The 57,671-nt window shown below is 54.5% G+C and carries 49 protein-coding genes and 4 pseudogenes (1 of these 53 cut by a window edge); 16 read left to right on the top strand and 37 right to left on the bottom strand.

Features of this window, described 5'->3' with window-relative positions:
* From tssG to tagH, 13 genes are all read right to left on the bottom strand, one after another.
* On the bottom strand, positions 1-941 hold the 5' portion of the coding sequence (gene tssG / locus METLU_RS0120475; protein WP_027159862.1) for a type VI secretion system baseplate subunit TssG. It extends 100 nt beyond the left edge of the window; only the first 941 of its 1,041 coding nucleotides appear in the window; its start codon is at positions 939-941; the stop codon falls past the left edge of the window.
* A complete protein-coding gene (gene tssF, locus METLU_RS0120470; RefSeq protein ID WP_027159861.1) occupies positions 905-2,782 on the bottom strand; it encodes a type VI secretion system baseplate subunit TssF in 1,878 nt (625 codons plus the stop codon). The genes tssG and tssF overlap by 37 nt, the downstream gene beginning before the upstream one ends.
* Positions 2,783-2,784: 2 nt before the next feature.
* Positions 2,785-3,288, bottom strand: coding sequence for a type VI secretion system baseplate subunit TssE (gene tssE / locus METLU_RS0120465; protein ID WP_027159860.1), 504 nt, complete (start codon positions 3,286-3,288; stop codon positions 2,785-2,787).
* Positions 3,289-3,434: 146 nt separating this feature from the next.
* Positions 3,435-4,229, bottom strand: coding sequence for a type VI secretion system accessory protein TagJ (locus METLU_RS0120460; protein WP_027159859.1), 795 nt, complete (start codon positions 4,227-4,229; stop codon positions 3,435-3,437).
* A 97-nt stretch (positions 4,230-4,326) separates the two neighbouring features.
* Positions 4,327-4,812 (bottom strand): Hcp family type VI secretion system effector, encoded by a 486-nt coding sequence (locus METLU_RS0120455; RefSeq protein WP_027159858.1) that lies wholly within the window; start codon positions 4,810-4,812, stop codon positions 4,327-4,329.
* A gap of 99 nt (positions 4,813-4,911) precedes the next feature.
* Positions 4,912-6,408 carry a type VI secretion system contractile sheath large subunit gene (gene tssC / locus METLU_RS0120450; RefSeq protein ID WP_027159857.1) on the bottom strand — a complete coding sequence of 499 codons (1,497 nt, stop codon included), beginning with the start codon at positions 6,406-6,408 and terminating at the stop codon, positions 4,912-4,914.
* A gap of 3 nt (positions 6,409-6,411) precedes the next feature.
* Positions 6,412-6,942 (bottom strand): type VI secretion system contractile sheath small subunit, encoded by a 531-nt coding sequence (gene tssB, locus METLU_RS0120445; protein WP_027159856.1) that lies wholly within the window; start codon positions 6,940-6,942, stop codon positions 6,412-6,414.
* A gap of 50 nt (positions 6,943-6,992) precedes the next feature.
* Complete coding sequence (gene tssA / locus METLU_RS0120440) at positions 6,993-8,042, bottom strand: type VI secretion system protein TssA (protein WP_027159855.1); 1,050 nt, start codon at positions 8,040-8,042, stop codon at positions 6,993-6,995.
* Positions 8,043-8,132: 90 nt separating this feature from the next.
* Positions 8,133-9,677: a type VI secretion system-associated protein TagF gene (gene tagF, locus METLU_RS27530; protein ID WP_027159854.1), complete on the bottom strand. Its 1,545-nt coding sequence runs from the start codon at positions 9,675-9,677 to the stop codon at positions 8,133-8,135.
* Between the two features lie 2 nt (positions 9,678-9,679).
* Complete coding sequence (gene tssM, locus METLU_RS0120430; RefSeq protein ID WP_027159853.1) at positions 9,680-13,228, bottom strand: type VI secretion system membrane subunit TssM; 3,549 nt, start codon at positions 13,226-13,228, stop codon at positions 9,680-9,682.
* Positions 13,229-13,245: 17 nt separating this feature from the next.
* Positions 13,246-14,586, bottom strand: a complete 1,341-nt coding sequence (gene icmH / locus METLU_RS0120425; protein WP_027159852.1) for a type IVB secretion system protein IcmH/DotU — start codon at positions 14,584-14,586, stop codon at positions 13,246-13,248.
* Between the two features lie 6 nt (positions 14,587-14,592).
* Positions 14,593-15,930: a type VI secretion system baseplate subunit TssK gene (gene tssK, locus METLU_RS0120420; protein WP_027159851.1), complete on the bottom strand. Its 1,338-nt coding sequence runs from the start codon at positions 15,928-15,930 to the stop codon at positions 14,593-14,595.
* Positions 15,931-16,002: 72 nt separating this feature from the next.
* On the bottom strand, positions 16,003-17,499 hold the full coding sequence (tagH, locus tag METLU_RS0120415; RefSeq protein ID WP_027159850.1) for a type VI secretion system-associated FHA domain protein TagH: 1,497 nt from the start codon (positions 17,497-17,499) through the stop codon (positions 16,003-16,005).
* 327 nt (positions 17,500-17,826) lie between these two features.
* Between tagH and tssJ the strand changes: the two genes are divergently transcribed.
* Complete coding sequence (tssJ, locus tag METLU_RS25955; RefSeq protein ID WP_051300032.1) at positions 17,827-18,339, top strand: type VI secretion system lipoprotein TssJ; 513 nt, start codon at positions 17,827-17,829, stop codon at positions 18,337-18,339.
* A 15-nt stretch (positions 18,340-18,354) separates the two neighbouring features.
* Here tssJ and METLU_RS0120405 read toward each other — a convergent pair whose 3' ends face one another.
* Positions 18,355-19,566: a glycosyltransferase gene (locus tag METLU_RS0120405; RefSeq protein ID WP_231383657.1), complete on the bottom strand. Its 1,212-nt coding sequence runs from the start codon at positions 19,564-19,566 to the stop codon at positions 18,355-18,357.
* A gap of 269 nt (positions 19,567-19,835) precedes the next feature.
* Between METLU_RS0120405 and METLU_RS0120400 the strand changes: the two genes are divergently transcribed.
* Complete coding sequence (locus METLU_RS0120400) at positions 19,836-22,640, top strand: autotransporter family protein (RefSeq protein ID WP_027159848.1); 2,805 nt, start codon at positions 19,836-19,838, stop codon at positions 22,638-22,640.
* Between the two features lie 42 nt (positions 22,641-22,682).
* Here METLU_RS0120400 and METLU_RS25950 read toward each other — a convergent pair whose 3' ends face one another.
* A complete protein-coding gene (locus tag METLU_RS25950) occupies positions 22,683-24,182 on the bottom strand; it encodes a serine/threonine-protein kinase (RefSeq protein ID WP_036243338.1) in 1,500 nt (499 codons plus the stop codon).
* A 55-nt stretch (positions 24,183-24,237) separates the two neighbouring features.
* Positions 24,238-26,589, bottom strand: coding sequence for a caspase family protein (locus METLU_RS0120390; RefSeq protein ID WP_231383656.1), 2,352 nt, complete (start codon positions 26,587-26,589; stop codon positions 24,238-24,240).
* A gap of 361 nt (positions 26,590-26,950) precedes the next feature.
* Here METLU_RS0120390 and METLU_RS0120385 point away from each other — a divergent pair.
* Both METLU_RS0120385 and METLU_RS0120380 read left to right on the top strand, forming a co-directional pair.
* Positions 26,951-27,355, top strand: a pseudogene (locus METLU_RS0120385) (HipA domain-containing protein); the annotation flags it as partial.
* A gap of 192 nt (positions 27,356-27,547) precedes the next feature.
* Complete coding sequence (locus tag METLU_RS0120380) at positions 27,548-32,689, top strand: RecQ family ATP-dependent DNA helicase (RefSeq protein WP_027159845.1); 5,142 nt, start codon at positions 27,548-27,550, stop codon at positions 32,687-32,689.
* 378 nt (positions 32,690-33,067) lie between these two features.
* On the opposite strand, the gene METLU_RS0120375 is transcribed toward METLU_RS0120380, so the two are convergent.
* The 4 genes and pseudogenes from METLU_RS0120375 to METLU_RS28110 form a co-directional block, all read right to left on the bottom strand.
* Entirely contained in the window at positions 33,068-34,159 is a 1,092-nt protein-coding gene (locus METLU_RS0120375; protein WP_027159844.1) for a CARDB domain-containing protein, read from the bottom strand.
* 34 nt (positions 34,160-34,193) lie between these two features.
* Entirely contained in the window at positions 34,194-34,934 is a 741-nt protein-coding gene (locus METLU_RS0120370; protein WP_027159843.1) for a hypothetical protein, read from the bottom strand.
* A 19-nt stretch (positions 34,935-34,953) separates the two neighbouring features.
* Entirely contained in the window at positions 34,954-35,187 is a 234-nt protein-coding gene (locus tag METLU_RS0120365) for a hypothetical protein (protein WP_027159842.1), read from the bottom strand.
* Between the two features lie 218 nt (positions 35,188-35,405).
* A pseudogene (locus METLU_RS28110) lies at positions 35,406-35,772 on the bottom strand (hypothetical protein); the annotation flags it as partial.
* Positions 35,773-35,813: 41 nt separating this feature from the next.
* Between METLU_RS28110 and METLU_RS29230 the strand changes: the two are divergent.
* The 3 genes and pseudogenes from METLU_RS29230 to METLU_RS25940 all read left to right on the top strand — a co-directional run.
* Positions 35,814-36,162 (top strand): annotated as a pseudogene (locus tag METLU_RS29230) (recombinase family protein); the annotation flags it as partial.
* 6 nt (positions 36,163-36,168) lie between these two features.
* Positions 36,169-36,369, top strand: coding sequence for a helix-turn-helix domain-containing protein (locus METLU_RS28815; protein WP_231383712.1), 201 nt, complete (start codon positions 36,169-36,171; stop codon positions 36,367-36,369).
* 112 nt (positions 36,370-36,481) lie between these two features.
* Positions 36,482-36,724 (top strand): DUF6794 domain-containing protein, encoded by a 243-nt coding sequence (locus METLU_RS25940; RefSeq protein WP_036243951.1) that lies wholly within the window; start codon positions 36,482-36,484, stop codon positions 36,722-36,724.
* A gap of 417 nt (positions 36,725-37,141) precedes the next feature.
* On the opposite strand, the gene METLU_RS0120350 is transcribed toward METLU_RS25940, so the two are convergent.
* The 4 genes from METLU_RS0120350 to METLU_RS0120335 form a co-directional block, all read right to left on the bottom strand.
* Entirely contained in the window at positions 37,142-37,840 is a 699-nt protein-coding gene (locus tag METLU_RS0120350; RefSeq protein WP_027159841.1) for a M23 family metallopeptidase, read from the bottom strand.
* A 243-nt stretch (positions 37,841-38,083) separates the two neighbouring features.
* Positions 38,084-38,734 carry a haloacid dehalogenase type II gene (locus METLU_RS25935; protein ID WP_051300031.1) on the bottom strand — a complete coding sequence of 217 codons (651 nt, stop codon included), beginning with the start codon at positions 38,732-38,734 and terminating at the stop codon, positions 38,084-38,086.
* A 56-nt stretch (positions 38,735-38,790) separates the two neighbouring features.
* Complete coding sequence (locus METLU_RS0120340; protein WP_036243334.1) at positions 38,791-39,396, bottom strand: carboxymuconolactone decarboxylase family protein; 606 nt, start codon at positions 39,394-39,396, stop codon at positions 38,791-38,793.
* A 64-nt stretch (positions 39,397-39,460) separates the two neighbouring features.
* Complete coding sequence (locus METLU_RS0120335) at positions 39,461-39,940, bottom strand: SRPBCC family protein (protein ID WP_027159839.1); 480 nt, start codon at positions 39,938-39,940, stop codon at positions 39,461-39,463.
* Between the two features lie 205 nt (positions 39,941-40,145).
* Between METLU_RS0120335 and METLU_RS0120330 the strand changes: the two genes are divergently transcribed.
* The 4 genes from METLU_RS0120330 to METLU_RS0120315 all read left to right on the top strand — a co-directional run bounded on the left by METLU_RS0120330 (position 40,146) and on the right by METLU_RS0120315 (position 42,342).
* Positions 40,146-41,045: an AraC family transcriptional regulator gene (locus METLU_RS0120330; protein WP_027159838.1), complete on the top strand. Its 900-nt coding sequence runs from the start codon at positions 40,146-40,148 to the stop codon at positions 41,043-41,045.
* A gap of 250 nt (positions 41,046-41,295) precedes the next feature.
* Entirely contained in the window at positions 41,296-41,919 is a 624-nt protein-coding gene (locus METLU_RS0120325) for a sigma-70 family RNA polymerase sigma factor (RefSeq protein WP_027159837.1), read from the top strand.
* The gene (locus METLU_RS0120320) at positions 41,912-42,121 is read left to right on the top strand and encodes a zf-HC2 domain-containing protein (protein ID WP_027159836.1); all 210 of its coding nucleotides are present in this window, start codon (positions 41,912-41,914) and stop codon (positions 42,119-42,121) included. The genes METLU_RS0120325 and METLU_RS0120320 overlap by 8 nt, the downstream gene beginning before the upstream one ends.
* Complete coding sequence (locus METLU_RS0120315; protein ID WP_027159835.1) at positions 42,118-42,342, top strand: GDCCVxC domain-containing (seleno)protein; 225 nt, start codon at positions 42,118-42,120, stop codon at positions 42,340-42,342. The genes METLU_RS0120320 and METLU_RS0120315 overlap by 4 nt, the downstream gene beginning before the upstream one ends.
* 13 nt (positions 42,343-42,355) lie before the next feature.
* Here the strand turns inward: METLU_RS0120315 and METLU_RS0120310 are convergent, their stop codons facing one another.
* Together METLU_RS0120310 and METLU_RS25930 are read right to left on the bottom strand one after the other, a co-directional pair.
* Positions 42,356-42,559, bottom strand: coding sequence for a hypothetical protein (locus tag METLU_RS0120310; protein ID WP_027159834.1), 204 nt, complete (start codon positions 42,557-42,559; stop codon positions 42,356-42,358).
* Between the two features lie 62 nt (positions 42,560-42,621).
* Positions 42,622-43,605 (bottom strand): annotated as a pseudogene (locus METLU_RS25930) (Tn3 family transposase); the annotation flags it as partial.
* Between the two features lie 504 nt (positions 43,606-44,109).
* Between METLU_RS25930 and METLU_RS0120300 the strand changes: the two are divergent.
* Entirely contained in the window at positions 44,110-44,508 is a 399-nt protein-coding gene (locus METLU_RS0120300; protein ID WP_027159833.1) for a YybH family protein, read from the top strand.
* Position 44,509: 1 nt separating this feature from the next.
* Positions 44,510-45,025 (top strand): AAA family ATPase, encoded by a 516-nt coding sequence (locus METLU_RS25920; RefSeq protein ID WP_051300029.1) that lies wholly within the window; start codon positions 44,510-44,512, stop codon positions 45,023-45,025.
* Between the two features lie 158 nt (positions 45,026-45,183).
* Here METLU_RS25920 and METLU_RS0120290 read toward each other — a convergent pair whose 3' ends face one another.
* The 11 genes from METLU_RS0120290 to METLU_RS25915 form a co-directional block, all read right to left on the bottom strand.
* Positions 45,184-45,756, bottom strand: a complete 573-nt coding sequence (locus tag METLU_RS0120290; protein WP_027159832.1) for a recombinase family protein — start codon at positions 45,754-45,756, stop codon at positions 45,184-45,186.
* Between the two features lie 98 nt (positions 45,757-45,854).
* Entirely contained in the window at positions 45,855-46,214 is a 360-nt protein-coding gene (locus METLU_RS0120285; protein WP_027159831.1) for a TniQ family protein, read from the bottom strand.
* A 10-nt stretch (positions 46,215-46,224) separates the two neighbouring features.
* The gene (locus METLU_RS0120280) at positions 46,225-47,127 is read right to left on the bottom strand and encodes a TniB family NTP-binding protein (RefSeq protein WP_036243329.1); all 903 of its coding nucleotides are present in this window, start codon (positions 47,125-47,127) and stop codon (positions 46,225-46,227) included.
* Positions 47,121-48,764: a Mu transposase C-terminal domain-containing protein gene (locus METLU_RS0120275; RefSeq protein ID WP_027159829.1), complete on the bottom strand. Its 1,644-nt coding sequence runs from the start codon at positions 48,762-48,764 to the stop codon at positions 47,121-47,123. The genes METLU_RS0120280 and METLU_RS0120275 overlap by 7 nt, the downstream gene beginning before the upstream one ends.
* Positions 48,765-48,954: 190 nt before the next feature.
* Entirely contained in the window at positions 48,955-50,394 is a 1,440-nt protein-coding gene (locus tag METLU_RS0120270) for an efflux transporter outer membrane subunit (RefSeq protein WP_027159828.1), read from the bottom strand.
* 43 nt (positions 50,395-50,437) lie between these two features.
* Positions 50,438-50,932, bottom strand: a complete 495-nt coding sequence (locus METLU_RS0120265) for a cytochrome c (RefSeq protein ID WP_231383655.1) — start codon at positions 50,930-50,932, stop codon at positions 50,438-50,440.
* The gene (locus METLU_RS0120260; RefSeq protein ID WP_027149509.1) at positions 50,925-51,635 is read right to left on the bottom strand and encodes an ABC transporter ATP-binding protein; all 711 of its coding nucleotides are present in this window, start codon (positions 51,633-51,635) and stop codon (positions 50,925-50,927) included. Before METLU_RS0120260 ends, METLU_RS0120265 begins: the two co-directional genes overlap by 8 nt.
* A 1-nt stretch (position 51,636) precedes the next feature.
* Complete coding sequence (locus METLU_RS0120255) at positions 51,637-52,839, bottom strand: ABC transporter permease (RefSeq protein ID WP_027159826.1); 1,203 nt, start codon at positions 52,837-52,839, stop codon at positions 51,637-51,639.
* On the bottom strand, positions 52,836-53,924 hold the full coding sequence (locus METLU_RS0120250) for an efflux RND transporter periplasmic adaptor subunit (protein WP_231383654.1): 1,089 nt from the start codon (positions 53,922-53,924) through the stop codon (positions 52,836-52,838). The genes METLU_RS0120255 and METLU_RS0120250 overlap by 4 nt, the downstream gene beginning before the upstream one ends.
* 59 nt (positions 53,925-53,983) lie before the next feature.
* Positions 53,984-54,592, bottom strand: a complete 609-nt coding sequence (locus METLU_RS0120245; RefSeq protein WP_027159824.1) for a TetR/AcrR family transcriptional regulator — start codon at positions 54,590-54,592, stop codon at positions 53,984-53,986.
* A gap of 211 nt (positions 54,593-54,803) precedes the next feature.
* On the bottom strand, positions 54,804-55,529 hold the full coding sequence (locus METLU_RS25915; RefSeq protein ID WP_231383653.1) for an HD-GYP domain-containing protein: 726 nt from the start codon (positions 55,527-55,529) through the stop codon (positions 54,804-54,806).
* A 234-nt stretch (positions 55,530-55,763) separates the two neighbouring features.
* Between METLU_RS25915 and METLU_RS0120235 the strand changes: the two genes are divergently transcribed.
* From METLU_RS0120235 to METLU_RS25910, 3 genes are read left to right on the top strand one after another with little or no spacing between them, the layout of a single operon-like run.
* Positions 55,764-56,081: an HvfA family oxazolone/thioamide-modified RiPP metallophore gene (locus tag METLU_RS0120235; protein ID WP_027159823.1), complete on the top strand. Its 318-nt coding sequence runs from the start codon at positions 55,764-55,766 to the stop codon at positions 56,079-56,081.
* A gap of 16 nt (positions 56,082-56,097) precedes the next feature.
* Positions 56,098-56,970: an HvfB family MNIO-type RiPP peptide maturase gene (locus METLU_RS0120230; RefSeq protein WP_027159822.1), complete on the top strand. Its 873-nt coding sequence runs from the start codon at positions 56,098-56,100 to the stop codon at positions 56,968-56,970.
* The gene (locus tag METLU_RS25910) at positions 56,967-57,527 is read left to right on the top strand and encodes an HvfC family RiPP maturation protein (RefSeq protein WP_231383652.1); all 561 of its coding nucleotides are present in this window, start codon (positions 56,967-56,969) and stop codon (positions 57,525-57,527) included. Before METLU_RS0120230 ends, METLU_RS25910 begins: the two co-directional genes overlap by 4 nt.
* Positions 57,528-57,671: the final 144 nt, after the last annotated feature.

Raw genomic sequence — 57,671 nt, 5'->3', positions numbered from 1 at the left:
AACCCCGTTTGCCCATCCAGCCGGGTGCCGGGTACTTGTTCTCTTTTCAGAACCAGATTGACATCCCAGACCAGTTCATCGCCTATGTAATTGCGTACTACCGCAATCAGCTGCCCGATCCGATAGCCGGTCGGCAACAGACTCTGATATTCCGCCAGACTCAACGGCCCCAGGCGGATTCGGAATTTATGCTGGCATGCCCAGACCCGTGATCCCAGGATTGCCGACACGCCCAGCTCGCCGGTTCGCGGCGTCTCGCCCAGTCGCGTCAAATCGGAAGCCTGGATATCCAGCCATTCGCCGACAAATTCCTCGATGTTCACGGGCAATCTGAAGTAGTCCGCCAGCATGGCCCTCAGCCCTTCGGCATGTTTGGCCTGGCACGACAGATAACCGGCGTAATAGAGCTTGGCCAAGTCGGGCATGTCGTCGCGCTCGTGCAGGGATTCCAGGCCCAGTCCGGCCAGCGAACCGACATAGCCGGCAAACCGGTCGGATTCAGGCCGGTCAAAGTTAACCGCCGGTTCCGTATCGGCCCAGGCGCGATAAAACAGACACATCATGCGGTGATGGAACATATCGGCGAAACGCGCCAGCGTGTGATCGCGGTAATGATGAATCCTTTCGCGAACGTATTCGGTCAGGTGCAGAGGCAGCGGTCCATTGGCGCCGAACAGGCCCAAAAAGCGTCCGGTCAGGCGCGGCGGGAGCCCGTTCTTGCCTGGCGTGAATGAACTGAGCGTGGACGATTCGAACGTCAGCGAGACCTCCTGTCCCAGCCTGACCGGATCATCGACGGGCCGGGCCGAACGTCCCAGCCGGGGCTTATCCTGATAGGCGCACTCCAGAAGGCGCATCAACTGGAAAAAACCGTATTTATACGGCTCTTTCCTTAGCGACTCTTCTAGATGATGTGACGCTGTCCGATTCTCGTCGGCCATCGCATTACCTCGCCCCGGTCGCTGGTTTTCAACACCGTTTCCGTAAATGAGTTGATAGACACGTACTGGGCAAAGAATTGCTCCAGCACAGTGCCCAGCAAAAATACGCCGCTGCCTTCAAAGGCGGCTTCATCGACATTGATCGACACTTCCAGTCCGCGTCCGAACACGATCGGCCCTTTGGTATTGATGCGCCGGACGATGGACCTGGATTGAATCGACAGCACGCCCTCTATCTGTTTGCGAAAGCCCGGGTCGCTGTTTTCGCCATACAGCGACAACAGATTCCGTAACGCCATGGCGCCTTCCTTTTCGTTGTTATCGACGATCGTCAAATAGTTCAGGGACAGATGGCTGATCAGTTTCCAGGCCGTATCCTTATGCGCATTGGAAGGACGCGGCCTGGTCGGGCCCGATAGACAGCGTATCGATTGAACCGGAGCGCCGGTCTGAATCGTAAAATCGGTCGCGCCGACGCCGATAGGCAATTGCAGCGGCAAGTCGCGGTTCGTGCATAGCGTGGCAAGACCGAGTTGTCTCAGATCGCTGTTAAAAGGCGCCTCATTGGCGTCAACCAGCGAGATATAGATTTCATTGCCCGTATAACTGGAGCGCGGGCCATACTGCCGCTGTTTGGACGAGATGACGCGCGGCGACCGGATCAACGTATAGTATGCTCGCCTATGCTTGTGGCTGGCGTCGGCATTGGCTTGATAGAAAGGCAGAAATTCCTGCTTGTCATCGGCGGTGCTGCCAAACCCCATCACTTCGGTCACCCGATAGACCTCGTAATCCAGAGGCCGGGTCCGGTCTGGAACGACATGGTATTCGGCGGTCTGGTTCGTCAAATGGATCCGGTCGGTTCGTTTCGGGAAGATATTGACGGCCGGCGTGCAGAATAAGGCAAAGCGCGACGCGTCGACTGAATTGATCAGTTGCGGATTGCCGCGGTTCAGCAGGATGATAATATCCAGCTCGCTGTCGCCGCATTGCCGCACGGCTTCCTGCAACTGCGTCAACTCGACGAACATGAAGCGCTCGGGGAATGCGAAATACTCCTGCAGCAACCGGTAGCCCTGGAAGGAACGCGGGACATAAGGCAGCAGCGCCTGACTGTCTTCAAATCCCAGCGGCCGGACGGCCGCGTCCCTGATGACGTGTTGCCAGGCGGCAGGTCGTTGGGTGGATTGCACAACCACGGCAATCGTATTGGCCAGCATCTGCTCGTAAACCTGCATGGGCAGTTCGCCGACGCCGCGCAAATAGAGCGACAGATTGTTGAGTGCGATCTGGTTGAATTTCAGCCCCGCCGTTGTTCTCAGGCGCAGCCGGATGCCGGCTTTCAGACCGGGCAGGCTCGGCGCGCCGAGGTTGGCGACGGCGCCGGCGCCGGCCAGATATTCTGCTTCCACCAGTTCCAGAGGCCACAAGGTCAGATCGTGCGCGGTACGGTATTCGCAGGCTGTCTGCTCGCCCTTGCCGATCTGGCTGCGCAGAGAGGTCTCCCTGGGAATCGGAAAGCCCTCGTTGAGCGCCCCTTCCGACAAGTCGGGCTGAAATTGCACGACCGTCATGGACGGCGTAGGCGCCAGATAATGCGGGTAGACCATTTCCAGCAGGTGTTGGGTAAAGCGAGGAAATTCCGCATCGACCTTGAGCTGGACGCGCGCCGCCATGAAAGCGAATCCTTCCAGCAGACGCTCGACGTAGGGGTCCGCGCATTCGAATTCGTCCAGGCCCAGCCGGCCGGCAATTTTAGGAAATTCGCGCGCAAATTCGCCGCCCATTTCGCGGATGTGCTGCAACTCACGGTTGTAGTATTTTAGTAATCGAGGGTCCACGATTAGCCGCCCCTATCGATAATTTCCATGTTGCCTGTCTCAAGATCGAGTTCTGTTCTAAGGTAGAGGCGTAGCGGTAACGGCTGTGCCCAAAGATCGCCTTCTATGTCGAAGGTCATGGCGTTATGATTCATCTGATCGTCCGAAGCCATAACGGTAACCTTGACCGAGTCGCGCAGGATGCGCGGTTCAAAATCCCAGATGGCCTGACGGACGCGGCGCTCTATTTCCTGCACATCGGCGCCCGATAGCGTCGTGCCGGCCAGGTCGGGAATACCGTAATTGATGACCGAGCCAGCAACCAAAGGATAGCCGTCAAAATTTTCGATAGTATCCAGACTGCCTGTATTCAGCAGCCAGCCCATGTCTCTCAATACGCCCTGCCTCAATCTGCTCAGCGACAAGACGCGCTGGTCGCGCGATTCCTGTATCTTGTCGGGAGCATCATCGGTCAACCGATCCAGCAGCGAGGGTTGCAATCGTTCTTTCTGGGTGAGTTCGGCCATGGTTTCTACTTATTGTTCCTGGCAGGCATGGCGCGCGGGATCGAACAGAAAGCAAAAAGTATTCAGGGTTACGTTCGACATAGACGGCATTTTCATTCCGGTATCATTAAATCCGTTCAAAAGGTTGTCAATTTTTCAAACCCGGGTTAATCCACATTGAGTTTGATTTCACGAACATCCATCACCGCATAGTCATTTTCGCCAGTGCTCAATAAACGCTGACCCAGGCCGATGAACGTTTCCTCGGCCAACTCCTGCCATTGCGTCTTGCGGGCCAGGCGTATTGCCGGCTCATCGGCCGTTTCCGAACCTGGATAACGGGTGGGAATCAGGCCGAAGGCTTCGCCGCCATTTGTCCAGGTAAAATGCGCCGGCATCCAGACAAAGTCGCGCAGATCGGCCGGTTCTTCAATATGAATCTCACGAATCTGATGGAACGGCACCCAGTAGTAACGGCCATTGACTATTGCTTCAAGCATGGGACCCAGACGGGTATCGGCGTCCGCTATCCAGTTGAAGGCATCGCCGTTAATCGATCCCGGGGTTACGGGCGCCAGATCAAAAGCCTGATCGCGCAGATTTCTAGCTTCGGCGAACCGATTTTCGGCGGTCAGTTTAAGCGCTTCCTGCAAGAGTGCGATCCACTGCGCGGGATCACCAAAAACCACGGGCGTCTTATGGCCTGAGAAAATTTCCTTACGTAGCACCTCGCAGCGAATGGCTTCCCTGTAGGTCTGCACCATGGGAAGATTCGCCGCATCAAGCTCGCCCGCTACAGTCAGTTGCGTCAGTGCGCGATCCCATTCGCCGAGAACGGTCAACAGCTGAAATAGAAACGTCCTGAGTTTAGGGTTGGCGGGATCTTTGCGGACTTGACTCTGGAGCGCAGCCAGTGACTCCTGAAGTCGACCTTCTTGTAAATGCTGCTCTGCAAGCTTCATAGATTTATTCTTCTTATTATAGAAAATGCTTTGGGTTCGAGTTTAAAACGCAAAAAACAGCGCGAAGAGGGACTACGCCTTCTTCGCGCCCTAAGCATTACTCTTTAGCGTTTTCAGCGATATTAAATTTCGCCTCAATCACGCCGCCATCTTTCGCGCCATCGGCTTTTTGAGGCTGATAAGCGTATTCAAACTTGGCGAAGTTCAGCGTAACGTTTTCGGTCAATCTGTCTTCGCCGCCGCTGCCGCCAGTGCTGACAGAGGTTACAATGACTTCTGTCAGCTTAATGACGATATATTCCAGAGGCGTCTCTCCGGCTTTGCGCACCACCAGTGTAGCATCGGTAAAATGCTTGCCGTTGCAGCAAGCCATCATCAAAGGCGCGGAAGACTTATCGACATATTTGGTGAACGATATATCCTGTACGTTGACTTTGCCCGCGCCGCCGCCGCCGCCTGTGTGTGTAGTGCCTGATTGCGACATCCCCCAGCTCCAGGCTAAAACATCAATCTCATCTTTGTGCGTTTTATCGCGCGATTCACCTTTTAAATCGCCGATTTTAATAAACATATCTACAGCCATTTGTCTCTCCTTTATTTACATTTATTTTAAGACATCAAAAAAAGCCAGGAGCGTCGTTCTTAAAAAATGCTCGCTCCGTGGCTCGTAAGCGCATCAACATTAACCGCCTTTCGCGGAGGGCAGTTTGGAAACCAGTCGCAACGACACTGTCAATCCTTCCAACTGATAATGCGGGCGAAGGAAGAACTTGGACGAGTAATAGCCGGGATTGCCTTCTATCTCCTCAACAACGACTTCGGCAGCAGCCAGCGGTTTTTTGGCTTTAGTTGACTCACTGGAGTTCGCCGGATCGCCATCCACATAGTTCAGAATCCAGTCATTCAGCCAGCGCTCCATGTCGGTACGTTCCTTGAATGAACCGACTTTGTCCCTCACGATGCATTTCAGGTAATGCGCAAAGCGGCAGGTTGCGAACAGATAAGGCAGACGCGCAGCAAGGTTGGCGTTTGCCGTGGCATCCGGATCATCATACTCGGCCGGTTTATTCAGGGACTGCGCGCCGATAAATGCGGCAAAGTCGGAATTCTTCTTGTGGATCAGCGGCATAAAGCCTGATTTGGCCAATTCCGCTTCGCGCCGGTCGCTGATGGCGATTTCGGTCGGGCATTTCATGTCCACGCCGCCGTCATCAGTCGGGAACGAATGCACGGGCAGATTTTCTACTGCACCGCCCGATTCAATACCGCGTATTCTGGAGCACCAGCCATACAGTTTGAAAGACCGGTTTATGTTGGTCGCCATGGCATAGGCGGCATTGGACCAGGTGTAATTGCTGCTGTTGGCCGATTCGGTATCTTCTTCGAAATCGAATTCGTCGACCGGATCGGTTTTGGACCCGTACGGCAACCGCGACAGGAAACGCGGCATAGCCAGACCGATGTATTTGGAATCGTCCGATTCGCGCAATGAGCGCCATGCCGCATAATCGGGCGTCGAGAAGATTTTCGTCAGATCGCGCGGATTGGCCAGCTCGCCCCATGAATCCATCTGCAGCGTCGAAGGCGAGACGCCGGCGATGAACGGCGCATGCGAAGCGGCTGAAATCTGCGCTATCTGCGCCAGCAGCTCAACATCCTGTGGTGAGTGATCGAAGAAATAATCGCCCATCAGGCAGCCGAACGGTTCGCCGCCGAACTGGCCGTATTCCTCTTCGTATAATTTTTTGAACAGCGGGCTTTGATCCCAGGCCGTGCCCTTGAATTTCTTCAGCGTCTTGCCCAACTCCTTTTTCGAGATGTTCATGACCCTGATTTTCAGCTGCTCGTCGGTTTCCGTATTGTTGACCATATAATGCAGGCCCCGCCATGACCCTTCCAGCTTCTGGAAATCTTCATGGTGAAGAATCAGATTGACCTGTTCGGTCAGCTTCTTGTCGATCTGCGCGATGATGGCCTCAATCGAATTAATGGCGTCTTCCGATATGATGGACGCGTCCTTCAAGACGTATTCGGCCAGTGTCTGAACCGCGTTTTCAACCTCTGCCTTGGCACGATCCGATTTGGGTTTGAACTCCTTGTTCAGCAATGATGAAAAATCGCTGAATTCCTGTACCTGCGCTTCCGCCTGGGATTCTGGCGAACTTGCTACTTCAACCATGGCTTATTCTCCTGCTTCCTGGGTTTCTGATGATGTGCCGGCATCCGGTTTAGGCGCTGCAATCAGCGACTGCAACAGGGCGGGATCGTTGATGGCCTTGGCGATCAGCTCTTCCGCGCCGCCCTTGCCGTCCATATAGGTCACCAGATTGGCCAGCTGCGTTCTGGCTTCCAGCAGTTTGTTGAGACCTTCCACTTTTCTGGCCACGGCCGCCGGCGAGAAGTCATCCATGCTTTGGAACGTGATATCCACGTTCAGATTGCCTTCGCCGGTAATGGTGTTCGGCACATTGAAAGCCACCCGCGGCTTCATGGACTTCAGGCGCTCATCGAAGTTGTCGACGTCGATTTCCAGCAGTTTGCGCTCGGCGACCGGTGCCAGAGGTTCCGCGGGATTGCCTGACAGATCGGCTAAAACGCCCATCACAAACGGCAGCTGGACTTTCTTTTCCGCCCCGTACAATTCGACGTCGTATTCGATCTGGACTCTTGGCGCGCGATTGCGCGCGATAAATTTTTGACTGCTTTCTGCCATGTAATGCCCCTTTATTTAACGTTTTAAATTGCCAAACCTGTTCGATGTTTCTATTCATCCTCGCCGCGAATGCCTCTGATGACATTGGCTTGATCCAAGCCATCGGGCGCAATATCCTTGAGTACATCCATAAAGCCTTTGCCGACCAGTCTCATGCCGCGTTCTATGAAAATGGGCACCGGACTCGACGGTTCATTTTTTTTGTAGTATTCACAAACCAGGGTCAACGCGTTAAGCACATCGCGCGTATTATTGATAGCGCCCGGCGCCGATTTTTTTTCAGTGGCGGGTGCCGCTTTGCCGCTGTCGCTGTCAGTATCGTTTTCAGCTTCATCCGTAACGACAGCTTCTCCGCCGCCTTTTGTTTCAAGCCAGTCAGTCAGATGCGCCTTGCTTTCCTTCAGCAGATTTCTTAAGTCGCCAAAATTAGGGGCGTCATTGATTCCGACCTGCTCGGTTACAAAGCGCTCCAATCCGTTGAGGTTATCAAGTCCGGAGCTGATTGCGCCGAATGTTCCCTGAAGATTTTCCAGATCGCTGTCCTGAACGGCAGCGTCGATTGTCGATGAAGTAATGCTGTTTTCATTGTTGGCGGGAGTTATTTTTCCCGTGGCGACGGACACATCGCGCAGACTGAATCGGCCCAGGCCCCTTGATTCGACCAGCGGCGTCTGCTGCAGCGGGCGCAGAATGGTTTCATAATCGCACAAGGACATCAGGATATTGATCCGTTCGGTAGGGTCATTATCATCATCCGGGTCCAGTTGGGGATAAATGCTGTTCCAACGGTGTTCAACCAGCGCCCTGATCAGGGCCATGCCGTCATTAAACCCTGCAAAGCCTTCCGTTGCGATCAGCGCCCGGAGAAAACTGGTCAGTACACGCAGGTCCCGGGTACGGGATAAGAGCTGTTCCGCGCTTTTTTTTATCTCGCGCCAGTTGGGCGGCTCCGCCTCTTGAATGGTATCGCCAACCTGCTGCTCTGGCTTGCCTTTTATCGCTTGTTCCAAAGCGATAAATTCGGCATCGTATTCCAGATCGTCGCCGCAGGCGTTTTCCGCATCTATCGCTTCCAAATAACTATCTATATCGACAGTCAACTTGCCCCCCTTCATTTCTTAATTTTTTATTATATTAAGGTGCAAACTCTATCACATCATCAGTAAGGCTAAAACCTTATAATTTTAGGATTATAAGATTTCAATCGCCACAATCGAGACGTTATCGCGAGCGCCGCGCTCCAGCGTCAAATCAACCAAAGCCTTCACGCTGGCCTCATAATCATTGGCATTAAGTATAGTCTCAATTTCCTGAAAGCTAACCTCTTTGTCCAACCCGTCGCTGCTGAGCAGATAAATATCGCCCGGCTGTACGTCAACGGTTCCGCGGTCCAGCGCTAAATCGTCGTCAGCACCAAGCGCGCGCGTGATGACATTCGTCTGTTTCAGCGGTCTGTCGGCCGGCATCGGATTGTTGCCAGGATATGTCTGATCTTCGCAATGGTCTACGGTCAACTGCACCAGTTGCCGATGCCTCAACCGATAGAGGCGGCTGTCGCCGGCCCATAGATAAGCGAACCGTTGATCGCCCGCTATTAGCGCTACGATCGTGCTGCCGACAATTTGCTTGTCGAACTGGCTTTCCGCCAGATCGCGCAGATCATCATTGACTTGTTTCAGGCAGGCGTCGGTTTTTTTTATCGATGTTTCCAGATCGCCTGAAAGTTCCAGCTTGCTCAACGCTTCAACAATCATCCGGCTTGCCACATCGCCGGCCTGATGTCCTCCCATGCCGTCCGCTACCGCCCATAGGCCGGCCTGCGGACGGTCCAATACCGCATCCTCATTGCATTTCCGGCGCAGCCCCACATCGGTTCTGGCAAACGACCGCCATCTAGGGTCCGGGCCGCCTTGCCCGGAAGCGGAGCCCCTGCTGCCTGGGTGATTATTGATACGCCTGGGCGGCAGCGTCTTATCCGGATCAACGGCTTCAACAGTGCTCGACAGGGTGGTTTTATCAAGCTGCCAGCCTCGGGGCGGCATATCGCCGGAAAGCAGTCCAACAAACGCACTCACCGGCGGTAGCCCGTCGCAGCCTAACAAAAAAGGCTTGATGTGCTCGGAACCGAGCGTCGCCCACAAGCTGTAGCCGGACGTAAAAACATCCAGCAAATCAGTTTTTAAATCCGCTAATGCCTCTTCGGCCGGGCCCGCATGATCAATGTCGATGCAGAGGGCTTTTTTAGCCGAATCATCATTCCATTGCAGGGTTCTGTCGCCGGTTCGAATTTCTGGCCTCCTGATTGAAGGAAGGGTATTCAACAGACTATCGAAACCGTTCAGATCGAGATTTTCTTCAAGCGCCGTCAGCGCAATTGATTCGGCTTCCGCATACCAATGGTTATTGGTTATGAACAGATCGGACAGATTGATATCCGGCGGCGCCGGCAATGCCAGCGTCAACGGGAAATAACGCCCCACCCGGTCAACGCTGGGCATCAGCACGCCAAGCCAGCCGGTATGGCCGCACAGGCCCGGACTCAATGCGAAACGCCAGACCGGACTCGATAAGTAAGCCTTCAGCCAGTGCTCGCCGAGCTGCTGCTGGCTTGCCGCCATGGCGCTTTGCAGCCATTTATCCCACGGATTGATAAACTCGCGCGAAAGCCGGCGCGAAATAAAATCGCCAAGGACCGGCAATTTTCCATAAAACCCCGGAATCGATCGGTTTGCCATGGTCAGATTCCGGCGATGCAGCGAAAGCTTTTCAACGCATCGAATGCAAACGGATTGAAGACGCTGTTGGCCCTTAACTCGTATTTCGCTTTCAGGCCGTCAATCTCGAAAGTCACGACATAACTATCCCGCGCCGATTTTTGCATGTCGGTTTGGTCCAATACCCTGAATAACGCCCATGCACCCTCTTCCGAGCGGCTGACCTGCCTGCCGTCCAGCCTTTCGAAACCATACCGGACCAGGCCGCCGCCCGTGCCCGGCCATTGGAACTGCGCGGCCTTTGCCGGGCCGTGGCGATAACTGGTCTGCTGGCCGCCCATGTCGAGCCAGAAGCGCGAGGCATTCGAGTCGAGCTGCAGCGGCTTGAGTTCGAACGAGATAGCCGGCAACGGCCCGCCGCTCTGAAAAAACACATCGCGTATTTTTGCCGCATTCTGAAACTGGCTCAATACGCCAGGCGAAATGCCGATCGATTGGTGGTCCTGGGCGATCGGCTTCCATTGCATGCCGCTGGTATCGACAAACGGCTTCAGGTGGGTATTGAAAAACTGATCCAGAACCCCGCTCGGCGCAAAGAATTTGCCGAAATCCTGCAAGGTAATGTCGGTACGGCTGGCTTTTGACAGCGGATAACGCCCTTCCAACGCGCTTTTGCAGACCGTGGCCACTTCACTCTGCAGACTGCGGTTCAGCTGGGCCTTGGCGCCGCCCAGAATAATGCCCCAGTTGCCCGAAGCCAGGGTTCTGATCCAGTTTTTCAACGGGTCCGGCAACCGGGCCGAATGCAGTTGAATCTGGGCGATGATGTCATTGCCGCCGCCCGAACTGCGTTGCACAGCCAGATTAACCGCGGCGGAGGTATCGGACGTACTGCCCAGATCGGCCATGTAGCCATAAAGCTGTCCCAGGTCGGCGATGACCTGATCGATGGCCACGGCACCGCCGATATTTCTGATCTGGGAAGTCAGCCTTTCAAAATGGCGTTCGACTTCCTGCCCCGAATCGCCCGCCGCTTCGCCAGCTACGCCGGCCACTTTCGCCGTGTTCAGCAGCTTTTGCATGCGCGCGTCGCCGCCTGCCGCTTCGACGCCCTGTTTCAACTTATCCAGGGCGCCGGCATCGGCCGGCACGCGCGTCAGCGATGTCTGCTGATCCAGCGCCTGCAGCAGCTTGCGCAAGGGCGAGTCGCCGCCGGAGACTATTTCCAGCACTTCTATGGATTGCTGTATATTGGCCGTGGCTCTGATATTCAGATTATTCAGCAGGTCGTCCCAGCGCTTGATGAAGTCGATGAAATAATAACCGCGCAGCTTGGCTTCCAGCTCCGAAGGGTCCTGCGCGCCGGCCATATTGGCCTCGCCAAGCACCCACTGTTGCTCAACCGCTTGCTTGGCCAGATCCTTGCTTTCCTTCAAAAAAACCTGATAGAAACCGTTATAGGTAAAAAAGCCCGGAATCAGCTGTTCTTCCAGGGTGCCGCTGGCAGTCGAAAAAACGCGGCTTCCGCTCAGGCCCAGGGCATCGATCAGCTTGAAGTCATAATCATGCTGCTGCAGGGCCTCGCGCTTGATGCGCATGTAAACCTGTTGCGCGACCGGTATTTGCGTCAGTATCTGACGGGTGCCTGCAATCAACTGTTCATCCAATGACTGGCCTTCCAGCGGCAACTTCAGCAGATTGTCCAGATGCGCCAGCAATCCCTGCTGCACAGCCTGAGGGTAATTGTTTTCCCAGTCCAGCGCGATCCAGGGGCGGAAAATCCCGGCATCCATTTTGTCGGGATTGCCGAGCATCAAATAGATGCGCAACAATTCATACATAATCTCCGGGTTTCTGGATTCCTCACCGACAAGGCGCTGTTCCAGCCTGGCTTTGATGAGCGGCAGCAAACGGTTCGTCAATTGCCTGCCGTAGGCGCTATCGGCCAGGGGGCTGACTTTATCGCCCTGGTAAAGTCCCAATCGCATGGACCATGGCGCATCCTCGGGATAAACGTCTCGCACGGCATAAAGCGCATCCATCTGTTGCAATAAGGCGGCGAAATCGCTTTTCCATTCGGGGGTGTCGGCGAGCGTTTTTTCGTAGAGCCCGTTTTTTGCCTGCACGTCGGCAATAGCCAGTTTGTTGCGCGTGAAACTGGTCGACCATAAGGCGGCCATGCCGACAGTCAGTGCAATGGCTGATCCGTAGGCCAGTCTTTGCATGAGCGTGCGGCGCTGCTCCACGCGCTGGTCCAGACCGGCGATTTCAGCTTCGCCGAAGACGACCTCTTTCAACAGGCGCGTCAGGAAGTAGCTTTTGCCCTTGCCGCTGAACACCGGCGCCGAGAAGCGGTCGAGCTTGAACGTGCTGGCCAGAATGCCCATCAGCCGGTCGATCGGCGTGCCTTCCTGCGTGCCGCTGGTGAAATAAACGCCGCGCAGCAACGAAGGCGCCTGATAGCGGTTGACGCCGAAACATTGCTGCAGGAAGCTGAGCATGGGCTCTTTCAGCAGCGACATGCGTTGCGGAAAACCGAAAATCTGGTTGCGGCGCTGAAGATCCCGCTCTTCCTGCAAGCGCTTCTGCATGCGGTTGTTCAGGCGCGCCAGCAGATCGTCGTAATCCTGTCCCACGCGCGAAACGACGTCGGCCGGATGCGCTTCATTTTCCTCGGGAAAGGTTACGCCCCACACCTGGACGCGCTCATCCTGGCCGAAGTCGGCGAAAAAGTCCGTGAAGCCGGCGATCAGGTCCGTTTTCGTGAACAGCATGTAGATCGGGATACGGATGCCAAGCCGCTCGTTCAATTCCTGAATCCGCTGCCTGATAGCCTGGGCGTGCAACGAGCGTTCTTCTTCGGTCTGCCGAAGCAGGTCGGACAGGCTCATCGCGACCAGCACGCCGTTGACGGGCCGGCGCGGCCTGTGTTTTTTCAACAAATCCAGAAAGCCGAGCCAGGCCGACTTGTCGACGGCTTCATGGCTGTCCTGGGTCGTGTAGCGGCCCGCCGTATCGAGCAGCACCGCCTGATCGGTAAACCACCAGTCACAGTTGCGCGTGCCGCCGACGCCCTGGATAGCGCTTTTGCCGAAACGGTCCGACAAGGGGAATTCCAGGCCGGAGTTGATCAAGGCCGTCGTTTTGCCGGAACCCGGCGGGCCGATGATGATGTACCAGGGCAGTTCATACAGATACTGCTTGCCCTGCGACGACTTGGTTCTGGTCTGTTTCAGGGTTTGCAGGGCCGCATCGAAATTTTGCCCGAGCATGCCGATTTCTTCGGCCGATTCATGGCTGGCCTGTAGCGGATCGGCCTCTTTCGCCCCCGCCAGTTCGTCGACCATCCGGGTATTGGCGCGGTTGGCCCTGACCTGGATGCGCAAGTTATTGGCACCCCACAGCACAACGATAATCAGTATCGCAATTAACCGTGAAACCTCTGATTCGAATAGAACCTTGCCGCCTATCGCGACCAGCGGGCCGAAAAACCATAACACCAGGCTCAGCGCGATAATGCCAATGAGCTGTATCACCCATTTTTTCTTGAAGAAATCGATAATTTTTTTCACGATTGACCTTAAAATTCTTAAAAATTGATTTCTATGCGCCGATTCATGGCCCGATGCTCCGGGCTGTCGTTAGGGACCAAACTTTGCGTATCCGCGCGCCCTTCCGATGCGATCGGGTGGCTGAACTGGCCATGGCTGTTTAAAAACGCCGCCACGGTTTTGGCTCGGGCGCTGGACAAATCCCAGTTGGAAGGAAAGCGCGCCGTAAAAATCGGCACATTGTCGGTATGCCCGACCACGCTGATGGGATCGGTAATCGGGGTCAGCGCTTTGGCTATTTTTTCCAGCAACGGATAATACTCGGCCTGAACCTGGTCGCTGCCCGAGGCAAAAAAGCCCTTGGCCACGATCCTGACCACGGTCTTGCCGTTGAGCTGATCCACGGTGACTTCATGCTGCTGGATTTCGGGCGCCAGAAACGCCTTGAGATCATCGATGATATTTTTGGCCGGCGCGGCTTCCGGCACAACTTGCGGCGCGGGCTTGCCGACGGCCACGGACGCCTTGACGTCGAGATCATCCCTGATTTTGTACAACTGGCCCAGCAACGGATTGGATGCCTGATTGACGGTATACAGAAAACCCAGGAACACCAGCGTCAGGATTAAGCCGGCCACCGAGGCCACGACCCATAAAGGCACATATTTGGCCAGCGCATTGCGTTTATCGGTAATGCCGCGCCAGTGCAGCGACAACTCCCTATCAAAATCGCCCCTTTGCCGACGAATGACCAGATACAGATTTTCGCGCACTTCCTCGAGCCGTGTCGTGCCGTGTTCCAGAACACGGTATTTGCCTTCGAACCCTAAGCTCAGGCAGAAATAGAAAAGCTCCAGCAAATGCAGGTAGGTGCCGGGCTGCGCAATCAGATTCCGTAATACCTGAAAAAACTTCTCGCCGCCCCAGGATTCCTTGTGGAAGGTGACCAGCAGGTTTTGCGTGGTCCAGAGGCTGTTGCATCCCCAAGGCGTGTTGAGTATCGCTTCGTCGAGCAGCGAACACAGCGCGTAACGCGCTGCCTGCACGTGTTCGGGCAGACAGCCTGCCTGCAAGGCTTTGGCTTCGAAGGTTTTTACTTCATTGATCAACTTGTTTCTGAGCCCCGGTACATCGGCATGCGACGCCGAATTGCGCAGTTGGGCCACGACCGACAGCAGCGCCATGGCGCTGCCGACCAGCGGATTGTCGCCCGACTGCAAATTGATTTGCTGGGGCACGGCTTCAGCAGGAGGGGGGGCAAAAGCCGCCGTCGCCTGTGCCGGTGATTCTGAAGACGGTTTTCGTCGCAGGCCGGGCGTAGGTTTTAAAACAGTTTTGTCGTCGTCTAGATAATTGCCGAAAGGATCGTCTTGATTCACGCTGTGTTACCCGTTTTTAATTGCCCAAAATTCTAGTTCAAGAGCGGGAAATTCGCCCGCGATGTGAATGGCGAAGCCGCCGGACTTGTGCATCTGCTGCCACAGTTCGCTCTGCTTGTTCAGCTCGAAATAGGAAAATCCCGCGTGATAGGGGATCTGGCGGGGCGCGACCGGCAGCGGATGCACGGTGATGCCGGGCAATGCGGATCTGACCAGTTGCTGGATTTGCTCGACCGGGCCGATTTTAACCTGGGTCGGGAATTGGCTGCGCAACATCTCGACCGGCACCTGCGCGTTCACGGCCAGCACGAAGAAAGCGTCCTTCAGCAAATTGTAATCGGGTATTTTAGCGGCACGCGTGCCGTACTTGGGCGGTGTCAGCGGGATCGGTATGGCATTCTGCTCCAGCACCAGACTCAGGCAGTTGCGTATTTCCTCGATGACATAGCTGAAGGTGAGCTGCAGGTTATCGTGTTTGTAAACGGGAAAACTGACGGGGCGCTTTTTGGGCTTGGAGAAGGTCGACAGTTCGCCGGCCACTTGCAGCGCAATGCGGTAGAATTCCTCCGGATGCATGCCGGGCAGGTTTTGCAGATGCTCGAACAGCGGTTCCAGCCGGTTGACGACCTGCAGCAGCAAAAAATCGGAGATTTCCGCAACGCCGCCGCGCCCCGCTTCCGATGCCCTTCCCGCCAAGGCCTCGCCCCGGGTGTGCAGCAGGCCGCAGAGCTCCTTGATGAATCCGCTGATTTTGGGATTCGCATGGCAGTCGAGGCTGGGCGGGATGAACTCTTCGTCGAGAATCACATTCTTGTCGGCGCGGGATTCGATGACCCGGGCTACGCCAATGCAAATATGGCCGGCGCGTTCCTGCCTCTCCAGCATCAGGCTGGTGTGCAGTCGGCCTATCATGACCTCGGAGACTTCATTGCTGTTGGTATTGTGATCCCTGACCTCTGTTTCCAGGGCATGATAGCGCGCCAGATTATTGGGCTTTTCGGCACTGTCGACTTCGATGGAACCTTCAAGGCGCGCCGGCAGGGACAAATAGATGATGCTGTTTTGCACGTCGACCGGAATATCGATCGGCTGAGGCAGCTCGTCATCGGCCGGCAGGTTGAATGGCGTGCCATCGGGAAAAATACCGCTGCATTCGGCAAGCGCGAATTTGCCCATCGCCAATTGCCGCTGGTCGATTCTCAGCCTGACGACGCCCCAGTCATGGGCCTTTCCCGTACCGCACCGCCCCCGCACCAGGGCTTCGATGTAGCGGTCATGCTGCTGAAAATGTTGCGGGCGCAGGAACATGCCCTGCGACCAGATTACCTTGTTATTCTCTGACATTGTTTATCGTGCCCCCCGCACTGAACGGCAAATAGCCTGCCCAAAAAGCCTGGATTTGGAATGTTGTTATTCTTATTTGCCTGACCGTGGATTGCTTAACTGCTTCATCTGTTTTTCATAGGCTTCCGCAAAGGCATCGCCGAAAAAATCCTCCATCGCCTGCTCGACCACGCGCGGATAGAGATTGGTATATTTATCCCAGCATTTTGATTTCTTTTGCAGAACCAGCCCTTCCTCGAACTGTTTTTCGATCAGCTTCGGGTCGAACTGCCTTAAAATCTGCGCCAGCGATGCCTGAATACCGGCCTGCATGGCCATCTGGTGACTCATGATATCGTTGAAGCCCTCATCGATCGCCTCGACCGAGTCCTTGAAGCCGCCCTGCCCGTTTTTGACCAGGTGCGTCATCGCATCCTCGGTCGTCACGGCGAATTTAAGCGGATTGTTATTGGCGGTCTTGATGGTGGTCATGCTGACGCGGAACTGGCTCTTAAACTCCGCGCGGCTTCTTAATACCGCCACCGTGCCTTCGACCAGCTTTCTGAACATCAAGCCGATACGGCGCATGGTTTCCGGCGCGGCCTGCGCTTGCAGCGCCTTGTTTTCCAGGCCGGCGCCTTGCAGGAATGCATCGAACAGTTCGTTTGAAACCACTGCCTGGCTGACAGGCCGGGCCTGTGCGGGAGCCGCCGGCGCATCCGGCATGGAAGGCGCGGCAACCGGAGTCGGATCGGTAAATACGGGCCTTTCCGGTTCCAGCAGCTTGCCGAGCGAATCCTCGGGCACGGATTCAGCTTCCGCCGTCACCGGCGACAGTTCTTCCTCGGCCTCCGGTTCGAATCCCTGAAACCAGCTAGGGTCATCGGCCTGCGGGTCGGGCCCGGTATTGAATAAATCCTCGAAATTAAAGTCATCGGGAATTTCATTGCTGCCTTGCGAAGTCGCCATGGGCTCAGGCGGGATGAAACTGTCGTGGATCGTCGGAATGTCGGCCTGCATCAGACTTTCAAAACCCGGTTGTCCTTGGCTCCGATCGGGATGCTGCGGATTGTCAAATACCGGAAAAGGCGCGGCATCGGTATTGTGAAGCAGTGCATTCAGGTGGGGATCATCATTTGGCGAACTGTTAAAAATGTCGTCTGCCGATGCAAAAGGACCGGATGCGTAAGCTGGATGTCCGGCAGCAGGGGCCTCAAACGGCGAGGCAAACAGGTCAGGCTCGAAAGCGGAATTGTCCGCTTGCGGTTCCGGTGCAATCGAAACCAGGATTTCGTACTCTCCTATCCTCAGGCGCATGCCGTCGGCCAGCGTCTGTGTGGCGTTATTAAGCGGAGGCTCCTGGTCGTCGATATAGGTACCGCTCAAACTGGAGTCCCTGATCAGATAATGTGCGTTCTCGAACGTAATGGCGGCATGCTGCCGGGATACGAATTTCTCGGGATCCGGCAGGGCCAGTGTATTCTCGCCGGCACGGCCGATTGTTCCGCCCCGGCTGTCGAAAACGGCTTCGGTGCCGGCATCAACAGGCTGACCTTTGAATGATATTATTTTTAGCGATAGCGACGACATACCCACCCTATTCTTGAACACATGATGCTTTCGTCCAGCGAAAATATCCAACCGTAAATATTAAAAGCCTTTTTGGTGGTTAATATACAACGTGAACCGTGATTATTGTAATTTTCCGAATCAACCGGATTGAAGTTGCTCCATCGACTATTGAACAGACGTTCGAACTCAAGGTGGAGTCTTGCGGGCTTGTGGCTTTAACGCTAGAATCGGGCACATTTTTTAAAATTCCCCGGTTTTCCGTTCATAAGCATCGCCCAGCTATCCAATGGGTGATCAGAAACGGATTTCAAACTCACCGTTCATTTAAGGATTCGAGGCTTACACGTGCTTAGCATCACTGGTTTTACACGCGCCAATACGCTGCCCTGCCTGATTATTTGCAGTACGCTCGCTTTGAACGGCTGCGGCCTGTTCCAGGAAGAGGCTCCGCCTCCGGTTGTGACGCCCGCGCCGGTCCCCTTCACGGTTGAGCTTAAACTTGCCGCCGGTAATGAGCTGAATCCCGACATCGAAGGCAGGGCATCGCCTCTGGTGGTGCGCATCTACCAGCTTGAAAGCCTGGCCGCTTTTAATAACAGCGATTTTTTTGCCTTGTACGAGAACGATCAGGCGCTGGTCGGCAAGGACATCAAATATCGCGAAGAACTGGAAATCAGGCCCGGACAAAAAATCGTCAATCAACACGAACGGCAATCGGGCGCCCGTTACATAGCCGTTCTAGCGGCTTTCCGCGATCTCGATCACGCGCAATGGAAAGCCTCTGTTGAAATGAAGCCGGGGCAAAATGAAGTGTTCAGCATCACTCTCGATAAAGCCAGCGTCAGTATCGCCCGCTAGCTTGTAAACCTGATTTCAGCGCATCAGCGCCTCGCAGCGGTCGGCGATGCGGATAGCTTGCTCTCCCGGATCGAACGAAGCGTATTTATCGGCAAATTGTTCTGCCGCTTTTGTGTATTTGGCATTGGATAAAATATCCATGACCGCGGCACGATAATTCGGTTTTTTCGTCTCAGGCGGAATGCCTATGCCGGCGCCGAGCAAAGCGACGTTTCTCGCTGTCAGCGATTGCTCCAGATGCATCGGCAGCATCAGCAAAGGCTTGCCGGACAGCAGCATGGCCGCCGCCGTGCCTGCTCCGGCATGGCAAATGGCCAGTTCGCACTGTTTACCTACTTGCCGCAGGTTCACCGGTTGCGCTGAAATATGCAGATTGGCGCTGCTGTGTTTATGCATAAATGCCGGGGTCGTGCCCGGTATATGCACCAGCACCGACCAGGACGAAGCCCGTAATTGCTGCAGCAACGGCTCCAGGCCGGCATAGTCCTTGTTCAGGTAAGCGAAGAGGCGCTTGTCGCCCACGGAAGGCCAGATCGGATCAAACCCTTCCGCATGGCTGAAAGCCGGTCCCCAATAGACAACTTGCTTGCGTCCTTGATAATGGTCGATTTCAGGCAGGGTGCAGAGAAAATCTTCCTCGGCCTCGAACAAATCCGCCAGCACCGTCAAATGACGGCCACCGATCAGATCCATGACAGAGTTGATCGTCATGATGATCCGGGCTTCGCTATTGACCAGTTCTTTTTCCGGCACGCTTAACCAGGGCCGCATGGCGGGCATCGGGCTGGTTCGCGGCGGCGAATAAAAACCGGTGCCGAACAGGGCGCGCGGCACCTTCAGATCGCGGGCGGCCAGCAACGCGGTAGGCGCGTGGTCGAACAGCAGCAGATCCGGTTCCAGGTACCCCATCAATGTTTTCCAGGCCCGGGTTCTGGCCAAAAGCCCGGCCGTTTCATGGAAGCCCGTGTTACGCAAGATGCCGGCATAGTTTATCGCGGGCGGCAGGGTCGAAACACCTGGCCAGCGCACCGGCGCCTGAAGATAGGAAAATCCGTACTTGCCAAGCAACGTGTGGGCATGCTCGAGGTTCTTGAGCACAAAAACAACCTCATGCCCGCGTTCCTGAAGCTGTTTTGCCACGGACAGAAAAGCGCCGATATGGCCATATCCTCCGCCCAGTTCCCAGGCATAGGCTATCCTGCTCATGAGCTTGAGACGAGAGGCCATAATGCCAGCGGAAAGCCGCTTGTTTTTAATGGCATATTTTTAGTCCTTGAAAAATTGGAACAATACTGGAGATGGCGCTGCGCAAGTGACTATCCAGTGCTTTCAGGCAGGTTTACGGATGATTGTCATTCAACTGCCGATATCACACAAGTCATGCTCAGCCGCCAGGATTCTGTTAATATTTATCATAGTTATCAGCAATAAATAAAAAAACAATAACGCTGCCGATGGATGACATATCTATCTGTTATATACGGAGCTACCATATTATGCAATTGCCTTTGGCCTATCCCCTGTATCCTTCCGCTTGTTCTGGGAAATCGCCCTCGCAGAATACCTTTTTTCAGCCGCCCCGGTTATATGGCTCCAAGCCTGTATTATTGGCGGCCTGGAGCATCATGGCGTTGACGCCGGTCTCTGTGGAGGCATGGACTTTGGATTTTGCCCCCAGTTCTTACACGGCGAATGAAGCCGACGGCACCGTACAGATAGGCATTGCCGTGACTCAGGGAACGGGGGATTACGGCGATTATGGCGGAAACTGTTTTATTTCGGGCACGGTTGTCCCGGTCGGCGGAACGGCAGCTGAAGTCAGCGATTACAGTGTGGTCGAGGGCACTTATTCTTTTTCTGTCGACGCCGCGCCTGGTGGGCAGCCGCCAGTCATACAGAACGTGAGCATCAGTATCGTCGATGATTCCCTGCCCGAAAATCCCGAAGGCATCCAATTGAGTCTTGGCGAGCCAAGTCTTGATTGTAGTTCGCCTGTAACTGTCGGCGGCAACGCCACCGTCAACATTACCGATAATGACCAGTATGGCACGGTAAGCCTGGATAATGCCTCGTACAGCATTAGCGAAAGTGACGGCAGCCTCACTATTTCCGCCACGCGTTTAAATGGCGCCAACAATGCGGTCTCGGTCAATTTTTCCACAGCGAACGGATCGGCAGTTGCCGGCCAGGACTTTGACGCCGTATCCGGCACGCTGAACTGGGCTGATGGTGAATCCGGGTCAAAAACCATCGTTCTTCCAATAAGACCCGATGCAGCCGTGGAACAGGATGAAACATTGACCTTGACCCTGAGCAATCCCACTACCGGCCTCAGCCTGGGCACCAGCAGCACGACCGTGACGATCCTCGATGACGACAACGCCGGTATCGTCAGCCTCGACAGCGCGACCTATAGCGTTAATGAAAATGCCGGGCTTGTCACTGTGTCGGCTACGCGTTCAAACGGCTCGGGCGGCAGCGTAACGGTTGACTATAACGCTAATGGCGGCACCGCGATCGCCGGCCAGGATTTCGATGCCGTATCCGGCACGCTGAGTTGGGCCGACGGCGAGTCAGGCACCAAATCCATAGATATTCCGATAAACGTCGATGCCTTGACGGAACCGGATGAAACCTTCACCATCGATCTGAGCAACCCCACGAATGCCCTGACGCTGGGCGCCAGCCAGTCGACGGTTACGATAACCGACCAGACTGAACCCGCCACGGCGACCTTCAATATATCGCGGGATACGGTAACGGAAGGCAATGCGGTCACGGTGACAGTGGAAAGAACCGGCGGCGCCAATGGCGAGGTGCGCGTCGATTACGTCACGGTAAACCAGTCAGCCCTTGCCGGCAACGACTATACCGGGAAGTCAGGCACATTGATCTGGACCGATGGCGATGTCAGCCCGAAAACTATCACGGTCGAAACCACGGCCGATACCGATACGACCGAGTCAGACGAATTGTTTTCAATCCGCCTTTTCAATCCGGTAGGCGCCTCGCTCGGCAGCATTGACGCGGTCGATATCGCGATAACCAATGCAACTCCCTCATTGAGCGACATTGACAATCTCACTCCCAACCAGAGATCGGTAGCCGAAGCGCTGGACCAGTCATGCGCGGCGGCAACCGGCGAATTCAGGCAACGTTGCGATGAACTGTATCTGTCCGGGCTGAGCAATGATGACATAAGGCAGATTCTTGATGCCATCGTTCCCGAACAGATAGCCGCGCAGGGAACGGCGGCTGTCGATTTTGGCTCGCAGCAGCTACAGACGATCCATGGCCGCATCATCGAGGTAAGGAACAGACGGAATAACGGTGGCCTGTCCGTGCTCGGCTTCAACATGAATGTCGACGGCGAAAACGTGGCGCTGGGCAAAATGGCGCAGAACGCGCTCAACAACGCCCTGGGGGGAGCGGCCGGCGATGAGCCGTTAAGGGACAGCCCGCTGGGCTTTTTCCTGAAAGGCCAGATCAAGGTCGGCGACAAAAACAAAACCGTCAATGAAAAAGGCTTCGACCTTGAAACCAAGGGCATTACGCTGGGTGTCGATTATCAGTTCACCGACGCTTTGATCATGGGCATGGCGGCCGGTTATGGACACACTAATACGGATTTCAATAGCAACGGCGGCGATATGACCACGCAATCGGGCGATTTTGCCGTCTACGGCAGCTATTTTCTGCCCCAGGATTTCTACATCGATTGGGTTGCGAGCTATGCCATCCATGATTACGACATGAACCGGCGCATCGCCTATCCCGGCATGATCACCATCGCAACCAGCAACCCAGAGGGTGATCAGTACGGTGGCAGCGTCGGTTTCGGCAAGGATTTTTACATCCGCAATTTCTTTATCAGTCCTTATCTTCGCGGCGAGTATATCGAAACCACAATAGACCAGTATACTGAACAGGGCGGTGCCGGCTTCGGACTGAACGTGGCGGACCAGTCCATTTCATCGCTGACATCGACGCTGGGCAGCCAGTTCAGCCAATCGATCAGCATGCCCTGGGGCGTTATCGCGCCGGGAGCCCGCTTCGAATGGGTGCACCAGTTTGAAGACAGCGCGCGGGCCATTCAGTCCCAGTTTATCAGTGCGCCGGGCGGCACAGGCTATTTCACGACGCTGACCGACAGTCCGGACCGGGATTACTTCAACCTCGGCGCTTCCATTGCCGCCACCCTGCCTGAAGGCCGGTCGGCCTTTTTCCGCTACGAAACCCGCCTGGGCCAGACCGATATTTCCAACCATCTCCTGGAACTGGGCGTCAGGATTCCTTTTTAGGAAAAAACAAAGGAATTCCATCGGCCCAGTCGGTGGAATTCCTTATCGCTTCATTTGCAATATCCGCCCTTTCAGTGCCAGCAGACTTTCCCGTTTAGGCAGCGCCTCCAATCCTTCTTCGATTTTTACCAGGCTTTCATCGAATTTTTGCTGTTCGAATAACTCGTTCGCCTGTTTTTCAATCAAGTCAGCAATTTTCTCCAGTCCCTGCAGGGCCTCTTTATTATAAGGATCGATGGACAGCACTTGACGGTAGGCCCATAAGGCATTGCTGCCAGAAGGCGCAGTAATGTAACCGACTTCAAAATGGATTTGCGCCAATTCAAGCAGATCCTTAACCTGAAGCTGCTGTTCTGGCGTCAGCTCGACGACGTCAGGCACAGCGTCCATATTCTGATAAACATAGACATAACCGCCCGCCAACGCAATTAAAGCCACAATTGCCGCAGCGCCAAGGACTTTCGGCCAGGGCGACTTGGGCTCTATTTCATCAAGAAATTGCGAGATGGAAGCTGTTCTTTGCCCTCTTTTCAGCGCCAGGGCATGCGTCAGGGCGTTCCATTGCCGGCGCTTCAAGCCTGGAATGGCTGGCGGTTGCAGACTGACTTCCAGCGCTTTCTGGGCGGACAGTTTGCCGAACGGATGCCTGCCGGCCAGCAGTTCATAGCTGACGCAGGCCAGCGCATAAATATCATCACGTGGATCGGGATCTTGATTTTCAAACATTTCCAGACTGGCATAAGCCGGCGTCAGCGCACCCAAATCACGGGCATTGAAAACCGTGTCATCATGCCCCTGGCGGTCCGATCTTACGGCCGCACAGGCGATCCCAAAGTCCAGCACCTTAACCTCACCACCGTCGGTAATAAAGATATTGCCGGGTTTAAAGTCTGAATGAACGATATTCTTTTTGTGCGCATAACCCAACGCTAATGCCAGCCCTTTAATAATCGGCCAGGCTCTATCAAAGGGAATGCCGCCTTGCGGAGCGATTTCGCGTATATATTGAGAAAGCGACTTCCCTTCCAATATTTCCATGACCATGAAGATATTGCGGCCGTCGCGATCGAAGTCATAGACACTGACAATATTAGGATGGGCCAGCATCTGAGACTTTTTTGTTTCACGCTGCAGCGCAATGAACAGTTCAGGATCATCCCTGAATTCTTCATTCAATACTTTCAGCGCGACATCGGTTTGCTGATCCTGCGCTTCCTGACGACGTAAATCGGTTGCTCTGAACACCGTACCCATGCCACCGCTGCCGAGCACTTCCCTGAGCACAAAGCGCTTGTTCAGTATTGATCCTACCTTTAATACTTCAGCCTTTCCCGCTTGGTGAATCTCTCCGAAGCCTGTCGCGGCCAGAACGGTAGCATCATTGTCGACCGTAACCGGCTTTTTTGCCGGCTGGGCCAGAACTGTTTCATCAGCATCCTGTTCAGGCGCGTGCATTATTGTATCTGCCTCATCGGATGACTGGCCTATTGTTCTTGTCGGCGCGATTTGTGTAGCGTCATCAGCTAAATCGTCTGCATTCATTGTATTTCTCTATATCCAATAAAAATCGCTTACTTTTCAAATCATGCTCGTCTTATCAACTCTGTGGCACGAAAAAGAACGGACTGCCCTCGTGGCCAGCATGTTGCATGGCTGAATATTGCGGATTTTGCTGAAAACCGATCTGTGATGCGGACTGCTTGACTTTACCGGAAACGATTCGGTATAGCTCATAATCCTCGAGCAATCCTGTATTGGAGCCTAATGCCTTAAGAAATGCATTGGCGAATACTGAATGGCCGCCGTTGCCTGAATCCAGCACCGGTTTGACACCGCCCGATGTCATGACGGTTCTGGCTTTGCGGTTATTCATGAACTTCAGCCATTTCTCGCGTTTTTCTTCGGGCATTTCGCCCGGCAGGCGCACAATCGCGGTTTCAGTCATGGCACCGGAATAGCACGAATCAGCAATGATCAGAATATGCTTGGCAGGAAGAATGCTCAGGTACTGCGTGATGTTATGACTGGACAGCCAGTTAGCGTTGTTATCCGGCTCCGCATCGGATGGCAGCCAGTAAGCGCTTTGATCATGCTTGTCGATCTCGCCATGACCAGCGTAATAAATCAGCAGGTTATCCTTTTCGTTCAGCACTTTTCTCAGCTCATTGAAAGCGGTCATGATCTGATGCCGGCTGGCATTGATTAACAAGGTGGTTTTATAGCCGTAACGTGTCCGCAACATTTCATCGACTGCCTTGGCATCATTAACCGATGTTTTCAGCGTCGGCAGTTGCTTGTAGTCATTATTGCCGATGATCAACGCATAGAAACGGCCGAAATCAACGGATGGGTAGGATTTTGAACTGGCCTTGACCGGCAAGCTCTTTTCATCGGCTGCCGCTTCCTGCGTTTTAGCCAACAGATTGAAGGTCACGATGCTTTGTTTGCCCTGTTTGTCGATCGCTACGATCTTCACTGGCGTCATTGCGTTCTCGATAGCGATATCGGTGCGGAATACACCGTCAGCATCGACCGGCGTGTCTTGCTCATTGATCTTCAGCGTTTTCAGGCTATCTGCAGCGCCAACCTTGCCAACGATTTTTTTACTGCGGTCGATAGATCTTAATTGATAACTCGGTATGCCGCGGGTCAGCGTCATCGGCGGATCGATAATATCAATGGCCGGACCGTTTTGCGCTAACGTATCAGCCGGAGCGTCTTTAAGACTAGCCAAGGCCTGTTGCTCTTGCTCGATCGTTTTTTTCAATTCCTTGATCTGCAGCCCCTGAGTCAACAACTCGCTCTTGTCCTGTTTGAGTTTGCCGCGCAATTTCTCAAGGGCAAGTTTTTCCTGTGTGGAGCCCGTTTGAGTTGCTTTGCCTTCCATTGCGCTCATATCGCTTTTGATACGGATAGAGGTATTCTGGTACTCTGCTTCCAGCAATTTCAATTGTCCTTGCAGTTGCTCCAGCTTCTGTTTGGATTGTGCCGTCTGCTGCTGACGCCCAGAATCATTGGCTACACCGGATGCGCTATCTCCGGCCTTGGCTTGCTGTTGTTCTTTATTGAATTGGATTTCAAGCTGAGAAACTTTGGTCTGCTGGGCATTCAGGCTGGATAATTTCTCCTCCAATTCTTTTTCCAAAGAGTGGATCACCGCATCGTTGCGGTTGGATTTCCCGCGCTCCTGCTCCAGCTTATCCCGAGTACTATCAAGCTGTCTGCGAAGTTCCGACAGTTTGCGCTGATGACTGGACAATTGCTGCCGGGTATCATCCAATTCCTTGCGCAGGCTCTTGGCTTCTTCCGCGTAGTTTTGTGACTCCTGGCGCAATTCCTCCAGTTGCTCCTTATAATTATTCGCTACAGCTGCTTCGGTCACAGAGGCAAACTGCAAGTCCGAGTTGGCAAGCCCAGATGCTTTGCGATACCAGTTCAGCGCAGTCGGAATATCTTTCTTTACGCCGAGGCCTTTCTCATAAAGATAGCCGAGGTTAACCTGGGCTCTTGAATTGCCTTGCTCGGCAGCTTTTAAATACCATTGAGCCGCCGTTGCGGGATCAGCCACTCCGCCAAGGCCTTTTTCATAAATTTCCCCCAGCGTTGCCTGCGCCTCGGCATCGCCCTGTTGCGCTTGTGGCAGCCATACCTTTAAAGCCGATGCGAAATTGGCTCGATCATAAGCTATATATTCACCACCACGAATTTCGCATTCACCGGCTGTTGTTCTGATGGGACGACGACTGGAAATGTAAGTCATCTGAGTACCGAGCTTACGTACCTGACCTGGCAACAAACAATCGACGACAAAAAGCTTGTCGGTATCCTTCGGCGAAAAACCTTCTGCCGCCTTGGAACTGTTGAGGTCAACATCGAGGCCGGTTTGGCAACCGATCAATACAGAAAAGGATAAAAACAGAAAAAAATACTTAGGCCTTGCAGTCCACACAAGACGATCTGCCGAAGTTGTTATTTTTTTTCTTGTAAAAATCATTTTTAAATGCCCCCAACACTATTAGCGATGACTCGTATGAATTAAAACCCCGGCAAGATTGTATCTCATATAGTCTGTTTATAATATGCTCAGTCTCTACACTCACTCCGAATCCAGCGTATCTCTTTTGCCCCTAGCTATGGGTTAGGAACTACTGCTGTCAATCTGCAGTTCTGTTGTGTTGCAAACTGGGGTTTAGGAGCAATGAAGATGGGGGAAATGGGATGTATTCGCCGAATTGGTTGGCCAACCCTGACGCCGTGCCATTATCGCCTGAACTGCCGCTTGCTAACCAGGTCTTTCACGGAGACCCTGTGACCGCATGCTGGTCGGCAATATGGACGGCCATGCTAAAAATTTGTCGCTGATAACCATCGGCAAGCGGACCAGACTGGCCCCGTTTTACGATCTGGTTTGCACCACCGTGTATCCCAACTTAAGCCAGAAACTGGCGTTCAGGATTGGCGGTGAAAACCGGCCACGATGGCTGATGCTCCGCCATTGGGATCGTTTCGCTGAAGACATCGCTGCTAAACCGCAGCTTGTCCAAAAAACCATGGCGGACATGATTCAGCGTGTCGAGTTAGCCTTACCGAATACTGTAACCATGCTTCAATCAGCAGTCTCAAAGTCTGACGAATTGCTGATGATTGAGAAAATCCACGAGCGAGTGCGGACATCTGCCGTGCGGATGAAAACCAAACTGAAGGATTCAGGCTGATCAGACATCACAGACGAAACCCTTTGACAGGTGTCGGCGAGTTTAATCTGGTTGTTATTCGCAGGAACTTCAAATCATTAAACAATTTTACCAGGAACGGAAAACTTCATGGATTAGCGTTTCTTCCTTATACTCGCTCGTTATGCAACCCCATCTGATTCATTTATCGCTATGGCTTTTCACTGAATTTTAATGACCCAAGCACCAGAAAAAACACCTGCCAAATGTCTTTGCATCGACATTGAAACTGCCCGCAAGGATCAATTATTTTTACGGGAAATAGGTGCTTTTCGTCCCGACACCGGTGCCAGACTGCGCATATCGGGCAAGGCTGCCGATCTGGCGGCCAAACTGAACCAAGTCACCGAAGGCGCGGCGTTTGTACTGGGGCATAATGTCATTGCTTTTGACCAGCCTGCGTTGTTACTGCTGCATCCGGATCTGCTGCTGCACCGATTGCCGCTGGTCGATACGCTGGAACTGTCTCCGGTCGCCTTTCCGCAAAATCCTTATCACCGTCTGGTGAAAGACTACAAACTCTGCATCACAACCCGTAATAACCCGGTACGCGATGCTGAACTGGCCTACGAGTTGTTCCTGGATCAGGCAGAAGCGCTGCGGCAGCGCGTGAAGGAACATCCGGACGAGGTCTTGTGTTTGCACTTTTTGCTGGCTCCGGAAAACGGCAAGGGAGTGGCCAGTTTCTTTGCGACATTGCGGGCCGCCTTGCGTCCTGCATTGAGCGAAGCACAGGCTGCCTGGCGAAACGCGACCGCTGGCAAAGTATGCAAAACCGGCCAGCAACGGGTGATTAATGAATATCTGGCCGATCAGGCATGGCATAAACCGCTGGCGTATGTGCTGGCATGGCTGCGGGTAGCCGGCGGCAATTCGGTACTGCCGCCCTGGGTCAGCTTGTCGTTCCCGAAAACCCGGGAACTGATCGCGATGCTGCGCGATGTGCCTTGTAGTGATCCCGATTGCCATTGGTGCCGAGAGCAACACGATCTGCTGCAACTGCTGCCCCGTTATTTTCCGGGCATCAGCCAGTTTCGGCCAACGCCGACTACCGGCGAAGGCCAATCGCTGCAGCAAGCCATTGTCGAAAACGGCTTTGCCGGTATACCGACCCTGGCCATTCTGCCGACCGGCGGCGGCAAATCGCTGTGTTATCAATTGCCGGCGCTCGCGCGCTTTTACCGCAACGGCAGCCTGACAGTGATCATTTCGCCGTTGCAATCCTTGATGAAGGACCAGGTCGATAATCTGGAAGCGCGCGGCATCACCTGCGCCGGTTATCTCAACAGCCTGCTCAACCCCATGGAACGGCGCATCATGCTGGACAAGTTGCGGCTGGGCGACCTGGGCTTGATCTTTGTCGCGCCCGAACAGTTCAGAAGCACCGCCTTTGCCAATGCGCTGATGCACCGTGAAATTGGCGCCTGGGTATTCGACGAGGCGCACTGTTTGTCGAAATGGGGACACGACTTTCGTCCGGACTACTTGTATGTGTCCCGATTTATCAAGTCTCGGCAAAAAGACAAGCCTTCGCCGATATTCTGTTTTACCGCCACCGCCAAGCCGGACGTGATGGAGGACATCTTCGATCACTTCTACAAGCGCCTGGGCATTACGTTGAAGCCGTTGACCGGCGGCGTCCGCCGCGAGAATCTGCTCTATGAGGTGTATGCCGTTCCTGCGCAGGCCAAATACCCAGAAGTGTTGCGGCTGCTGGAAGAAGCTTTGCGTGATGACGGCGGAGCCATCGTCTTTTGCGCCCGACAGAAAACCGTGGAAGAAATGGCCGAGTTTCTGAAGCAGGCTGGGCTGGATTGCGGCTACTTTCATGGCGGCATGCTGCCCGAAGAAAAGCGTCAGGTGCAAGAAGCTTTCATTGCCGGCGAGTTGCGGGTGATTGCAGCCACCAATGCCTTCGGCATGGGGGTCGACAAAGCGGATGTGCGATTGGTCATCCATCTGGATACACCGGGTTCGCTGGAAAATTATCTTCAGGAAGCGGGTCGCGCCGGGCGCGATCAGGCCCCTGCCCGTTGCGTATTGTTATACGACGATGCCGATCTGGATGTGCAATTCCGCTTGTTGCGTAACTCCCGACTGACTCAGCACGATATTCATGCCATCCTGAAGGCGCTGAGAAGCATCGAGAAAAAAGACCGCAGCGAAGGCTCGGTCGTCGTCACCAGCGGCGAAATCCTGCTGGAAATTCCGGACAAACACGGCATTGATCCCGATGCCGCCGATGCCGACACCAAAGTCCGCATTGCCGTGGCCTGGCTGGAAGAAGCCCGCTTATTAGAGCGTCAGGAAAACCATACCCGGGTGTTTCCGGGCAGTTTGCTGGTTGCCAGTCTGGATGAGGCCAGGACCTCGCTGAAGAAAAAGCTGGGACCGACTGCCGACATAGAACCCTATATCACGCTGCTTTCGCAATTGTTTTACAGTGAGGATAACGAAGGCATCAGCACCGATGACCTGATGCTGGCCACGGGACGCGACTCTCATCAGGTTCAGCAGATGCTGCGCGACCTCGATCACCTGAAGCTGGTATCCAACGATACTGAAATCGGCGTGACGCTTTACCGCGATCCCGACACCAAAGACCGGCTTGAAGCCTTGCGCAAATTGGAAGATACGCTGATTGCCAGTTTACGCGAGGCAGCGCCCGATGCCGATCAGGAGCAATGGCAAATACTCAACGTCCGACGGCTGTGCGACACCTTGCGCCGCGATGCCGGTGTCGAACTGGAGCCGGACAAATTGTCGCGGCTGTTGAAATCGTTTGCCGAAGCCTTTGGCAGCAACGCCGGCCAGCGCGGATTTTTCGCCTTGCGCCCGGCTGGACAGGATAATCGCTACCTGAAGCTGCTGCGGAGCTGGCAGGAGATTGAAAACATCCGCCGCAAACGCATGCGGCTGGCGCAAGCCTTGATCAATTATTTTATCGCCCGGCGCCAAGGCAACAATTTGCTGGTCACCAGCAAGCAAGGCGATCTGGAAGCCGCCTTGCAGGCCGATCTGACCTTGCAGGATCTGGATGTGCGCGACTGGAATGTGGCTCTGGCGGCGGCGCTGATCTATCTCGATACCAACGAAGTGCTGCACCTGGCACGTGGCAAAGCGGTGTTTCGCGCCGCAATGAGCATACAACTGAATGCCGAAGCACGGCGCCGGCAGTTCAAAAAGTCCGATTACGCCGAACTGGCGCTGCATTACAAGGACAAAATCATCCAGGTGCATGTCATGGCGGAATACGCCCGTCTGGCGCTAAGCAAAATTCAGGCGGCGATGGCGTTTATCGTCGATTATTTCGGCATGGACAGGGGCGAATTTGTACGCCGCTACTTTGCCGGCCGCGAGGACATCCTGGAAATGGCCACTACGGAAGCGGCACACCGCCGCATCCTGACCGACCTGAGAAATCCCGAACAACAGGCCATCGTGGCGGCGTCCATGGAAGGCAGTCATTTGGTTTTGGCAGGCCCCGGTTCCGGCAAAACCAAAGTAATCGTGCACCGGGTCGCCTGGTTGCTGCGAGAGTGCCTGGTATTGCCGGAAGATATCATGGTACTCAGCTACAACCGCTCGGCCGCCATCGAAATTCGCCGGCGCTTGTGGGCGCTGGTCGGCGCCGATGCGGCGGGAGTCACCGTGCAAACCCTGCATGGACTGGCGATGCGTCTGACCGGCACCAGCTATGCTGTGGCCGCTGAGCGTGGCGAATCCGTCGATTTTTCTGTTGTGATCAAGGCTGCCACTGCTCAATTGAAAAAAGCGGAACTGGGCGATGACATCGGACCTGCCGTGCAGCGCGACCGATTGCTGTCCGGCTTGCGCTACCTGCTGATCGACGAATATCAGGACATCAATGCCGACCATTACGAACTCATCAGTGCGCTGGCCGGGCGCTCGCTTACCAGTGAAGAAGATAAATTGTCGTTATTGGCGGTGGGCGACGATGATCAAAACATCTATGCCTTTGGCGGCGCCAATGTCCGTTTTATCAAACAATTTACCTCCGATTATCAGGCCAGAACCCATCATCTGCTCGAGAATTATCGTTCCACCGCGCACATTATTCATTGCGCCAACCGCGTGATCGCGCCCGTGCGGGATCGCATGAAAATCCGGCAGGCCATCCGGATCAATCATGCCCGTAAAGATGAGCCCAGCGGCGGTGAATTCGCCGGACTGGACAGTTTGACTCAAGGCAAAGTACATATTGTCGAAGCGCCACCGCAGTTGTTTGATGAAATCGAGCTGGCATTGGCTGAATTAACCCGACTGAATGCGCTGGAAAACTCAGGTCGGACCAGCCATTGGGGACGCTTCGCTGTAATCGCCAGACATTGGGACGCCCTGGAGCCGATAGCGGCATTATGCCGCCAGAAAAGCATTCCCGTCCGCCTGATGCGGGACGATCATCTGCTTGATCTGCATAACACGCGTGAAGGTGATAGCCTGCTATCCTTATTGAGCGCCCGGTACCGACAGGCACGGAAATTTCGCATACTGTTGCGCTATGGCTCACTGTCTCGCTGGTTCAGCCGCCGATACAGTCAGAATGTGACCGATCTGATTGAACATCCCTATCAGGCGATGCTCGCCCAATTTATTATTGAGTGTGAATCGGTCACGCCCAACTGCCCGCTGGTGGTTACAGATGTCCTTGAGGCGCTGTATGAATTCCGTTCCGGCAATCAGTCTGCGGCCAGCGATAGACAGCATGCGCCCATGCTGCTGTTGACCGCTCACCGGGCCAAAGGACAGGAGTTTGATCATGTGCTGATTCTGGACGCAGGCGGCTGGCAAACCGCTAGTGATGAAGAGCGTCGTCTTTATTATGTCGCCATGACCCGGGCCCGCAAAACCCTGACCTTGTGCGCCAGGCAAGCTGGTCGCCATGCTTTCGTTCCTGACTGCGAAGAGCTTTGTTTAAAATCGCAACCCAAACCTTGCAGCGGGCATCAACGGTTGGGGCAACGCACCTGGGTGGCTGATCCGGCGCAAGTGGTGCTGTCATGGCCCGGGTATTTCGCGCCGGATAAATTGATCCACCGCGCCATTGCGGAATTGGATTACGGTAGCGAATTAGTGTTGCGTGCCAGAAGCGATGGTAAAACAGGCTGGGAACTGACCGACAAGAACGGTGTGACAGTCACCCGGATGGCACAGGTCTTCACGCCGCCGAAAGGCGAAATTATCGCCGTTCGGGTTGCGGCGATTCTGGTACGGCAAAAAAAATCAGGCAATTCGGAAGCGCTAAGATGTGAGCATTGGCAAGTTATCTTGCCGGAAATTCTTTACTTGCAATAAATCCGGCCAATGACAGGCAAGCACGCAAGCGCTTACCCAGATTTTCTTTTTTATGGTAAATGCGGCAGACCCCCTTCCGCCTCGACAGCGCAGTGCCGGGATGAGATGACAGGCATGAGAATGAGAAAGAAAGGATAAACTGCTGCGCTTTTCCATTTACGAAAGCATATTATATCGTTGATATAATTAAGACTTAGCCTCCATCTGTGCCACCGCTGAAACTCCCCTCTTCCCGTACATGACCCACTTCGCCTGACCAGTCCTGTAACTAATGAAATGTCCGGACAGCTAGAAATGATGAGCTTCAGCCAGATGTCGATTTATCCAGCAACGCCCCGGAACAGAACCCTCTGCTCCGGGGACGCTTTCAGGCACTGATTATTGGATTCGGATTGGAATATAGGCCTGGTTATTCGATTCATTCACTTCGCTAATCGCATTGTCTTCATCGATGATGATTCCAAGCCAATAATCCTTGCCGGCTGTCAAATCGCTCGGAATGAAGACCGGGATGGTGGTCGTGTGCACATCTTCCGGGCTCAAAGAGCCGAAGGTGCCGCCGGCGATGCGCCGATCACCCGTGCTGATGAAGTCGTTGCTCGAGACGTAGATGCCGAAGCCGATGTTGCTCTTGGTCGATTTGCCGTTGTTTTCGAGCGTAAATTCCGGTCTGACCAGGGTGCCGCGAGTGACGCGGAAACCGGGTTCGCCGTTGATCGTGATGCCGGTCAATGTCGCGGTATTCGCGTTGTTGCGGACACGTACCCGGCCATGGCTGGAATATTCGCCGTCCGCGCCGGTACGCCGCCAATGCGTGACCGATACGTCGTTGAAAGCGCTGTTTTGAGAGCCGTACAGAACGCGCGAACCATGGGAAGCATCTTCGCCGAAATAAATGTTCGCTTGCGTGCCGTTGGCATGGTGATGCCGCCAGGAATCGCCCATTACGTTGTATTCCCAGTTCACGTGCATCAGTCCCAGCAGGTGTCCCGCTTCATGGGTGATCACCGAGTCGATCGGGCGGGCGGAGCCCGTGTATGTGAAGTTGGCCGATTTGGCGGTGGAACTGGTCCAGGTGCGCTCGGAATCGAGCACGATGTCCACTTCGTCCAGGCCGTAATGCCAGCCGAAAAACCAGTAGCAATGATAATTCATCTGGGCCACGCCGGGCGGCGATATGTTCTTGGCATAGATTTCGTTCTGGCCGTTGCCGCGCGAGACGCCGCCGGTTTCTGTCGTGGCGTTGATCACAAACGGCGAGGGGTTCGCATTAGTGGCGCTCAAGCCGCGCTGCGCAGCGGTCAATGCGCTGCCGGAAAAACTGGTGGTATTGATGCGCGCGCTCGTCGAGTTTCCGCCCCAACGCATTTTCTTTCCGCTGTCGCCGTCGCATTCCAGCCAGGAGGCGCTGAATGCCGATTGCGCCGCCACCAACAGGAGCGACATCACAAAAAATCTGATCTGTTTCATGAGTTATATTCCTTTCGATTAGTTAACGGTGAGTTTATCGGAGCTGGACAGTGCTATCGGGCTCATCCCCCTGGGATAATCTGTCCAATCTCTCGCGTTCTCTGAGTTCTTCCTCGCTGGCCTTGGGCAGGACGGTTCTGGCCTCCTGCATCGGTTCGGCAACGGGCGGCTTGACGAAAAATGCCTGGCCGGGGTCCGCTTCGACGACTTTCAGATCGGGCGGACCCAGCTCGGCGTTGAAATGCTCCAGCAGGGTGAAAAATTCGGTGGTGCTGAGCGGATCGCGGTATTTGTCGATGACACCGGCTTCTTCCTCGCCGGAATCATCGTCTCTGTCGCTGATGCCTTCCGCCTGTAAATTGATGCGATAAAAAGCAGGCGCTTCCACCTCGTATTTTTTGCGTAGTTCGTCCAGCCGGCTTTCGTCGATCTGGTTCTCTTTCAGCCAGGCGATGGTTTCGGCCTGGGTGATGACTTTATCGAAATCGGGACGCGGCACCTCCATCGTATTCAGATCGAAATGAGGCTTGCCGCCGAAGCTTAGCGTTTTTTCGGCTTCGACCAAGGGCACGCCGTAGCCGTTGTAGATGTGGTCTTCGGAGACGCGAAAGCGCCCTCCGACACAATCGACCAATTGGCAATCGCCCGGCTCGCCGCCTTCGATAAAGAGCACATCGGTTTCGCCGCGCGCAAAGGTGGGCGCAGTCGTTTCGGTATACACGCCGCCTTTACCGTCGGCGCCGCCCGGAATGCGCAGGGTGAATTTTTCGGGCAAGGATCCACGGAACACAGTGTCAATGGCATAAGTAACGAAAGTATGCGGCACCCCATTGGGTTCTTCCCGAGTCCGGTTCGGAATTGCGGTATTGAATATCGACGACTTTGCCGAATGCGACCGCGGCGCTATGCCCCATCAAGTCGCGCAATCCGCCCGGCTGGGCCTCGGCAGCACTGTGTGCGAATGCGCCTTGACTGCTGAATAAAAGCGAAGAGACTGTGGCCAGCCCCAATAAAGTACGTTTTTTCATTTGATATCCCCATTTCAAGTGAACAGTTACAGATGCCGCGCAACACCTTCCCGATCGTTATCTGCTATGCGATCAATGCGTTGTTGCTGTACGGTCTACGAACGTTACGCTTGGCATCGGATAGAAACGGACCAGGCGGTTGACGCCGCAAAGTCTTTGTCAAGGCGCGCCAGAGTGTTCAGCGCCTTTGCACAACAGAATAAAACGTTGGAAAAAAATCACCTCAACAATAGTTCATATCGCCGCAGGTAATTTTTCATAGGCAGCCGGACTGGGATTGAGGTATCTACATTGTTTCGCTCCGGATTCAGAGTGACAGGGCCTACTGGCGTCCAGTTTCTTGTTGCCCCTGACCATCCGCTCTTTGGCCTGGACACAGACCTGAATACGCCGATTTAGAATCACCCGATCTTCGCCCCGATGGCGTTGTGCCGGCGTAACAAACCGGATCTGGCTGTGGCGGTGCGTTTCGTTGTACCAGTGCACGAAGCGGTTCATCCATTCGCGAGCGGCCAACAGGGAGGCAAAGCCTTGCGAGGGCCATTGTGGACAGTATTTTAAGGTCCGCAACAGCGCTTCTGAGTAAGTGGGACCGGTCGCGGTAGGGACACTCGTTACCGGGCGCCATGATTATCGGTTATGCCAGAACCTCGACTACTGAACAAATTGCAGAGCTTGAAGCACAGCTGAGAGAGCTCGAAGCGACTCAGTGTCAAAAAATCTTTCTGGAGCAGGTCTCCTCGGTCGCTGTTCGGGCTCAGCTGGAAGCTGCCTTGGATTTACCCGAGAAGGCGATGTCCTGGTAGCGACTAAGCTGGATCGGTTAGCCCGGTCCGTGGCGGACCTCATGACCCTTATTCAGACGCTGGAAAAAAGCAGGTAGGCTTGCGCATTCTTAACCTGGGCATGGATACGCAGACGTCCACCGGCAAGCTGATGCTCACCGCCCTGGGTGGTGTCGCTCAATTCGAACGGGAAATCATGTTGGAGCGGCAGCGGGAAGAGGTTGCCAAGGCGAAAGCCGCGGGCAAGTATAAAGGCCGAAAACTCTTGGCCACTGAACTGCGCCAGGAAGTCGTTGCCCTCGCGTCCAATGGCGTAGCAAAAGCTCAGATTGCCCGCCAGCTTAACATCGGAGAGGCCAGCGTCTACCTAATCCTGGCAGCCGATAAAAAGATCTAAAGATAATGGAAAATCCTTTTTGTGAAGGTTATCCACAGAAATTGTGGATAACCTTGTCATCAATTCGTCACATTGTGCGCTAACTTTTTGTAAATTATGGGGTTGAGTTAAATTGACTAAAAACTGGCCAGACCTCATTCAGCAAAATATCCAGCCTCCGGAAACCGTTGACGAAGCTATCGCTCGGCTAATGGTTGTCCTGGAGGACGACCACAAAACCGCCATTGCAAGCATGCAGGAAGATGACCTGATCGGTTTGCACTTCGGCCTTGGCTCGGCGATTCGCAATGCTTTCGGGCTGCATGAGCCTGACAGTAAATTGTTGGCGTCATGTGGCGTTGAACACCCGGACTAGACGGATTGATTTCCTTAAGGAAATTTCTCACAAACCATCCAATCCGCGCTGTGCAACACTCGTGTCTGCCCCGAAATTGGGTTGGCCTTTTCAAAGTTGGTTTTGGAACTCATCTGCGGGATTTCGTTCGGCTACAGTGAATTTATTACTGAGCGTCCCTTTAATTTAACTCTGTTTAGATATTTCGATATCGTTTGTCCAATATTTGGATTGGCAATCTGTTTATCTTTTTAAAAACAAATCTGATTGACTGTTTGAGGTCGATTTTAGCCTGTGGACTGACTGGCGAAATCCGGCCAATTTCTATCGGTCGTTGTGTATTTTCGGACGGCTGCTATTGGTCGCAAATTATTCGCTCAACACAGAGGTAATCGGCGCGGAGCCGCGTCGCGGCGGAGCGTCCGGTTCACCGATGTGTTATACGCCATATCTGATGAATTCCCTCTTGCCCGGAATCCCCTCTTTAACCTCCCTCCACACGCCATCGGTCAATGCCTGGTATTCTCGGAATCCACACGGCACACCTTGTGCTTCGAGGATGTTGGCCCTGTCCATGAGCTGGAAGTGAAGATGCGGTGCTGTGGAGTTGCCTGAATGACCAACATCCGCGAGATAGTGACCGCACCTCACGTGATCGCCTTCATGAACCCGCACAGAATCGAGCCGCGCATGGGCGAAGAAAGCGTAAACCTCTCTGTCCTTCATTTTGAGAGTTACGTGGTTGCCAAGAATCGACCTGAGATCACCAATCTTTTCTGGGTTGAAGAACAGTGCATTCTTGAGGACCATGGCCATGTCCCGCAGAAAATGCAATCGTTTCCTTTCGGGCCATCCGTCGTTGGCGGAGATGACCAAACCATCGAAAGGTGCATAGATCGGTTCGCCCCAACCATAACAATCCTTAAGCCTGACGCCGAACAGGGCATAGGCGATGACTGGGGGACGGAAGAACTTCCAGCCCTCCTCCTCTCTTTGGATTCGCACAAAGTCATATGCAAATCGTTGGCCGAGCTTATCGCTACCATGGCTCGGTATCTGCTCTGCCGGGGTATACGCAGCTACCCATTCCCCGCGCAGTGGGAAATCCACAATTACTGGTTCTGATTCTGCTCTCATGATGCATAACTCCGTGTTAAGGGGCGCTCAGCGGAGCGTCGCCTTGAGTGACATGTATACGCCCGGCATGGGCGTGAACTTATGGGGTGAAAGTCTCCTGTCGGAGAACCGATATTGATTAACATTTAACCTATGTTGACGATTATAACGACTAGCCGAAGGCAAGGGCAATATCGTGGGGTGTTGTCTGGAGGAAGCCTGCGTGCAAAGAATGGGACGTATGCGTCCAGTCCTCATCTAGCGCTATTTCTGCTTTAGCGCTTCAATGAAATCCGGCGCCAAAGGCAGCAGTTCGCTCGGCTTGGCGCCAAGGTGTGCGGCGGCGATCCGGTAGACCTGTAAATCAGGCTTGTAACGGCGTACGGAATCTACAGAGATAGATTCCTCGAAATAGTCGGCGAGGCCGGCGTTCTGCAGCTGTGCTTTGACAGCCATTGGACTCGAATTGGTCAGCGTAACCATCCGGAAGCCTGCAGTGCGCAAGCGCTTCAGGCTTTCCAGCATGTCCGGATGGGGTGGCAGGGAGAGTATGCCTTGCAGAATCCGGTTCTTGTCCTCGTCAGAGAGCCGAATGCCCTTGCTGTCGGCCAGCATTTCCAGAGTCGCTCTGCCGATGGTGCCAAAGTCGGAGTACGCATCGGTCAGGGTCACCACCATGGCGTATTGCAAAAGCAGCGAAAACCACTCATCCAGTGCGGCGCCGCTGCCGAACAGCCGCTCGAATTGCGGCCTAAGCGCATTCAGATCCAGCATGGTCTCATTAACGTCGAAGACCAGGATGCGAGGCTTCAACGCTTCGCCCAATGGCTCTTGCACTGGCTTGTCCTGCGGACGCAGGACTGCTGAGCCTTCGCCACCTGCCTGGGCGAATACATTCAGCGGGTTAGCCATCATGAGCGATCCAAGCGATGACACCGCCAGTATGAACTTCCTCCTGGTAAAGGACCACTTCATTTCACTATCCCGTTTTGACAAGCCGTACCGCGAGGGCCCTTCCAGGTCCGCGCAGCAAATGCTGCATCTACCGGCGTATGGAATAGGTGGTTGGTATAATTGCTCAAGGTTTTGACGGCAATGGCCAGGATGATCTCCAGAATCTGCCGTTCAGTATACCCCACGGCAAGAAAGGCTCCGACATCACGGGTTTTCGGTAAACCGCGCTGCTCGACCATCACCCGGGTAAACTTGGCCAAGGCAGCCAGTTTCTCATCAGGAATTTCTGTATCGTTGCGGATGGCGTCAGTCACCACCCCCGGTACATTCGACAGCGTGTCGGCAACGAAACTGTGTGCAGCCATGCAATATTCGCAGCCGTTCAGCCGACTGATCGTCAGGAATACGACCTCCTGTTCGGCCGGCGTAAAGCCGGACTCCGCCCGGAAGGCTGCGTAGCCTTGCTGGTAAGCCTCAAACAGCCCTGGTGAGTTGGCCATCCTTAAATACATGTTCGGGATGAAGCCTAATTTCTCCTGCGCCTGCTGAAGCCCTGCCTTGGCTTTCGGCGCTGCGTCTTCAATCGTTTTTGCGGTCAACTTCAATTGATAGTCTGCCGGCATGATTTTCTCCACAATGTGCTTTAATAAAATTCTCTTGTTCTTCCACTGTAAGAAGGAAGGAGCGTCATCCGTGGACGCCAAGAGATTCTTGTTGCGAACTGCTCAGATATTCATCCAGCTTTCTGAACATCCGTTTCATCATCATGGTCATCATGGGATTCATGAACAGCGCGTCCATGATCTTCCCGAAGAGCCCCCATGTGGTCGTGTATTCGATATCGATATAGACTTCCGACGTTTCCGCCCCGATAGCGCGCACCCCAAAGGTTGCTAATGAACGCTGCATCATCGGCATGGTCGTTTCATAGATGTCCACGGTATAGAATTGATTTTCCTGCCAGTCCAGCACCCGCTCTTTGAGCTGAAAACCGCCCATGTTCATTTCGCAGACGCGTATCGCCCCAACGCCGCAGCTCTGTTCGCCCTCAATATAAGAGTGACCGATCATCGGATGGATGCGGTGGATGTTGCCGTAATCCTTGAGCCACTTCCATACCTGGTCCGCAGGGTGGTTGAAAGTTCGCTTAAGATGAATCTGTCCCATGATTTTTCTCCTTATCTGAATTTAGAACGTGCCTGGATTTACTACGCTGGAAAGTCCTATTGCCGGGAATTTTTCTGAGCAATTCGGCTCGCCAACGTTGGATTGCGCTATAGTGAGCGGTTGATGGTTTAAGATTAATGAATTCCGGACCATTGGCCCATGCCCAGGATTCCGGAATTGATGTGCGTTCGTACGGGAGAAGGATTTGGATGCGTTGACTTTACTGATCGATGGCTTGAATTTGCGAGCCAAGCTCGCTTATTCAGGCGGTTTTTGTGGCCGTTGGCTGATCGATCACAACTCTGAGCACTCGATCTGGTTTCATCTGGTCAGCAAGGGTAAGAGCTGGGTGCATTCGCTCAGTTGGCAAGCCCCGCTTGCGCTGGAAGACGGCGATTTAGCCTTGTTCCTGCCCCATGCGGCCAAGCATTATCTTTCCTATAGCAGTGATCATCTGCCGGCTGACTCGTCAGACACCCTAGCCACCACCTGGGAGGCGGGAGACACCGGGTTTGTCTGCGGGGAAATTGAGCTGGGCATGCCGAAATCGGTGTTATGGCAAGCGTTGCCCGCTGAAATTGTCATCAGAAAAGCTCAGGCCGGCGAGATACTGGGGAAGTTGATCGAGCTGATTGTCAGTGAATCCGCCGGCAACCGCTTTGGCAGCGGTTCCGTTGTTGAGCGCCTCTGCGACAGCCTTTTTGTCTTGGTCGTGCGCCATTGCCTGGAAGAAGGCCTGGTACATCAGGGTGTGTTTGCGGCCATGCAGGACAGCCGGCTGGAAACCGTGCTCAGGCTGATGCATCAGGAACCCTGGCAACCCTGGACGCTGGCTGAACTCTGCTCGCGGGCAGGCATCTCCAAAACGGTACTTTCTGAAAAATTCGCCGAGCTGGTTGGGGCTTCGCCTATCGAATACCTGATTTCATGGCGCATGCAGATCGCTGCGCGCTGGTTGAAAGAGCCTGGCATGACTATAGAGCGGGTCGCGGAGCGCTGCGGTTATGATTCAGTGCCAGCGTTCAGCAAGGCCTTCAAGCGGTCTTTCGGCGTATCCCCTGGCGTATACCGGCATGGACGGCAGGACACAAACCCTCAGGTGTAGCCGCTCGCGGTTGAAAATGGTCCGCGTAGCAGCTAACCCAAGTTATTTTTGTAAGGTTTCGTGATTGTCCTGCGACTGAAGGTATATCGTCGTATGACTCAAGGAGAGATCCCATGTGCACAAGCTTCTTATTCACCCGCGTTTACGCTCTGGCTTATGCAGGCTGCGCCAGCGCTAATGGCACAGGTTCCACGAGTTTGTTCGATGGCATATCAGGACTCCATGCCAGTACTGCCAGGGCGGCCGGCTCATGTTGTTGAAAGCCGGGACTAAAGCCACCAGGCAGTTGACCGAAGCCCTGTTGGCCGAGCATCGGCCGGTGCTGTTCCGCTATGCCTTGCTGCAACTGCGCGATGACGAACTGGCCGACGATGCCGTGCAAGAAGCCTTATTGGCCGCCTGGCAATCAGCCTCGGCATTTGAGGGCAAAGCCGGCTTACGGACCTGGCTGATCGGCATCCTGAAACACAAGATCGCTGATCACTGGCGGCGTAGCGGCCGGGAAATAGTCGTCTCGGACATCGGCTTTAGCGATGCCGACGAGAGCGATACTGACGAAGCCGATTTTTTCATGAGCGACGGCCAATGGAACGGCGGCTCGAGTGCCTGGAATGATCCGGAAGCGGCCCTCAAGCAACAGGAATTCTGGCGCATCTACGAAACGTGTCAGAACAACCTGCCGCCGAAAATGGCCCAAGTCTTCATGCTGCGGGAACTGGTCGGCCTGGAAGCCGACGAGGTCTGCCGCGAAACCGGCCTCAGCGAGGCCAATTACTGGGTCATCATGCATCGCGCCCGGCTGCGGCTGCGCGAATGTCTGGAAATCCGCTGGTTCAATCAATCGAAACGAAAGAAGGAGAAGCGTCATGCGTAGTTGCCGCGAAATTACTGCTCTGATGTCTCAGGGCTTGGACAGAAAACTCAGCTTAGAGGAGCGCCTAGCGATCACTTTGCACATCATGATGTGTTCACCCTGCCGAAACTTCCAGAGTCAAACCCAGTTGATCCGCAAGGTCGCCCGGCGCTATCCCGAACACTTGCAAAGCCGCTCGGGCAAAAAACCTTTAAGCAAATGACAAAGCAGATCATATGGCAGTCCACGCTAACCTGTCCGGTATGCGGTTATCGCAAAACCGAGACGATGCCCCGCGATGCCTGCCAGTGGTTTTATGAATGCCAGGGCTGCCATGCCTTGCTGAAACCGAAGCCAGGCGATTGCTGCGTATTCTGCTCCTATGGCAGCGTTGCCTGTCCGCCGGTTCAACTGAGTGACGGACAGGACGGCTGCTGCAAATAATGCCGTACCCGATTCAGAGCCAGTCTCTTAAACGCTGCAGCCAGCTCTTGCCGCTACCTTCGCCGACCGGCAGATACGGCAGCGATTCTTCCAGCAAGCGGGCCAGCAAATCATGATCGATCAGGGCTTGCAAATCCTGCGCCGTGCCTCGTTTCCCGATGGGTTTCAGGGCCAGTTTGCCCTGTTGTTTTTCCAGGGTATAGCCATTGCCGCACACCCGGCAAAATACCCTGTCTCCCGCTTTATGGGGCAGCCGCAGAATTCGGAAAAAATAGTACGCTAAGACTTTTCAGTGGTTCGCAACGGTCTGAATTGCCCTTCTTCAATCTTCCGGTTCTGGCGCCAAATGTAATCGCCCGTCAGATTGATGTGCTCCCAACCTAACGGCGACAAGTATTGCAGTAGCGCATCGTCAACAGGCTTGTCCAATTCCCGTAGTTTTTCGACGGCCCTTTCCAGATAGACGGTGTTCCATAACACGATGGCGGCCGTCACTAAATTGAGGCCGCTGGCACGATAGCGCTGTTGCTCGAAGCTGCGGTCGCGGATTTCGCCCAAGCGATTAAAAAACACCGCTCTGGCCAAAGCGTTGCGGGCCTCGCCCTTATTCAGCCCCGCGTGGACACGACGACGCAGTTCTACGTTTTGCAACCAATCCAGAATGAACAAGGTGCGTTCGATGCGGCCCAGTTCGCGCAAGGCCACAGCCAGGCCGTTCTGCCGTGGGTAACTGCCGAGTTTCCGCAGCATCAGCGATGCGGTAACGGTGCCTTGTTTGATCGACGCCGCAAGCCGTAATATCTCGTCCCAATGCGTTTGGATGCTTTTGATATTCAAGTTACCTCCGATCATGCTCTGTAATGCCGAGTAGTCTTGGCCGTTTTTAGGCGCATATAGCTTGGTATCCTTCAAATCGCGAATGCGGGGCGCAAAGCGAAATCCCAGCAAATGCATCAGTGCGAAGACATGGTCGGTAAAGCCGGCTGTATCGGTGTAATGCTCTTCGATACGCAAATCCGATTCGTGATACAGCAAACCATCGAGCACATAGGTCGAATCGCGCACGCCTACGTTCACGACCTTGGTGTGAAAGGGGGCGTACTGGTCGGAAATGTGGGTATAGAACAATCGGCCCGGTTCGCTGCCATACTTCGGATTGACATGACCCGAGCTCTCGGCCTTGCCGCCCGCCCGAAAACGCTGGCCGTCGGAAGACGAGGTCGAGCCGTCGCCCCAGTTTTCGGCAAACGCATGATTGAACTGGTGTCATTTTTCAAAGTCGATGTCAGCGGATTGTCAAAGTCGATGTCAGCAGAGAGTCAAGAGCGTGGAATAGGCCGCCCAACCATTGGGTAATTAGTTATCATGGATAAAAGCGCTGCCAACTAGTTTCCTGAAAGCGGACGACTCCAATTAGGAAAACGCTGAATAAATAGACACTTGCATTACGCGGCATGTGTAAGGCTTTGATTTCGCCGGACGCGCAACCGCCAGTTTCGAATAAATCAGCGGTTCCTTAGGGATGGCGAACGGCTACAGCCTCGATACGATAGCCTGTCACTCGTCCGTGCCGAGCCGCAGAATTGACCGGTATCTAGGCATTTGGTAAATTGAATGTATGAAAGCCGCCGCCCAATCCAATTTGACCATTATTTCCACCATTTTAAAAATGGTGGGTTAGCGCGCTTTTGATTATTCACTGCAACCCGCCAAGAGGCGGGTTTTTTATGTCCGTCTCCAGGCACTTACTCAACCAAGGAGATTGACATGGAATACCAACAGATAATAAAGGCAATCAAGGCTGCTGACGAAGCGATTACCAGCGAGGACTTCGACGCCTTGATGGAGTTCTACGCGGACGACGCAGCACTTGTCATCAAGCCTGGCTTAATCGCGAAAGGCAAGGAAAATATCCGCAAGGCATTTGTCGCCATTGCCGACTATTTCGGTCACAATCTTGTTGTCAAGCAAGGCGAAATTCAGGTCATTCAGGGTGCTAATACGGCGCTGGTCATCATGGAGACCATCTTGGAGACGGTTGACTCAAAGGGTGTTCAGGCGAGAACGACTCGTCGCGCTACCTACGTATTCCGCGAAGAGTTGGACGGTAAATGGCTTTGCGTTGTCGACAATTCTTATGGAACGGACCTGTTAGGAGTGGCGTGACATGCAAAAGACACTAACTACGCTACACCTGCTATGCGGAAAAATAGCCTCTGGAAAATCAACACTTGCCAAAGAGATCGCCGCCCAGCCAAACACAGTGATCATTGGCGAAGATGATTGGCTCGCACACCTTTTTCCAGGTGAAATAAATACGATAGAGGACTATGTTCGTTGCGCCGCCAATTTGCGAAATGTGATTGGCCCACATGTGACCGCGTTGCTTCGGGCGGGAGTGTCAGTTGTCCTGGATATCCCTGCCAACACGGTCGCAACCCGAAAATGGATGAAAAGTCTTCTTGATGGTGTTCCGTCCGAACATTTGTTGCATCTTCTGGAGACCACTGACGCCGATTGTATGACTCGCTTACGTACACGAAATGCCGCCGGCACTCATGCGTTTTCCGTCTGCGATAAAGATTTTGAAATCATCACAGGTCATTTTGTGGCGCCTCGCCAAGAAGAGGGATTCGACATTAGGGAGCCATTCACAACCAACGTCTGCTTTCCGCGTGACTAATGGCAGATTAGGCTCGGTCTTTGTCGGTCAAGTTGCTACCGACAAAGACTTCGATAAATGACAAGTCCAGAATATGTCCGTTTTCTGGAATCCATTAACCATTCTCTTTCTGACTGTCGCTTTTTAAAGCCGATGTCAGTTAGGAGTTGGAGCGGTGATCAATCTCCGTCGGAGGGTGGCACGAATCTACCGATTGCGCGGTATAAAGTCGCGTGATGACAATTCAGGATGCGGGCGGCATCGCGCACGGACGTACCTTCGGTACACAATCGATGCCCGAGCGCAATCTGCTCGGTGCTAAGTTTCGGTGGACGGCCGAAGCGTATGCCTTTTTTCTGGGCAGCAAGACGGCCGGCGTGGGTTCGCTCAGCAATCAGAGAGCGTTCAAACTCGGCGATGCCCGCAAAAACAGTCAGCACCATCTTGCCAGACGGCGAGGTCGTGTCTGCCCACGGTTCACCCAGGGATCGCAAGCCAGCGCCCGCCCGGTTGAGAAGCTCCGCCAGCTCCAGCAGGTCCTTTGTGGCACGGGCCAGTCGGTCCAGACGCGTCACCACCAGCACATCGCCTTTACGCAAGTGATCGAGTAGCCGTATCAATTCCGGGCGTTCACGCTTAGCCCCGGAAATTTTTTCTTCATAGAGGCGCTGGCAACCGGCGGCCTGTAGGGCAGTGCGCTGGTTGTCAAGATGTTGGTCGTCGGTCGAGACGCGGGCATAACCTATCAGCATAGTCAGAGCTCAAAAATACTGTTGCAAAAGTGTCTCGTAATTATAGACTTTTGCACCCTACTTTTGCGACACATGAAGCCCTGATTCTATCAGAGCCATCAGGTTGTCGCAGAATTTAGGAATTTTGCGACACGCTGTGTCAAAGCATCCAGCTCGGCCTGGCCTTCTGGCGTTGCGGCATACTGATTCATTTCCTCCATGATCCGCCGCCAAACGAGCGGCCGCGTCATCTGCTCAAGCTGCTCAACGGGAATGCCGGTGCCATTAGACAGCCGCTGTAATAACTCCGGTGCAGGCTGCTCAAATTGCCTTGCCAGACTATCGCCGGTAGGAATGCCCAGAGCACGTAGGCAGAAATATTCGTAACGCACACCATAACATTCAGCGAGCCGGCGCACATAGCATTCCAATATCTCGTAGCGATAGGGTTTCGGATGCAGCGGCCAGCGCTTCTGCATGCTGCGCCAGTCAACGCAATTCCTGCTCAACCATGCGCCGGCGCACACTAGGCGGTTGATAATCGGCACGTTCAATGACGGCGCAGGTAATACGCTCTTCACCTTGCAGTAAGGCGGCTGTGGTGGCGCTGATCAGGAGTGCCGCGATTTCGCCAATCGTACCTTCAGATCGGCGCCAGATCAGCTCGTATAACGGCGCACTGGACAGATGAGAAGGTTCGCGCAGCGGCAGCACGGTCTCGAAACTGGCCAGCAGACGCGCGAATTCCTCGCCCGATTCCCAGAGCGGCAGCAGCAGGGGATGAAACCGATTCTCTAGCTGGTCATCGCTGCGAATCGCCAGATAAGCATCACGGATGCCCAGGCAAACGACGGGGATACGCAGCTCATTGCCCATAAAACGCAGCAGGTTTAACAGTTCTCGTTGCCGTCTGGCCGTTGCGCCCAATAAATTGTGTACCTCATCAATGATCAGCATGCGCACGCCGACCGTGCGCATTAGCCGCAACGTCGACACTTCGCGTAGGTCATGACGCCCGTAAAAGCCGACCGGGGTTCCAAGTGCAACCTGCAGTGCGGTAAAGAATCGGTTAACCGTTGCCTCGGCGGGCATTTGTACCGTAAGTACTGGAATGACCTCGTGTTCACCATTCTCGGAAATCCGCTGCGGATGCGTGCGGCGGAACTTTTCGGCAATCATCGTTTTGCCGTTGTTGCTGGGGCCTACAATCAGAAGATTTCGCGGGCGCAGCTTGCCAGGCTCACTGGCAAGCAACGCTTCGAGCTGTGCCAACACTTGATGGGCTCGGGTATAGCCGATCCAGCGCTCCATTCTCAGATGAGCAAGACGCTCTACGCTAGGTAGCTTGGCGAGCTCGTTCGCTTCCGGCCCCAAATGCTTGAACGTTACCATAGCTCGATGTCATCAAACGGGCGTACAGGGCCGACATCAACTGTCGAAGTTGATCTTTCAGCTGGCGTTGCCGCGCTCTCGGGCTTTAAAGCAATTTGGCGCCGTGTCCGATTGCGGCGTGCCGTACGCGTTAATGCTTTGGCTTTACGTTCAATGTCGCGCATTTCATCAATCGCGGCGAACAGACTCGCTTCGTCGGCCGCAGTGCGTCGTTGCTCGCGCAGGCGTTTACGCGCTAGCTTGTGCTCCCAGAGCGTGATCGCCGGACGCGACAAGGTCCGATACGGTACTTCCAGGTAGCCATTATGCTCTGCATCCAGCACGAAGATGCGGGACAAATCTCGCGGATCGCGGCGGATCATAAAGGGCGTGGGTTGATTGCGCAGCTTTATCCACGGGCGCAGTGCATTGCTGTAGTAAGTGATGTGGTCAATCGTAATACCGTCCCGTTGCAAAGAGCGGCGCACCACAGGCAAAAAGTCGATCAGGAAAGTGCGGGGATCACGCGGCAGCGGTAGGGTTTTGTTAGCGGCAGTGAGCGCCTGGAGGCCCTGCTCGTAGCGGCGCAAGGGGATCTCTCCCTCCAGCCCTTCATGCGGTCGGAGGTGGTAATACTTGGTAATCGCGACGGCCAGCCAACGCTCCAGTTCCTCCAGCGTCAGACACGCGCGCTTGTCGCTGTCGTAGTCGCCGCGTTCGCTCGGATTGGAAAAGGTTGTGCCGGGTAACGCGTGCACAAGTTGCATCAACGTGCCGATGATGCGCTCTATGATGCCGCCGAAATGCGGCTGTCCTGGTGGTCGCCATTCTATGGCGATACCATGCTGGGCGCAGCCTCGTTCAAAAGCGGCCGAATGAAATTCCGAGGCGTTATCAACGCCGATGCGGCAGGGCTTACCCACTATCGGCCAGTGTGCCTCGATGCCGCGCTGCTGCAGCCATGACACTTTATCGCTGGCGACTAGGGTCAGGCAAAGCCCCACGCTGGTCGCCGATGGCGCCTCAAGCGACAGATGAAAGCCGGCAATGCAGCGGCTGAAGACATCAATCGCCACCGTTATCCACGGGCGACCTATCGGTGAGCGATCGATCGGATCAACGATGATCAGGTCCACTGGCGTATGGTCCATTTGCAGCCAATCAAGAGGCGTGTCTGCGATAGGCGTACTCCCGTAAACCGGCTTGGTTTCAGGATGCAGTTCTCCCCGCTGGCGGTGCTCGGCCAGAGATAGATTTCTCAGGCGCCGGCGGATCGTGCTCTCTGACGGAGGGTCTAAGCCAGCTTTCAAGCACTGGCTACGGACTGCAAACACGAGCTCAGCGGCTGACCGTTTCTGCCGCGTCACAAAAATTTCGGCTATCAGGCGACGAAGCAAATGCTCGCGGGATTCGGCCAACCGTTGTTTCCCCCGTCCGCCGTTGGAGCCGCCCGGCAACAAAGCGGTGAGCTCACCACCGGATTCGCGTAGCCGCTGGATCAGGCGGTATATCTGCCGCTCGGATAACCCCAGCTCAGCGGCCGCTTCACGTGCTTTCAGGCGAGAACAGCACTTGCTTTCCACCAAGGGACGCACGATTTCAGCACGACGTTGCGCTTCATGCCATTCCGGTTCTGCGATCTGTGAAAGGTCAGTCATAGTCCCCCCTTATTGCAACGTGCTGACGTCGACTTTGACAATTTGCGACGTGCTGACATCGGGTTTGAACGTTGCTGACATCGACTATGACATTTTAATTTGCGTTTATCAAGAGATTACGCGGGTTCAGGTTGATGGCCGCTGACATCGACTTTGAAAAATGACACTGACATCAGGTTAGGGTATAGCCTTAACTGGCACCGCCGCCCATAGCTTGGTACAGAACCGCACTATCGACGAGGCGCTGTGCCTGAGCCGCGATCAAGTTAATTCTGGTCTGTTGCGCCGCTTGTTGTGCGATCAGCTGCTGAACGTAGCTGACCGTACCCAGTGCATATTGCCTCTGCACGGATTGCAAAGAGCCTTGCGCCGCAGCATCTGCGGCAGTCAGAGCCGCCAATGCCTCAGCATCGTTCTCCAAAGCGCGCAGAACATCGGCTACATTGCGCAGGGATTCGAGCACGACGCTTTGGTAATTGGCGGCCGCGGCATCGAACGCGGCCAATGCCGCGCGCTTTTCGGCGGGCAGTGCGGGATTAAAGAGCGGCTGGGTAAGTTGTCCAAGGACGTTCCATATTGCTGAACCGGGGCCGAACAATGCGCCTGCAACCAAGGTCTGCGTAGCGAGATCGGCGCTAAGATTAAGTTGCGGATACAGCTTGGCGATTGCGCTGCCGTATTCCGCGTTGGCAGCGTGTAACAACGCTTCCGCGCCGAGGATGTCGGGGCGGCGGCGCACCAATTCGGAAGGTACGATTAAGGGTAAATCGGACGGTAGGGTGAATTCTTCCAGCATGAAAGTGGGCAATTGCCCATCTTCCGGGGCACGGCCGGTGAGTGCGGCCAACAGATGTTCATTCTGCTGACTCTGTTTACGCAACACGGGAAGACCGGCGCGAGTATCTTCCACTTGGGTTTGCAGCGCCAACACTTCATCCGGTGCGCCCTGGCCAAGACGCACGCGTTCTTGGGTAAGGTGCAATTGTTCATCTTGAGCGCTTAGAATAGCCTCCGTAGATTGTATTTGTGCCGCAAGCCTGGCTTGGGTAATCGCGGCGGTAACGATATTGCCCGCCAAGGTTAGCTGCGCACCTTCCAATTCGTGACGGCGATACTCGGTTTGAGCGGCTAAGGCCTCTAAGGCGCGGCGGTTACCACCGGCAAGATCGAGTTGGTAATTGACGTTAACACCGGCGTTAAACAAACTGAATTCCCGCGCGTTGTCATCTTGTCCCAATACGATGGGATTAAAGCGTTGTCGTTGCGCGCTGAAACCGGCATCGACTTGAGGATACATCATCGCCCCCTCCTGCGCCGCATGGATTTCCTGCGCCTGACGTAACGTGGCTCGTGCGGAAGCCAGCGTTGGACTGGCCTGAAAAGCCTGCTCTATCAGCGCGTCGAGTTTGGAAGATCCCAGATCACGCCACCACTGTGCGTTCACGTTGGCGCCGATCCTAAAGTGTTGCGCATCTCCCAAAGCCGTGGCCGCGGATGCCGTTTGAGTCGACAAAGGGGTTGCGGTGTAGGCTGGAGTATCGGGGGCGGCCGGTGCTTTGAAATCGGGCCCTACGGTACAACTAGACAGCAAGCCGGCAAAAATGATGACTGTATAGGTCCGAACCGTCATGTGATCGGTCTTCGAGCGATCAGTACCGTGACGGCGTATTCCTTCAACGTTGCCCATAAAAATGTTCCACGAACGATTGACGGAAACTCTGATGGCAAGCCAGACAACTGCTTTGCAGATTCGCAAAGGCTGTGATCACGCCTTGTCCATCGTTCCGGGCGGCAACTTGTTCCAGTGCCCGCGCAGCTTGATGCGTTATTTCATCATGACTTTCGAACGTCCCCATATCGGCGCCAATGAACGTCAGGATACGCATCTTCTCGATAACAGGCGGCTCCGGATGCTCGGCGATCTGTGGTGCAACTTTGGCGACCGAAGCCCAATCTTCACGAGAAATGGCGTCAGTGATGGTCTGCATATTCCTACCGAGTTCTTGCATGATTCGGCGCAGTTCTAACGGCTTAGCTTCGGTATCCCCATCAGCCCAAGCATGCGAGTAGATGCCGGCTATAAATACGCTGGCTGCAATGGCAGTAAAAAGATTTTTAGGGCAGTTTTGGTATGTCATCAGGCACCTTGAATTTAATTGTTTACTCAAATCCTCGTCCTTCGCCGACTTCCTCATGGGCCACGCCGTCGCGGATATGGTAGATGCGTTTGAAGGTGGGAATAATTTTTTCATCGTGGGTGACAACGATGATGGCGGTCTCGAACTGGCGTGCCATGTCGTTGAGGATACGGATAACGGCCATGGCCCGTTCACTGTCGAGCGGTGCGGTTGGCTCGTCGGCAAGAATCACAGGCGGGCGATTGACCAGCCCGCGGGCGATGGCAACGCGCTGCTGTTCGCCGCCGGAAAGCTGCGACGGCATGGCACGGGCGCGGTGTTGTACATCCAGCGCGGTGAGAAGCTCCAGTGCTTTCGCACGCGCTTTACTATTGGGTATACCTGCCAACATCGGCAGCAGTGCAACGTTGTCGGTCACATCGAGAAAAGGAATCAGGTAGGGCGCCTGGAATACGAAGCCGATCTTGTCACGCCGCAAGGCTCGCAGGTCACGTACTTTCCAATCGTTGTCAAAGATCACCTCATCACCCAGAACCATGCGACCGGCAGTCGGATCAATCACCGCCCCCAGACACTTGAGCAGAGTGCTCTTACCGGAACCGGACGGCCCGATAAGCCCTACCACCTCACCCGGGGCAACCTGCATGTCCACGCCCCTCAAGGCATGGACAGCGGTATCGCCCTCGCCGTAGCGTTTCTTTAAGCCTTCAATGTGAATACCTTTGCCGCTCACCTTAGCCTCCTATGGCTTCGGCCGGATCGACCTTGAGCGCCATACGAATAGCGACGACGCTGGACAATGCGCAGATTGCCAGCACAGCGAAAAAACCTGCGACGGAGTCTAGCGGCATTAATAATACGTACTTAGGAAAGATCGGCACCCAGAAGGTAGCGGTGATTTTCCCCACCACAAAACCGATAACGCCAAGCGCTAGAGACTGCTGCATGATCATGCCGGCGATGGTGCGGTTCCTGGTGCCGATCAGTTTAAGCACTGCAATTTCCCGAATTTTTCCCAAGGTCAAGGTATAGATGATGAAAGCAACAATGGCCGCGCTGACGATGCTCAGAATCACCAGAAATAAAGCGATCTGTCTGGCCGATTTAGCAATTACCTTGTCTACCAGAATCGATTCCATCTGGATACGGGTATAAACCTGCAGGCGCGTCCAGCGGCGAATCGTTTCGGCTGCATCCTCAGGGAGTGTGCCGGGTTTGAGCTTAACAAGTACCGCATTAACATAGGTGTTGGTGCTTTGCGATGCGTTCACCACAGCGAGTAGATCGGGAATGCCTGGACGATTGAAGTCCGGGTTCTCGGCATTGCGGCGGCGCTGCTGAACCAGAGCATCGTTGTCTTTCAGAAATTGCGCTTCTTGTGCGTCTTTGAGTGGAATGAAGACCATCGGGTCACCGTTATAAGATACCGTGCGTTTAGACAATCCGACGACCGTGTAAAAATTGCGGCGGATTCGGATACGCTCACCGAGCTGAAATCCGCTGGAAATATCGGCAATGGCTTCATAGTGACTACGGGTGATATGTCGCCCAGCGACGAGATACCGGGGCTGTCCTGGCGTACCCGGCTTGCCGGCCGTGACGCCAACTACCATGGCGCTAACATCCTGCTCGCCGTGGCCTACCTGCATAATCAGATAGGTGACATTGGCCGCGTATTCCACGCCCGGCATATTCAGCAGACTGCGATACAGATCGTCGTACAGACTGGACGATTCGGCATAAGGCCCCTGAGTGTCCTGCTGCACTACCCACAGATCCGCGCCTGTGTTGTCCAGCATCACCTGTGCATCGTCGACCATGCCCCGATAGATGCCGGCCATACTCAGCGTCACGCCGATCAACAATCCCAGACCGACGCCGGTGAACACGAACTTACCCCAAGAATGGAGAATATCGCGGCCCGCCAAACTGATCATCGCGCTGCGCCGGGAATGTGTTCAACTACATGAATTCGGCTGCGTGTGGTCAGCGCCTTTTCGCTGTAAACCACTACCCGGTCGCCGTCCTTGAGTCCATCGCGAATTTGCACTTGGCCATCAAGATCAGCAGCGCCTAGTTTAACGGGAGTAAAGTGCAGGTCGCCGTCCATAGCTTGCCAGACTCCCACTTGCCCATTCTCACGATGGATGGCGGCATTGGGAATCACCGGGGCGGCTGGTAGCGCCGGTAAGTCGACCGTGACTTCGGCCAGCTCACCCAGCGGCGGCAATGGATCGGGGGGCAGATCGAAACTCACCTTGGCAAGCATTTCTTCGGTCACGGCGTCAGCCTTGGGTTCCACCCGCAGTAAGCGGCCGGCCAGCACATGGCCATTGCGCGAACGCAACACAATGCGGGCCGGCAGTCCAGCGGCAAGCCCTGCTGCACTGATCTGGTCGAAGCGTACGTTCAGCCATAAACTTTCGGAATCGATCACTTCCACCACAACTTGTCCAGCAACGACAGTTGTGCCGGGATCGACATCGCGGGAACTGACCAAGCCGTCAGCCGGCGCGATCAAACGCAGGTTATCCCCCTGCGTAACCAACGCCTCCCGGTCAGACCGGGCACGAGCGACATCTTCACGGGCAACCGTAAGTACAGCATCCGCAATCTGCAATTCCTGTCGCTTGGTGGCGACTATTTCTTCGCTAGTCGAGCGTACCGCAAACAATTGTTCATATCGATGCAATTGGGCCTTCGCATACGCTTGCCGTGCCTCCGCTTCGCGCAATGCCGCTTCGGCACGCTTGAATGCCGATTCCTGTGAGCGGACGCGATCATCGAGATCGACCGGATCCATCTCGCCTAACACTTGACAGCCCTTCACTCGATCGCCCACATGCACCTCCAGACGTTGCACGCGACCGGCAACCGTGGGACCAATTTTGTAGGTATAGCGCGCCTCCACCGTGCCGATACCGAATAGCGCTGGGGCAATTGACTTTGACTTTACCTCCGCGACCGTCACGGTTACCGGTGCCAGCGGACCGGACCGTAAGGCGACGTAGACGAAAAGCACAAGCAACGGCACAATAACTGCCAGAAGCGCCAAGGTTCGTTTTTGTAGAGGCATGCGATTCATTGCGCACTCCGAATGCCACGCTGATAAATTGCAAAGACGCGTGGCGCATCGTGGCGGATACGCTCCACATTGCCGGCCAGCAGCGATTGCATGACCAAGCCTTGGATCGTGCCGATGAACAGGGTGGCCGCAGCTTCGGTATCGAGTGCGGCGGACAGCTCGCCGCAAGCCTTACCCGCCTCGATCAGTCGGTGCAGGCGTTCTCCATAACGCAGAATCAGGGTTTGCACTATGCGCTTGGGCGCGGTCTGCTCGGCACGTTGCAATTCTCCAAACATCATCCGGGGAACCCCTGGGTGCTCGGCCACGAACTCGACGTGGCTCATGAATATCGCCTGCATCGCGGCTAGAGGCGATTCAACACCTTGCGCGGCACAATCAATCCGAGCCAGGAGGCGTTCCGCCACCCACTCCATGACTGCCTGCCAAATAGCATCCTTAGTCGGAAAATGACGAAACAACGCGCCCTGGGTCAAGTTCATATGTTTAGCGATAGCCGCAGTTGTGATTTCGCTGGGGTTGTGCGAACCCGCCAATTCAACCACCGCCTCGACTGTTACGGCCCGTCGTTCATCGGCAGGAAGGTGTTTTACAGGAGTAGTCACGGTTGCTCTCATAAAAGATAGTAATTAATTACTATCTTATCGTGATAATCAAATTAGGCAAGCGGAAAATTATCCGTGGTAAGTTACGATGGCCTAATTAATTATTGATCTATCGTACACATTCCGCAGCAATGGGTCTTAGACTAGGCGCTAAGATACGATCTTATTTGCCTCATGAACTGATTGTCACTACAGCTCTCAAATGCTTACCCTAAAGGCTTAGCGTACTATTTTTTCTGAATTCTGCGGCTGCCCCTTTATGCTTTCTTTGCACGACGACAACCGGGCCGCATATCGGGCATTCGTGGAGCGGAATACCGATATCACTGTGGCCAATGATGCCATCCAGTTCACCGGACCTGGCTAATTCGATGAAGCAGTGGCCGAAGTTGAGATCGAATTGCGCATCCAGATTGACGGTAATCTGTTCAATTGCCACCGCCACGGGCATGCCCTTACGGTATGGCCGAGTGCTGGTCATGGCGTCGAAGGCATCGGCGATACCGACGATGCGTGCGGTTTCGGCGATTTTGCCGCCTGTTAAACCGGCTGGATAACCCCGGCCATCAATGCGTTCATGGTGACCTAATACCGCGTCCATCGCTAACGGCGCCAGAGGATGGCCTTGTAACACCTGGGCGCCCAGGGCTGGATGGGTTTTCATCACTGCATATTCCGCGTCGCTGAGCTTGCCGGTGTTGTTAAGAATGCTGTCCGGCACACCGACCTTGCCCAAGTCATGCAAAAATCCACCTAACCCGGCGATCACGGCTTGCCGTTTGGACAATCCACAAGCCAGAGCCAGTCGCGTGGAAAATTGCGAAACCCGCCATAAATGGCCGCCGGTATAAGGATCGCGGACTTCGACCAGAAACGCCATGCTGTAGAGGGTGTGCAGTAACTCCTGAGTATGGACTTTGTCATGGGCTGGTTTCATAGGCTGTTCTCCTTCGATTGGGTCACTTTCGATTCAGCGGCTGATAGGGTTATTTGTACTGGGTCGTGAACCGGCGAAGCTTCCTTACAACACCATCGGTAAATTTTTTCTGAGACAAAGGATATCGGCAGACCGAAAAAAATTTGTAAGGAATTAAAAAATCGCTCCGACTGATGGGGCAGGAAGGCACTGTTGCTTGTCCTGATCACTTATCAAACACTCGGAGAATCCACTATGAACAAAAAAACCTTATCCCTAACTTTGAGCAGCGCCCTCGCTTCGACTTTGCTGAGCACAGCGCCCGCTATTCAAGCCGGCGAAAATCCGTTTGCGATGTCCAGCATTAATCCTGCTCAACAATTGGCGGCCGCCGATGATAAATCCGCTGAAGCTGGCTGCAGCGGTAAAGTAGCCGAAGGCAAGTGCGGCGAAGGAAAATGCGGCGCCAGCAAGACGAAGGGTGCAGAAGGCGGTTGCAGCGGCAAAATACCGGAAGCCGGCTGCAGCAGTAAGATGACCGAAAGCAGCTGCGGCGCCAAAACCAAGCAATAAGCCGGAGTAACCGCCGATGATCACCGTCAATCCTTTTGGTCTGGCCGGCTCCGGTCTGGGACTGCGCCGTGCGCTGTTGCCGGCGTTGCAAGCCGATGTGCCGGACAACATCGATTTTTTCGAAGTCTCGCCGGAAAACTGGGTGGGCGTCGGCGGTCAGTTGGGCAAGCAGTTTCGCCGCCTGACCGAGCACCACCGTTTCGTGGCGCACGGTCTGGCATTGTCACTGGGCGGGCCGGCACCGCTGGATACCGCCTTTTTACGCGAGCTGAAGCAGTTTCTCGATCAGCACGATTTTGTCCTGTACACCGAGCACCTGAGTTTTTGCAGCGACGAGGGGCATTTGTATGACTTATACCCGATTCCCTTTACCGACCAGGCGGTCAAGCATGTCGCAGAGCGCATCCGCCAGACTCAGGATCTGCTTGAGCGGCGCATCGCGCTGGAAAATGCCTCGTACTACCTTCAGCCCCCACAGGCGGAGATGGACGAGCTGACCTTCATCAATGCCGTGTTGAGCGAGGCTGATTGCCATCTGCATCTGGATGTCAACAACATTTATGTCAACAGCGTCAATCACGGCTACGATCCGGTAGCGTTTTTACACGGCTTGCCGGGCAAGCGCATCGTCTACGGGCATGTTGCCGGTCATGATAGGGAACCCTCCGGGCTGATCATCGACACGCACGGTCAGAACACGATCGAGCCAGTATGGAACTTGTTGGCTGAAGCCTATCGTTGCTTTGGCGTGTTTCCGACTTTGGTTGAGCGCGATAGCAACATGCCGCCGCTGGCCGAATTGCTGACGGAAGTTGAGCGCATACGTGCCTTGCAAAAGCACTATGTATATTGCCGTAGCGCGGATGGCATGAAGGAGGCGGCCGCATGAACCAGAATCTACCATTTCAACAACAGCAACGGCAATTTCTACATTATCTGCGTCAGCCGCGTGTAGCCCAGCTTCCTGCTGGATTTGCGCCAGAACGCTTGTCGGTATATGCCGATCTGCTCTACAACAAATTCGACGAGAGCTTGGCGGCTTGCTTTCCGGTCATTCATCGCATCCTGTCGCCCACTGATTGGCGGATCTTGCTGCTGGATTTCATCGCCGACCATCGCTGCCTGACCCCGTATTACCGGCAGATTCCTGATGAATTCGTGCAGTATCTGCAGCAGGAACGCGATCGTACCAATGATTTACCGTTTCTGGCAGAGCTGGCGCACTTCGAGTGGATTGAACTGCAGTTATCGATCGCCGAGAGCGAATCGATCACTAGCAAGCCGCTGACCCGCGAGCAATTACTATCCGGTGTGCCCGTATTTGCATCAGTCATGCAGTTGCTGCACTACCAGTGGCCGGTTCAGGACATTGGGCCTCACGCTCTGCCTGCTGAACCGCCCGCTACGACCGGTAATTGTCAAAATAACTGTCGCCTCAACAGTTAAATCAGGCCGCTTTTTTCAGCGCCTGTCGAATTATATTTTTGTCCTTCTGGTCAGGGTTCAAATAGACCTCAAGTACAGGCTCCCAATTTCGTGTTTTGCTCCGCCAGCGTTCCGGACGGCGCTTTTTGGCGGCTTGATAGGCCG

Origin of the sequence: Methylobacter luteus IMV-B-3098, assembly GCF_000427625.1 — a bacterium.
Taxonomy (GTDB): domain Bacteria; phylum Pseudomonadota; class Gammaproteobacteria; order Methylococcales; family Methylomonadaceae; genus Methylobacter; species Methylobacter luteus.
Note: the sequence above shows the minus strand (reverse complement) of the source record. Positions and strands in the feature narration are given on the sequence as shown.

Coding starts and splice junctions, on each gene's coding strand:
- METLU_RS0120340 (WP_036243334.1), bottom strand. CDS start 39,396: ATGCCGGCAGACTATCAATTGAAGTTGACCGCAAAAACGATTGAAGAC.
- METLU_RS0120335 (WP_027159839.1), bottom strand. CDS start 39,940: ATGGGACAGATTCATCTTAAGCGAACTTTCAACCACCCTGCGGACCAG.
- METLU_RS0120290 (WP_027159832.1), bottom strand. CDS start 45,756: ATGCTGATAGGTTATGCCCGCGTCTCGACCGACGACCAACATCTTGAC.
- METLU_RS0120315 (WP_027159835.1), top strand. CDS start 42,118: ATGACAAAGCAGATCATATGGCAGTCCACGCTAACCTGTCCGGTATGC.
- tssK (WP_027159851.1), bottom strand. CDS start 15,930: ATGTCAGAGAATAACAAGGTAATCTGGTCGCAGGGCATGTTCCTGCGC.
- METLU_RS0120400 (WP_027159848.1), top strand. CDS start 19,836: ATGCAATTGCCTTTGGCCTATCCCCTGTATCCTTCCGCTTGTTCTGGG.
- METLU_RS25910 (WP_231383652.1), top strand. CDS start 56,967: ATGAACCAGAATCTACCATTTCAACAACAGCAACGGCAATTTCTACAT.
- METLU_RS0120460 (WP_027159859.1), bottom strand. CDS start 4,229: ATGAAGCTTGCAGAGCAGCATTTACAAGAAGGTCGACTTCAGGAGTCA.
- METLU_RS0120365 (WP_027159842.1), bottom strand. CDS start 35,187: ATGAAAAAACGTACTTTATTGGGGCTGGCCACAGTCTCTTCGCTTTTA.
- METLU_RS0120285 (WP_027159831.1), bottom strand. CDS start 46,214: ATGCAGAAGCGCTGGCCGCTGCATCCGAAACCCTATCGCTACGAGATA.
- METLU_RS0120325 (WP_027159837.1), top strand. CDS start 41,296: ATGTTGTTGAAAGCCGGGACTAAAGCCACCAGGCAGTTGACCGAAGCC.
- METLU_RS0120255 (WP_027159826.1), bottom strand. CDS start 52,839: ATGATCAGTTTGGCGGGCCGCGATATTCTCCATTCTTGGGGTAAGTTC.
- METLU_RS0120300 (WP_027159833.1), top strand. CDS start 44,110: ATGGAATACCAACAGATAATAAAGGCAATCAAGGCTGCTGACGAAGCG.
- METLU_RS0120270 (WP_027159828.1), bottom strand. CDS start 50,394: ATGACGGTTCGGACCTATACAGTCATCATTTTTGCCGGCTTGCTGTCT.
- METLU_RS0120405 (WP_231383657.1), bottom strand. CDS start 19,566: ATGGCCTCTCGTCTCAAGCTCATGAGCAGGATAGCCTATGCCTGGGAA.
- tssB (WP_027159856.1), bottom strand. CDS start 6,942: ATGGCAGAAAGCAGTCAAAAATTTATCGCGCGCAATCGCGCGCCAAGA.
- METLU_RS0120230 (WP_027159822.1), top strand. CDS start 56,098: ATGATCACCGTCAATCCTTTTGGTCTGGCCGGCTCCGGTCTGGGACTG.
- METLU_RS0120275 (WP_027159829.1), bottom strand. CDS start 48,764: ATGACTGACCTTTCACAGATCGCAGAACCGGAATGGCATGAAGCGCAA.
- tssE (WP_027159860.1), bottom strand. CDS start 3,288: ATGGCCGAACTCACCCAGAAAGAACGATTGCAACCCTCGCTGCTGGAT.
- METLU_RS25950 (WP_036243338.1), bottom strand. CDS start 24,182: ATGAATGCAGACGATTTAGCTGATGACGCTACACAAATCGCGCCGACA.
- METLU_RS0120235 (WP_027159823.1), top strand. CDS start 55,764: ATGAACAAAAAAACCTTATCCCTAACTTTGAGCAGCGCCCTCGCTTCG.
- METLU_RS0120455 (WP_027159858.1), bottom strand. CDS start 4,812: ATGGCTGTAGATATGTTTATTAAAATCGGCGATTTAAAAGGTGAATCG.
- tssC (WP_027159857.1), bottom strand. CDS start 6,408: ATGGTTGAAGTAGCAAGTTCGCCAGAATCCCAGGCGGAAGCGCAGGTA.
- METLU_RS0120375 (WP_027159844.1), bottom strand. CDS start 34,159: ATGAAACAGATCAGATTTTTTGTGATGTCGCTCCTGTTGGTGGCGGCG.
- METLU_RS28815 (WP_231383712.1), top strand. CDS start 36,169: ATGTTGGAGCGGCAGCGGGAAGAGGTTGCCAAGGCGAAAGCCGCGGGC.
- tagF (WP_027159854.1), bottom strand. CDS start 9,677: ATGGCAAACCGATCGATTCCGGGGTTTTATGGAAAATTGCCGGTCCTT.
- METLU_RS0120380 (WP_027159845.1), top strand. CDS start 27,548: ATGACCCAAGCACCAGAAAAAACACCTGCCAAATGTCTTTGCATCGAC.
- METLU_RS0120320 (WP_027159836.1), top strand. CDS start 41,912: ATGCGTAGTTGCCGCGAAATTACTGCTCTGATGTCTCAGGGCTTGGAC.
- METLU_RS25915 (WP_231383653.1), bottom strand. CDS start 55,529: ATGAAACCAGCCCATGACAAAGTCCATACTCAGGAGTTACTGCACACC.
- METLU_RS0120280 (WP_036243329.1), bottom strand. CDS start 47,127: ATGGTAACGTTCAAGCATTTGGGGCCGGAAGCGAACGAGCTCGCCAAG.
- tagH (WP_027159850.1), bottom strand. CDS start 17,499: ATGTCGTCGCTATCGCTAAAAATAATATCATTCAAAGGTCAGCCTGTT.
- METLU_RS25935 (WP_051300031.1), bottom strand. CDS start 38,734: ATGATGGCTAACCCGCTGAATGTATTCGCCCAGGCAGGTGGCGAAGGC.
- METLU_RS0120350 (WP_027159841.1), bottom strand. CDS start 37,840: ATGAGAGCAGAATCAGAACCAGTAATTGTGGATTTCCCACTGCGCGGG.
- METLU_RS25920 (WP_051300029.1), top strand. CDS start 44,510: ATGCAAAAGACACTAACTACGCTACACCTGCTATGCGGAAAAATAGCC.